This is a genomic window from Pseudoalteromonas sp. SANK 73390 (genome assembly GCF_054966645.1).
Map to the genome: position 1 here is coordinate 1 of NZ_ARPN01000040.1, position 40,961 is coordinate 40,961.

At 41.8% G+C, this 40,961-nt stretch carries 35 protein-coding genes and 1 tRNA gene; 29 read left to right on the forward strand and 7 right to left on the reverse strand.

Going from position 1 to position 40,961, the window contains the following annotated elements:
* Positions 1-170: 170 nt before the first annotated feature.
* Positions 171-1,004, forward strand: coding sequence for an arylamine N-acetyltransferase family protein (locus tag SANK73390_RS03940; RefSeq protein WP_462763813.1), 834 nt, complete (start codon positions 171-173; stop codon positions 1,002-1,004).
* A gap of 3 nt (positions 1,005-1,007) precedes the next feature.
* On the opposite strand, the gene SANK73390_RS03945 is transcribed toward SANK73390_RS03940, so the two are convergent.
* Positions 1,008-1,772 carry a substrate-binding periplasmic protein gene (locus tag SANK73390_RS03945; protein ID WP_462763817.1) on the reverse strand — a complete coding sequence of 255 codons (765 nt, stop codon included), beginning with the start codon at positions 1,770-1,772 and terminating at the stop codon, positions 1,008-1,010.
* Between the two features lie 158 nt (positions 1,773-1,930).
* On the opposite strand from SANK73390_RS03945, the gene SANK73390_RS03950 reads away from it, so the two are divergent.
* Positions 1,931-3,259, forward strand: a complete 1,329-nt coding sequence (locus tag SANK73390_RS03950) for a hypothetical protein (protein ID WP_462763820.1) — start codon at positions 1,931-1,933, stop codon at positions 3,257-3,259.
* A 36-nt stretch (positions 3,260-3,295) separates the two neighbouring features.
* Here the strand turns inward: SANK73390_RS03950 and cysQ are convergent, their stop codons facing one another.
* Genes cysQ through cysG form a run of 6 tightly spaced genes read right to left on the reverse strand, consistent with a single transcriptional unit; the run spans position 3,296 to position 10,217 of the window.
* On the reverse strand, positions 3,296-4,066 hold the full coding sequence (cysQ, locus tag SANK73390_RS03955; RefSeq protein WP_462763823.1) for a 3'(2'),5'-bisphosphate nucleotidase CysQ: 771 nt from the start codon (positions 4,064-4,066) through the stop codon (positions 3,296-3,298).
* Positions 4,067-4,069: 3 nt separating this feature from the next.
* Entirely contained in the window at positions 4,070-4,666 is a 597-nt protein-coding gene (cysC, locus tag SANK73390_RS03960) for an adenylyl-sulfate kinase (protein WP_261595436.1), read from the reverse strand.
* A gap of 12 nt (positions 4,667-4,678) precedes the next feature.
* Positions 4,679-6,403, reverse strand: coding sequence for an SLC13 family permease (locus tag SANK73390_RS03965; protein ID WP_462763827.1), 1,725 nt, complete (start codon positions 6,401-6,403; stop codon positions 4,679-4,681).
* A gap of 33 nt (positions 6,404-6,436) precedes the next feature.
* Positions 6,437-7,852: a sulfate adenylyltransferase subunit CysN gene (gene cysN, locus SANK73390_RS03970; protein WP_462763830.1), complete on the reverse strand. Its 1,416-nt coding sequence runs from the start codon at positions 7,850-7,852 to the stop codon at positions 6,437-6,439.
* Positions 7,852-8,751: a sulfate adenylyltransferase subunit CysD gene (cysD, locus tag SANK73390_RS03975; protein WP_261595433.1), complete on the reverse strand. Its 900-nt coding sequence runs from the start codon at positions 8,749-8,751 to the stop codon at positions 7,852-7,854. Before cysD ends, cysN begins: the two co-directional genes overlap by 1 nt.
* A gap of 44 nt (positions 8,752-8,795) precedes the next feature.
* A complete protein-coding gene (cysG, locus tag SANK73390_RS03980) occupies positions 8,796-10,217 on the reverse strand; it encodes a siroheme synthase CysG (RefSeq protein ID WP_462763833.1) in 1,422 nt (473 codons plus the stop codon).
* 338 nt (positions 10,218-10,555) lie between these two features.
* Here cysG and deoC point away from each other — a divergent pair, with 338 nt between their 5' ends.
* From deoC to SANK73390_RS04115, 27 genes are all read left to right on the forward strand, one after another.
* Positions 10,556-11,305 carry a deoxyribose-phosphate aldolase gene (gene deoC / locus SANK73390_RS03985; RefSeq protein WP_462763836.1) on the forward strand — a complete coding sequence of 250 codons (750 nt, stop codon included), beginning with the start codon at positions 10,556-10,558 and terminating at the stop codon, positions 11,303-11,305.
* Complete coding sequence (locus SANK73390_RS03990; RefSeq protein WP_462763839.1) at positions 11,277-11,792, forward strand: hypothetical protein; 516 nt, start codon at positions 11,277-11,279, stop codon at positions 11,790-11,792. Before deoC ends, SANK73390_RS03990 begins: the two co-directional genes overlap by 29 nt.
* 122 nt (positions 11,793-11,914) lie before the next feature.
* Positions 11,915-11,991 (forward strand) — tRNA-Trp (locus SANK73390_RS03995).
* 133 nt (positions 11,992-12,124) lie between these two features.
* Entirely contained in the window at positions 12,125-12,502 is a 378-nt protein-coding gene (gene secE, locus SANK73390_RS04000) for a preprotein translocase subunit SecE (RefSeq protein ID WP_462763842.1), read from the forward strand.
* A 4-nt stretch (positions 12,503-12,506) separates the two neighbouring features.
* Positions 12,507-13,064 carry a transcription termination/antitermination protein NusG gene (nusG, locus tag SANK73390_RS04005; RefSeq protein ID WP_261595428.1) on the forward strand — a complete coding sequence of 186 codons (558 nt, stop codon included), beginning with the start codon at positions 12,507-12,509 and terminating at the stop codon, positions 13,062-13,064.
* Between the two features lie 177 nt (positions 13,065-13,241).
* The gene (rplK, locus tag SANK73390_RS04010) at positions 13,242-13,670 is read left to right on the forward strand and encodes a 50S ribosomal protein L11 (protein ID WP_261595427.1); all 429 of its coding nucleotides are present in this window, start codon (positions 13,242-13,244) and stop codon (positions 13,668-13,670) included.
* Positions 13,671-13,675: 5 nt separating this feature from the next.
* Complete coding sequence (gene rplA, locus SANK73390_RS04015; protein WP_261595426.1) at positions 13,676-14,377, forward strand: 50S ribosomal protein L1; 702 nt, start codon at positions 13,676-13,678, stop codon at positions 14,375-14,377.
* Between the two features lie 334 nt (positions 14,378-14,711).
* Positions 14,712-15,206 carry a 50S ribosomal protein L10 gene (rplJ, locus tag SANK73390_RS04020; protein ID WP_261595425.1) on the forward strand — a complete coding sequence of 165 codons (495 nt, stop codon included), beginning with the start codon at positions 14,712-14,714 and terminating at the stop codon, positions 15,204-15,206.
* 71 nt (positions 15,207-15,277) lie between these two features.
* Positions 15,278-15,640: a 50S ribosomal protein L7/L12 gene (gene rplL / locus SANK73390_RS04025; protein WP_261627180.1), complete on the forward strand. Its 363-nt coding sequence runs from the start codon at positions 15,278-15,280 to the stop codon at positions 15,638-15,640.
* A 268-nt stretch (positions 15,641-15,908) separates the two neighbouring features.
* Positions 15,909-19,934 carry a DNA-directed RNA polymerase subunit beta gene (gene rpoB, locus SANK73390_RS04030; protein WP_462763846.1) on the forward strand — a complete coding sequence of 1,342 codons (4,026 nt, stop codon included), beginning with the start codon at positions 15,909-15,911 and terminating at the stop codon, positions 19,932-19,934.
* A 115-nt stretch (positions 19,935-20,049) separates the two neighbouring features.
* Positions 20,050-24,231: a DNA-directed RNA polymerase subunit beta' gene (gene rpoC / locus SANK73390_RS04035; protein WP_261595421.1), complete on the forward strand. Its 4,182-nt coding sequence runs from the start codon at positions 20,050-20,052 to the stop codon at positions 24,229-24,231.
* 693 nt (positions 24,232-24,924) lie between these two features.
* A complete protein-coding gene (locus SANK73390_RS04040) occupies positions 24,925-26,745 on the forward strand; it encodes a hypothetical protein (RefSeq protein ID WP_462763848.1) in 1,821 nt (606 codons plus the stop codon).
* A 22-nt stretch (positions 26,746-26,767) separates the two neighbouring features.
* The gene (locus SANK73390_RS04045; RefSeq protein WP_462763850.1) at positions 26,768-27,685 is read left to right on the forward strand and encodes a hypothetical protein; all 918 of its coding nucleotides are present in this window, start codon (positions 26,768-26,770) and stop codon (positions 27,683-27,685) included.
* Between the two features lie 71 nt (positions 27,686-27,756).
* Positions 27,757-29,703, forward strand: coding sequence for a hypothetical protein (locus tag SANK73390_RS04050; RefSeq protein WP_462763852.1), 1,947 nt, complete (start codon positions 27,757-27,759; stop codon positions 29,701-29,703).
* A gap of 67 nt (positions 29,704-29,770) precedes the next feature.
* Positions 29,771-30,319 (forward strand): hypothetical protein, encoded by a 549-nt coding sequence (locus SANK73390_RS04055; RefSeq protein ID WP_462763853.1) that lies wholly within the window; start codon positions 29,771-29,773, stop codon positions 30,317-30,319.
* Positions 30,320-30,344: 25 nt separating this feature from the next.
* Positions 30,345-32,732 (forward strand): PKD domain-containing protein, encoded by a 2,388-nt coding sequence (locus SANK73390_RS04060; protein WP_462763855.1) that lies wholly within the window; start codon positions 30,345-30,347, stop codon positions 32,730-32,732.
* Between the two features lie 20 nt (positions 32,733-32,752).
* Positions 32,753-33,289, forward strand: coding sequence for a hypothetical protein (locus SANK73390_RS04065; RefSeq protein WP_462763857.1), 537 nt, complete (start codon positions 32,753-32,755; stop codon positions 33,287-33,289).
* A 34-nt stretch (positions 33,290-33,323) separates the two neighbouring features.
* Positions 33,324-33,968, forward strand: a complete 645-nt coding sequence (locus SANK73390_RS04070) for a hypothetical protein (RefSeq protein ID WP_462763859.1) — start codon at positions 33,324-33,326, stop codon at positions 33,966-33,968.
* Positions 33,969-34,033: 65 nt separating this feature from the next.
* The gene (locus SANK73390_RS04075) at positions 34,034-34,606 is read left to right on the forward strand and encodes a hypothetical protein (RefSeq protein WP_462763861.1); all 573 of its coding nucleotides are present in this window, start codon (positions 34,034-34,036) and stop codon (positions 34,604-34,606) included.
* A 94-nt stretch (positions 34,607-34,700) separates the two neighbouring features.
* Entirely contained in the window at positions 34,701-35,213 is a 513-nt protein-coding gene (locus SANK73390_RS04080; protein WP_462763862.1) for a hypothetical protein, read from the forward strand.
* A gap of 1 nt (position 35,214) precedes the next feature.
* Complete coding sequence (locus SANK73390_RS04085; RefSeq protein ID WP_462763864.1) at positions 35,215-35,772, forward strand: hypothetical protein; 558 nt, start codon at positions 35,215-35,217, stop codon at positions 35,770-35,772.
* Entirely contained in the window at positions 35,769-36,275 is a 507-nt protein-coding gene (locus tag SANK73390_RS04090; protein ID WP_462763866.1) for a hypothetical protein, read from the forward strand. The genes SANK73390_RS04085 and SANK73390_RS04090 overlap by 4 nt, the downstream gene beginning before the upstream one ends.
* Positions 36,276-36,321: 46 nt before the next feature.
* On the forward strand, positions 36,322-36,813 hold the full coding sequence (locus SANK73390_RS04095; RefSeq protein WP_462763868.1) for a hypothetical protein: 492 nt from the start codon (positions 36,322-36,324) through the stop codon (positions 36,811-36,813).
* A 571-nt stretch (positions 36,814-37,384) separates the two neighbouring features.
* On the forward strand, positions 37,385-37,759 hold the full coding sequence (rpsL, locus tag SANK73390_RS04100) for a 30S ribosomal protein S12 (protein WP_010367657.1): 375 nt from the start codon (positions 37,385-37,387) through the stop codon (positions 37,757-37,759).
* Between the two features lie 100 nt (positions 37,760-37,859).
* The gene (gene rpsG / locus SANK73390_RS04105) at positions 37,860-38,330 is read left to right on the forward strand and encodes a 30S ribosomal protein S7 (protein WP_261595420.1); all 471 of its coding nucleotides are present in this window, start codon (positions 37,860-37,862) and stop codon (positions 38,328-38,330) included.
* Between the two features lie 27 nt (positions 38,331-38,357).
* Positions 38,358-40,472 (forward strand): elongation factor G, encoded by a 2,115-nt coding sequence (fusA, locus tag SANK73390_RS04110; protein ID WP_462763871.1) that lies wholly within the window; start codon positions 38,358-38,360, stop codon positions 40,470-40,472.
* 60 nt (positions 40,473-40,532) lie between these two features.
* A partial coding sequence (locus SANK73390_RS04115) for a GTP-binding protein (RefSeq protein ID WP_462763874.1) occupies positions 40,533-40,961 on the forward strand: 429 nt, incomplete at its 3' end.

Consider the following 40,961-nt stretch of genomic DNA (forward strand, 5'->3'; position numbering starts at 1 on the left):
GCGGGAGATGTTGTTAGTTGATGCGTTAACCTTTGCTACATATTAGTTCAATTGGTGGATAAGCTAGATGTACGGATATAATTAAAAATGAAATATAAAATGTATTGACCTCAACCACGCTTGAGCTTTTACCTTGCTCAACAGACTGATTAATTGTTAAGGAAAGTATCATGTTAGACATAAGAGCAACTTCGTTGGCACCGTACATTGTTCATTACTTAAATACACTTAATATTACCGCCCCCATAGGTAGTTTTGAGTTTGTTGAACAGCTACAGCGCCAGCATTTGGCTACTTTTAGTTTTAGTAGCATTAATGCTATGCAAGGAGTTTATTTATCTCTTGAAGCAGAGGCATTGTTTGACAGAGTGATCAACAAACGTCAAGGTGGCTATTGTTTTGAGCATAACCGAATAATGTATTTGGTGTTAGAGGCGCTAGGCTATGATGTCAGGCCAGCGCTGGCGCGGGTGATGTTAAATGGTAAAACTGATAATCCACGCACACATCGTGTGACGTTGCTTAAATTTGTAGATAAAACCTATACGATAGAAGTCGGTTTTGGTGTTAAATCACCTGTACTCCCCATCGAGGTTGACCAAAGCACTGTTTTTAACGAAGGTCGTAATCAGTATCAGGTTGAACGAACAACAACGTCTGCGACAGTTTCTTTGCTTGCGCCTGAGCAGCTTGTTCTATATCAAATTGACCTGTCGGAGGTATTTGAGAGCGATTGTGAAGTGGGGCATTTTTATAGCCATCAGCACCATGAGGCGGCTTTTGTTAATCATTTAGTTGTATCTCGAATTGAGAGCGGGCAGCGCTATTTAATTCGTAACAATCAGTTTATCCACAGCAATGAACATACCGATGTGGAAGTTGTTCAAACAATTGATAACGTTGTGCTGTTACGTACATTATTGGATGAGTACTTTGCTATTGCGGCAAGTGATGAGCACTTGAAGGTGGCATTTGACAAAGTACGGACCCGAATCGTCTTATAATATTCAGTGATCTCGTACTGCTTGTTCACAGCGTACAGACGTGTTTAATTGGGAATTTAGTGCATTAAAATTATGACGTAATTTACTGATCAGCGCTTCATCACTGTTTATGTTAGCGGCTAAATACATACGCTTACTTAAGTGTGGCGATACATAGACTTTTTCCCATTCACCTGCTCTTCCTAGAGATTGCTGTACATTTTTGACAAATAAGTCAGCACCATAGAGTAGATCAACACGAGCCTTGTTGAGCATTTGTGCGCCTTGTTGATGGCTGGCCAAAATGACTAAATTATCATCTTGACTAAAACCAAGCTCTACAAGGTGTTGCTCTGTCGGTTGCCCAGATGCAACAGCAACAATATATTGTCGCACATCTTCTATATCGTGAATGATTATGTCTTTTCTGGCTTTGAGTTTGTAAAAAGACACATTTACCTCACATAAGGGAGCTATCCAATGGTAGTGTTCTTCACGCTCTTGAGTACGTGCTAGAGAATAGATAAATGTGTTAGGTGTATTATTGACTATATGACTGGTTCTAAACCAAGGTAATACATGTATTTTATAGTCGATATTGCTGTGCTCAAACAGTGCTTTGACTAATTCAGTGGCAACACCACCAATTTTACCAGGCCCCATAAATTCTTGATAAGGAGGAAAATCTTCCGTATAAACATGTATCTTGCTATGAGGAACACTGGCAAGTGAAATTGTTGAGAGTAAGGATAAGCTGCAAAGTAATAAACGGCCCAAGTATTGATGCATAATTCAGCCTCTAATTGTATGTACACTTAAAGCGTAGTCAAAGTGATACAGTTTGGTGTTATTTTATCCATCGCATGGTGGACTTAAATTAGATACAATGTCTGCTCAGAGAAAATCAAGTAAGTTTAAAATTTTGAATTTTAAGGGAAAATAGCTTTATGATCCGAGCTATAGTATTGTTGGGGAGTTTTCTTTTACTGAGCGCATGTACCAGCTTAGTTGAAAAAGGAGACAAATTATATGAACAAGGTATGTATCAGCAAGCAGCTGAGTTTTACCAAGCGGCTCTAAATGAAGATGCCACTGATGTAGAGGCGCAGCAACGGCTTAATCAAGCACGCCATAAAATAATAGACAGAGGGCTGATTGAAGTTCGTATGCTTAGGTTGGCTGCAAATTATGTAGGTGCAGCCGATAAGTTAGAGTCTATTTTACGAAATCAAAGTACATGGCATATTGAAGCGATGGGAGCACAAGCTGCAACGCAAAATGAAGAGGTACGTTATGCAGAGCAGTTTTTAAAGGATTATGCTAAAGATTTAGCCGCTGGCCGTTTCCCTGATAAATTTCGTTGGTTTGAACACAAATATGCTTTGTTAATTGCTAACGCTCAACTGAGTGCATCTTTCAATAACTATCAATCTCAGCTAAGTCGCTTGGCAAAAAGTAAATGTGACACTTTAGCAAAGCAAGTGATTAGCCAGCGCTTTTTTTTACACGCGCTAACACAAAAGTACTGTTCTGTGTGGCAGGTTCAGCACCGTTTATCAATTGATAGCCAGGATAACAGCAGATTTAGAAAAATTGTGTTTAATGAACAATTACAACTGAATACACCAAAAAGACGCGATCATCAGCACTTAATTGAGGGAACAACACGTCAGTTGCAAGAGCGTTTTCAGCGCAGCATTTGGTACTCACCAAAAGGGTCTCAATTACTGAATGTAACGATGGCGGCAAACGTTGAGTACCAACGTACCAGCACTCACAAGCAGCAAGAGAAGCGGTATGTAGTCCAAACGTTAAGGCCCGATCCGCAAGATGAAAATAAGCAAGTTGCAGTAGATATTGAACGTGTTTATATTTATCCTCAAGTAGATTATCAAGAGACATACTCTGTACAGCTGAGTTACCAAGGTCAACTCGGGGGGATGCTGCTGACAGATCAGTATATAGACAGGCAAACCAATCAAACGACCAGTCATAGTGCAAATTTTGCAAAAGCACAGCTACAACCAAAAGCTGCAACGTTTTTAGATCAACAGCAGGCATTTGCATCTTACTTAGACAACTTAACTCGAGAATTTGATACTCATCTAAAGCAGTTATGGGGACAGCAGTATTGCCGTAATCAGCAAGCGCATACAAGGGCTGAAAATGTACTAAGGTGTGCACATGTTGAGCCAAATAATAATTATGTAAACAGTTGGTTTGAGCAGCAGTTCGGCATTAACTATCAAGCTATGCATACTTTATACGGGATTTGATGATTAGCCCACGGTTGATGGGCTAACCGACATAACTTAATCAGTTAACCGAGAAACTACAAAGTACGGGTTTAAGTAGCTTTCTTTTTGATTATAAAGCAAAGGACTGCCATCAATTTGTGTGACTGTTGCCCCTGCAATCGCTGCCACTGCATGACCTGCACCTGTATCCCATTCGCTTGTTAGACCAAGTCGAGGGTATACATCGGCTTGTCCTTCAGCAACTAGGCATAGCTTCAACGAGCTACCTTTGGGGATCATTTCTACGTCATCAAACTGTTCAAGGTAGGCGGCTAAATCGGGCGAAGGGTGTGAGCGTGAGCCTACCACATTGATTTTTCCGGTGTTTGGCTTGTGGGTTACTTTAAGCTCGATACGCGCTTCACCACACTCTCGAAAAGCGCCAATCGCTTCTGCAGCTAAGTAGCTAACATTAAGCGCAGGGGCATGTACTACGCCTAAGATAGGTTTGCCATTGCTGATGAGCGCAATATTAACGGTAAACTCTCCATTCTTTTTTATAAACTCTTTAGTACCATCAATGGGATCAACTAGCCAGTACTGCTGCCAAGTTTGTCGGGTTGGCCAATCAATATTGGCGCTTTCTTCGCTTAAAATTGGTAACTCAGGGGTTAATGCTGTAAGACCTTTGACGATAACTTTATGAGCGGCAATGTCAGCATCGGTCACGGGGCTTTCGTCGGCCTTATATTCAATATTAAAATCTTTGGCGTAGATTGGCATAATTTCATCACCGGCCTTACGTGCCAACATTAATATCTCTTCCAAAAGGTCGGTCTGATTCATAACTTATCCTATAATATTTTTAGTTTTTAGATGCGCTACTAGCTGCTCGACAGATTGGGTAAGTGAATTTTTGCTGGTATCTAAAGTGACTTCAGGGTTAACGGGCGCCTGATAGTCAGAATCGATACCAGTGAAATGTTTGATTTCACCTGCTCGGGCTTTTTTGTAGAGCCCTTTTGGATCGCGCTGTTCACATACATCTAATGGTGTATCTAAAAATACTTCAATAAACTCACCGTCATCTAATAGCTCACGCACCATATCACGTTCCCCCTGAAACGGGGAAATAAAGGCGGTTAGCACTATTAATCCTGCATCAGCCATCAGCTTACTTAGCTCACCAACGCGACGAATATTTTCTACTCGGTCACCATCACTAAACCCCAAATCTTTACACAGGCCATGGCGAACATTATCACCATCGAGTAAGTAAGTGTGTACGCCTTGTTGGTGTAATGCGCTTTCAAGTGCGCCGGCAACGGTACTTTTGCCTGAGCCTGAATAGCCAGTGAACCATAAAACACAAGGCTTATGGCGCTTTTGTTCACTACGTTGTGCTTTATCAACGGCATAGTTATGCCAAACTACATTTTCGTCCATCTTGCTTACCTATTAAAACGGAAAAACTAAAGGAATTAAGGTTAAAACGGTTATTGAATAAATGATAGAGAGGGGTAAACCCATGGTTACATAGTCTTTGATGCGATAGTTTCCTGCGCTATATACCATCAAATTAGTTTGATAGCTAAACGGAGAAATAAAACTTGCTGACGCACCAAAGGCAACAGCCATAATAAAAGGTAAAGGGCTTACATCAAAGCCAATTGCCAATGCATATGCGACAGGAAAAGAGAGCGCTGCAGCGGCATTATTGGTGATAAGTTCTGTAAAAATCACGGTCATCACAAAAATAGCAATAAATGCACCATATGGGCCAAAGTCACCCAGCATATAAAATAGCCCCGAAGATATTTTGCCTGCAAGTCCGGTATTTATCATCAGCTTTGCAAGACCGATGGCGCTGCCAACGATTGCCAACAGCTCCAGTGGGAAGCGCCTTTTTAGTTCGTTGATTTTGATTGTGCCCATTAAAAACAAACCAAGCAGCAATATCATTAAGCCTTTCACTAGCGGCACAATACCAAAAATGCTGAGCGCTAAGACACCGCTAAAAGCAGCAAGTACTATATTTGATTGCTTCGATTTCAGGTGTGTTTGTAAGTCTAAACCGGAGATATACACGAACTCACGCTTTAAATTTGGTAATTCATAAAACTGGCTACCTGGTGCCAAAATTAAAGAGTCGCCAGCTTGCAAACGTACTTGACCCAGCCCACCTTGCAAGCGGTCGTGGCCACGACGAATAGCAATTACAGCAGCATGAAACTGCTCGCGAAAGCGAACTTCTTTGACTGTTTTACCAATATATTTTGAAGACTGACTCATAACGACCTCAACTAGGTGCTCAACATCTTTTTCATGTTTGTCATGAACAATTTTGAGTCCGTCAAAGCGAGTCAGTAAAGGGACTGATTTTATATCACCAACAAACAGCAAGGTATCTCCTTGTTGGATCACTTGCTGTGGTGTGACTGCACAGATACGGCGATCACCATGAATGATTTCAGCAAGAAATAAATCTTTTAAATCACGTAAGCCATTTTCTTCTACGGAACGGCCAATTAGCTTTGAACCTGCTTGTACTTTACCTTCTAAGTAAAAAGGCACAACTTCTTGCTGATTTGTGCCATTGTCGGGCAAATACTTTAACAACACCATAATGGTAATTAAACCGACAAACAAAGCACCTAAACCGATCAGAGTAAAATCAAAAAAGCCTAGCGGGGCCATTCCAGCATCGATAGCAAAGCCGTTGACGATTAGGTTGGTTGAGGTACCAATCAAAGTTAACGTGCCACCTAAAATAGCGGTATAGGATAATGGCAGAAGTAATTTTGATGGTGAATGCGTTGGGCTTTCTTTTATCGCTGAAATTAATGATGCCACGACTGCGGTGTTATTCGTAAATGAGGACAAAAAGGCGGTAGATAATCCAAGTTTCATCACGGAACGTGACAAACTACCTTTTGCCAATGATTGTGCTAATGTTTGTATTAGAGTGGTTTTTTCGATGGCTATAGACACTAATACCAGCAAAACAAGGGTGATCAATGAAGGATTAGCATAGTTAACAAGCATGCCTTCTAGGTCAATAAGCCCAGCCATGTAGCTAAAACTTATTGCACCCACAAATAGCCACGCTGGCTTGATACGGGTACCAAAAAGGCACCCAACTAGCGATAACATTATGCCTGTTAATATGATTTGTTCATACATCCAAAGACGCTCCTAATAACAGGCGTGTAAACATTACTTAAGCTTTGATATATCAAGCGCCTGCCAATGTGCAAAGTGCTTGCGTACTAAAGCATTTAGCTCAATTTCAAACTCACTAAATTGAGAGTGTGTCATCTCTTGTGCAGCTAATAAAGCTTCAACCATACCCGCACCAACCGTTAAGTTATTTAGGCGGTCGATTAGGATGAATGAGCCAGTTTCACGATTGTTACGATAATTGTCAGCCACAATACTTTCAGTCAACTCAAGAGTAACAATTGCAATTTCGTTCAGTTGCAGTGAATCTGCTTGACCATGTTCTAGCGTATTCACATCAATGGTATAGTCGATACGTTTTACGATGGCTGAGGTATTTTTACTGCCTAACTTAAAGTTATAGCTTTTACCAAGTACTAATGGCGACTCATGCATCCAAACCAACTTAGCCTGAATAAGGTTTGTGACTTCTGCACTTGAATTTACAGGTACTATCACGTCGCCACGACTGACATCAACTTCATCATTGAGCGTAATAGTAAACGCTTGGCCTGTTTCTGTACGCTGCAGGTTTCCATCAAATGTAACGAGTTCCTTAATACTGGAGCTCTTGCCTGAAGGCAATACTTTGATTGCTTGACCAACTTCTAACGAACCTGAAGTCAAAGTACCTTGAAAACCACGAAAATCTAAGTTTGGGCGAACCACATACTGTACTGGAAAACGCGCTTCAAATTCAGTATTAGCTGCAGTAGCTGGTGAATCTTCAAGCAGCTCTAGTAGAGGTTTGTCGGTGTAATAAGGCGTATGCTTTGAGCGGGTTACGACATTATCACCTTTGAGCGCTGACATAGGTACAAATTTAATGTTTGAGACATTAAGCTGTTCTGCAAACTCTAGATACTGGGCTTTTATGCGATTAAATACTGCTTCGTCAAAGTCACAGATATCCATTTTATTGATGGCAACCACAAATTGAGTAATGCCAAGCGAGTCACAAATAAAGCTATGGCGCTTAGTTTGCACTTGAACACCATAGCGCGCATCTACAAGAATGATTGCTAAATCACTGGTTGACGCACCCGTTACCATGTTACGTGTATATTGCTCATGACCTGGTGTGTCAGCGATGATAAACTTGCGCTTTTCAGTTGAGAAATAACGATATGCAACATCAATAGTAATACCTTGCTCACGTTCAGCCTGTAAACCATCAACTAAAAGTGCTAAATCAAGCTCTTCACCCGCATTACCTACTTTTTCGTTATCTTTATGAAGCGCCGCGAGTTGGTCTTCATAAATTTGGTGGCTGTCGTGTAACAGTCGTCCGATCAAGGTGGATTTTCCATCATCTACGCTACCGCAGGTCATCATGCGTAATAAGCTTTTGTCTTGCTGGCGAGCAAGGTATGCATCAATACCTAATTCTCTTACTTCATTGGCTGTTGACATTAGAAGTACCCCTCACGTTTTTTCTTCTCCATTGACCCAGATGAGTCATGGTCAATTACACGGCCTTCACGCTCTGAAGAGGTTGATAACAACATTTCTTCAATAATTTCAGTTAAGCTGCTCGCCGTTGATTCAACTGCTCCGGTTAATGGGTAGCAGCCCAAAGTACGAAAACGAACCGATTTCATCTGTGGCACTTCGCCTTCTTCTAATGGCATTCTGTCATCATCAACCATAATTAATGTACCGTCACGCTCAACAACAGGGCGCTCTTTGGCAAGATATAGTGGCACCATGTCGATATCTTCTTGGTAGATATATTGCCAAATATCGAGCTCAGTCCAGTTCGACAGTGGAAATACACGAATACTTTCACCTGGGTTAACCTGGCTGTTATAGTTACTCCATAACTCAGGGCGTTGATTTTTTGGATCCCAACGATGATGTTTATCTCGGAATGAATAAACACGCTCTTTTGCGCGAGATTTTTCCTCGTCACGGCGTGCGCCACCAAAAGCTGCATCGAAGCCATATTTATCAAGCGCTTGCTTTAGGCTTTGTGTTTTCATTATATCGGTGTGTTTAGCAGAGCCATGTGTAAATGGCCCTACGCCCATATCGATACCTTCTTGGTTTTTATGTACTAATAAATCAAAGTCATACTCTTTAGCCAAGCGGTCACGAAACTCAATCATTTCGCGGAACTTCCAATCGGTGTCTACATGCAACAACGGGAATGGAATTTTAGCTGGGTAAAACGCTTTACGTGCTAAGTGCAAAAGTACCGAAGAATCTTTACCGATAGAGTAAAGCATTACTGGGTTTTCAAACTCAGCGGCGACTTCGCGAATTATCTTTATACTCTCAGCTTCAAGCTGCTGAAGGTGTGTTAAAGCCATGATCGTCGTCCTACATCAAAGATTAAAATTATAAATAAACTAGTTTATGCCACATCAGTGAGTGGCTGGGCAAAGCTACTGACTTGCGAGGTTTGACCAAACCATGCTAATTGCTCATGCAAAGCAGCTACTTCACCAATAATAAGTAACGCAGGGGATACAATGTGCTGTGTGTCAATTTGTGCAGCCAATTGATCTAACTGTGTTCTAACCACGCGCTGTTCTTTTCGAGTACCGTTTTCTATGATAGCCACCGGTGTCGAGCCACTTCTGCCATGCGCTATAAGCTGAGCTTGAATATGTGGCGATTTTATCACGCCCATATAAATGGCTAACGTTTGATGTGGTTTGGCCAATGACAGCCAATCTAACTCCTGACCTGCTTTTTTGCAGTGGCCTGTTACAAATTGAATTGCTTGGGCATGGTCTCGATGTGTCAACGGAATCCCCGCATAAGCACTACAGCCTGCAGCTGCGGTAATGCCTGGTACAATTTGATACCTAATTTGGTTAGCGGCGAGCACTTGTACCTCTTCACCACCTCGACCATAAATAAATGGGTCACCACCTTTTATACGGCAAACTTTTTTACCTTGCTTAGCAAAGTCGACCAACATCTGGTTAGTGTCTTCTTGTTTTACGCTATGGTTACCTAGACGTTTACCGACACAAACGAGATCCGCATCGCGGCGCACCAAATCCATTATTTCGTCAGAAACAAGGTAGTCATAGACCACAATATCGGCCTGCTGCATTAGTTGTAAAGCTTTAAGTGTTAATAGTTCTGGATCACCAGGACCTGCTCCGACAATATAAACCTCGCCTTCAGGCTTTGCGGTTGTATTGAGCATCTCATGTAATTGTTCTGTGGCAGCGGCAGTATCACCTACTTGTACTTTACTGACGACACTTGAGTCGAATACACGTTCCCAGAACTGACGTCTGTCTGCAAAATGTTTAAACTGCGCTTTCACATGAGTACGAAAGCTGCCAACCAATCTGGCGAGGGGTCCAATGTGCTGTGGTATAAGCGTTTCTAGTTTCTCTCTCAAACGACGGGCTAAAACAGGAGCTGTGCCCGCACTAGAAATAGCAATGGTTATCGGATCTCTATCAACGATAGAGGGGAAAATAAACGTACACTTAGGCTGATCATCGACTACATTAACAAAAATATGTCGTTCATTAGCTTGTTCAAATACTAAGTTGTTCACTTCATCGTTATCAGTGGCGGCAATGACCAGCATCTTTGCGTTTAAATGGTCTGTATTGAAGTAATCAGTGATTAGCGTTACGTCACCATCTTTAGCGTGCTCTGTAAGTTCATCACAAAACTGTGGTGCGACTAAGGTAATATTTGCACGCGCTTTTATAAAGGCTCTGCACTTTCTAAGCGCGACATCGCCGCCTCCAACGATGAGAACTGGCTTATTATCAAGTTTTGTGAAAATGGGTAAATACTGCACTGTTAGCTCCAAAGCACTAAGATTAAGTTACCACAGCTACTTTGTATCTAACGTGGTGAACAGGAAAGCAGAATATAGTGCCCTTAGCAGAGTAAAAAATAATTAAAACCTAGTTTATATAACTAAAAGTTATATAGCACCTATTCAAATGGCTTAAGGCTTGAGTGACAGTGCTTTGCGCTTAAAATGTAAGTGCGGTGCCGTGCTTATAGTGTTTGGTTATGAGTTATTCAGCATTGAATTGGCTTAGTTAGCTATCTTTGCGGACATATGTCCTGTGGTGGTTTGCTTGTATGCTTTTTACTAAGTCAATATATTGACCTAACAGGAATAGAATTATGGCATTGTATGAAGATGCTAAATTGGCATTAAGCTTAATGGATTTAACTTCGTTAAATGAAAACGATAACGAACATGCCATTAAGTCACTTATTCATAGTATTAACCCCGATATTGGCGTACCTGCGGCGGTTTGTGTCTATCCGCAATTTGTTGCATTGGTCAAATGGTTGCTTGAAGAGCGCAATTTAACTCACGTTAACGTAGCTACCGTGACAAACTTTCCTGATGGTAGGCAATCGCTAAAGTCGGTACTTGCCCAAACTGAACAAGCATTGTGTGATGGTGCTAATGAAATAGACTTAGTACTCCCTTACCAGCAATTAATTGCAGGGGACCCCGAAACGCCATGGCAATACGTTAATTCAAGTAAAGTGCTGTGCAAAGACAAAGCAAAGCTGAAAGTGATTATTGAAAGTGGTGTGTTAGCAACCGATACGTTGATCACTCAAGCGTGTGAAGTCGCGGTGCTAGCGGGTGCTGACTTTATTAAAACCAGCACTGGTAAAGTGCCGGTAAATGCAACTATAAACTCAACACAGACTATACTTAATTACATTAAGCGCTCAGGTAAAGATGTTAGCTTCAAAGCGGCCGGTGGTGTAAAAACCGTCGCACAGGCAAGTGAATATTTACATTTAGCCGAGCAAATAATGGGCCGGCAGTGGATTAATGCAACGCATTTTCGCTTCGGTGCCTCTAGTTTGTTAACGGATATACATGAAACCATCGGAACTGCGCGACAGTGATCTAGAAAAGTTGCAGCTAGAACATCAGGCTGCAAAGTTATTTTTACGTTGTTACGAGCAACAATTCGGTATTCCAATGCGGCATATCTGGCACAATGAACCGAATATGCCAGATGTTAGCTGTTATCAAGGAGAGCAGCGCTTAGATATTGAAGTTGCTCACTTATATGGTAGTGACAAAGAAGCGATGGCAGTACTTGGCAGATCACTGTCACTAAACATACAAAGAGAACTTGCGGCAATGGCGCAAGCCCCGTCTGAGCGACGTTTGTTGATTGCACTCGAGCGACTACTAAAACAAAAATCCTTTAAACGCTATCACTCTGAACGCACTTGGTTGCTAATTCGCAATGCAAGTACGTTATGGCACCATGATGATTTTATATCGATTGCTGGCCAGCTTGATTGCCCAAGTCATCATGCTTTTGAACAAATTTGGTTGTTAACTGATTTTTATAACCCTGATTTATTACGACTTGATGCTTGAATAACGTACACTAGAACCTATCTAAACAAAGAATGTGTGGTTAGTTTTGAGGATTTTTGTGTTTGCACATCTTTTACTCTTGTTTTCAAATTGTTCGTAAGTATAATGGGCGTCCACTTTGCAGGGGCGTAGTTCCAATTGGTAGAACAGCGGTCTCCAAAACCGATGGTTGCGGGTTCGAGTCCTGCCGCCCCTGCCAATTCAATGTAAGAAGAGTCCAAATCTAAAATAATGTGTTTAAATTTTAAGCGCTTAATTTGTACATTTGGATTTAATGGATTAACCCTGTTATATGCAGGGTTGTTGTGTCTGTATTTAAGGTAAAATTGATTATGAGCACTAATGTTGAAAACCCGTCTAGCTCGATGGACATGGTAAAATGGCTAATTGCGATCACGCTACTTACAGGAGCGGTCGTTGGCAACTATCTTTATGCAGATATGTCTGTATTAGTTCGAGCCGTAGGTGTGGTTGCATCGATAGCAGCTGCATTAGGTGTTGCTGCTACGACTGAAAAAGGGCGTACTTTTATTGCTTTTGCAAAAGAGTCGCGCATTGAAGTACGTAAAGTTGTTTGGCCTACGCGTCAAGAAACGACTCACACTACGCTTATCGTTATGGCTGCGACAGTAGTAATGGCGTTGATCCTGTGGGGTCTAGACGGCATTTTATTTAGAGTTGTTGGCTTTTTAACTGGATTGGAGATCTGATCCCATGTCGGATGAGAACAAAGAAAAGAAATTACGTTGGTACGTAATTCAGGCGTTTTCAGGTTATGAAAAGCGCGTGGCTCAAACCATCATTGAGCACATCAAAATTGAAGGCCTAGAAGAGAGCTTCGGTGAAGTTTTAGTGCCGACTGAAGAAGTTGTTGAGATGCGTGCGGGTCAAAAGCGCAAGTCTGAACGTAAATTCTTCCCAGGTTATGTTTTGGTCGAGATGGATATGAATGATGCAAGCTGGCACTTAGTGAACAGTACGCCGCGAGTAATGGGCTTTATCGGTGGCACTTCTGACCGTCCAGCTCCTATCAGCACAAAAGAAGCTGATCGCATTCTTAATCGTCTACAAGAAAATGCAGAAGCACCTAAACCTGCAACCTTGTTTGAAGTGGGTGAAGTGGTACGTGTTAATGACGGCCCATTTGCTGACTTTAGTGGTGTGGTTGAAGAAGTTGACTACGAGAAGAGCCGCGTAAAAGTATCGGTGCTTATTTTCGGTCGTTCTACCCCTGTAGACTTAGAATTTGGGCAAGTAGAAAAAGATAAATAATCTTTATTCCTACAGCTATTGAAAAAGGCCGCTGGTTAACTTATAATCAGCGGCCTTTTTGTACACGAAGACTGTAAGGTCTTTGTAAAAGCAAAAAGTTTTTTTATTAATTGGGAAGCCGCTTGAGTACGCGTCCTCGCGCGCACAAGGCTAAGACCCACCTAATGAGGTATTATCATGGCTAAAAAAGTTGAAGCTCTAATCAAGCTACAAGTTGCTGCTGGTATGGCTAATCCTAGTCCTCCAGTAGGTCCTGCACTAGGTCAACACGGTGTAAACATCATGGAATTCTGTAAGGCGTTCAACGCACGTACAGAATCAATTGAGAAAGGCGCACCTGTTCCTGTTGTTATTTCTGTATACAATGATCGTTCTTTCACGTTCGACATGAAGACTCCACCTGCTTCTTACCTTCTTAAGAAAGCTGCAGGCATCAAGTCTGGCTCTGGCCGTCCTAACACTGAGAAAGTGGGTACTGTTACACGTGCTCAGCTTGAAGAGATCGTTGAGACTAAACGTCCAGATTTAACAGCAGCTGATTTAGATGCTGCAGTTCGCACGATTGCAGGTTCTGCACGTGCAATGGGCTTGAACGTAGAGGGTTAATAGAAATGGCTAAACTTACTAAACGTATGCGTACTATCCGCGAGAAAGTGGAAGTTACTAAAGATTACGAAATCAACGAAGCAGTTGCATTGCTTAAAGAATTAGCAACAGCTAAGTTCGTTGAAAGTGTTGACGTTGCTGTTAACCTTGGTATCGATGCACGTAAATCAGATCAAAACGTTCGTGGTGCAACTGTACTACCACACGGTACTGGTCGTGACGTTCGTGTAGCAGTGTTCACTCAAGGTGCTAACGCTGATGCTGCTAAAGAAGCTGGTGCTGATTTAGTGGGCATGGAAGACCTTGCTGAGCAAGTTAAAAAAGGCGAAATGAACTTTGACGTTGTTGTTGCTTCTCCTGATGCAATGCGCGTTGTTGGTCAACTAGGTCAAATCCTAGGTCCACGTGGTCTTATGCCTAACCCTAAAACTGGTACTGTTACACCGAATGTTGCAGAAGCAGTTAAAAATGCTAAAGCTGGTCAGGTTCGCTACCGTAACGATAAAAACGGTATTATCCACACTACAATTGGTAAAGTGGATTTCACAGCTGAACAGTTACAACAAAACCTTGAGTCTCTAATTGTTGCGCTTAAAAAGGCTAAGCCTTCTCAAGCAAAAGGTACTTACGTGAAAAAAGTAAGCATCTCAACAACTATGGGTGCAGGTGTTTCTGTAGACCAAGCTACTCTAGATACGCAAGTATAATTTATTAGAGATTAGCATTTACATGGCGTAATTTTTGAACTATAATTTTGCGCCATTTTGTTGATAATTTTGTTTCTGAATTATTTACAAAGAAAAATTCGGGTTGAAGCGCATAATTTCGCAACACTTTTTAAGTTAAGCGATAAATTGCGCTTCCGTCCAAGACCGTAGGTGGTTTTAAACCTTAATCGTCCTACGTAGACGGTGTGAATCCCAGCTAGATTTTCCTAATCTTCTGGCTCTCGCCGTAAAAAGCATCTTTGCTATTTTTTAGCAGAGTAGAGTAGAACTGAAAAACAAATATTTGTTTTTCTATAAACCAGGAGTAACACCCATGGCTTTAAATCTTCAAGACAAAAAAGCAATTGTTGCTGAAGTCAACGAAGCTGCCAAAGGTGCTCTTTCAGCGGTTGTTGCTGATTCTCGTGGTGTAACAGTAGGTGCAATCACTGCTCTTCGTAAAGAAGCTCGTGAAGCTGGTGTATGGATGAAAGTTGTTCGTAACACGCTAGCTAAACGTGCTGTTGAAGGCACTGATTACGAATGCCTAAACGAATCACTAGTTGGTCCAAGCCTTATCGCTTTCTCTTCAGAGCACCCAGGTGCTGCTGCGCGTATCTTTGCTGATTTCGCGAAAAAGAATGAAACATTTGAGCTTAAGACTGCTGTATTCGAAGGTAAAGTTGTAGATGTAGATATGCTTGCTAAGCTACCTACATACGACGAAGCTGTTGCACGCTTAATGAGCGCAATGAAAGAAGCGTCTGCCGGCAAATTGTGTAAAACAATTGAAGCGGTACGTGTACAGAAAGCTGAGCAAGCTGCTTAATTTTAAGCCCGCTCCTTTCTTTAATAAATTTTTTGAACCACATGGGTTCGTAAATAATTAGGAAATTTGAAATGTCTGTAACTAAAGACCAAATCCTTGACGCAATTGCTGAAATGTCAGTAATGGACGTTGTTGAACTAGTAGAAGCAATGGAAGAGAAGTTCGGTGTAACTGCAGCAGCAGCTGTTGTTGCTGGTCCTGCTGCTGAAGCTGCTGAAGAGAAAACTGAATTTGACGTTATTCTTACTGCTGCTGGCGCTAACAAAGTTGCTTCTATCAAAGCTGTACGTAGTGCAACTGGTCTTGGCCTTAAAGAAGCAAAAGCTCTTGTTGAGTCTGCTCCTGCGCCAATCAAAGAAGCTGTTTCTAAAGAAGAAGCTGAAGCACTTAAGAAAGATCTTGAAGAAGCTGGTGCTGAAGTTGAGATCAAGTAATCTAGCTTACGCTAGGTTCGCTGCCTGAGAAATCAGGCAAGGGCTGGTGATTATTTAATCACCGGCCCTTTTGCGCTATAGAAAGGTCTCTTTCTATAGTGTAATAAAATTCTAAATTTCAATGGTATTTTCAATGACTTAACAGTTTTTTGCTAATATCAATGGCATTTAGTACAACAATTAGATGTTGTTATCATGGCTTGAATGCCAGTTAAGTCTGTTCTTACAAGAACAGGTTGGGTCAAAGATCAGCAAGCTGAGGAACCCCATGGCTTACTCTTATTCTGAAAAGAAACGTATCCGTAAGGATTTTGGTAAACGTCCACAAGTTTTGGACATACCTTTCTTACTGTCGACGCAGTTAGAATCGTTCAAAAAATTCTTGAATCCGGACGCTGATGGCGACCACGGTTTGGAAGCTGCTTTCCGTTCTGTGTTTCCGATCAAAAGCTACTCGGGAAATTCTGAGCTACAATACGTAAGTTATCGTATTGGTGAGCCAGTATTCGATGTAAAAGAATGTCAAATTCGCGGCGTGACATATTCTGCTCCACTTCGCGTGAAATTACGTCTTGTGTTAATGGATAAAGAAGCACCAGGCACAGTTAAAGACATTAAAGAGCAAGAAGTTTACATGGGCGAAATCCCGCTCATGACTGATACCGGTACTTTTGTTATCAATGGAACAGAGCGTGTTATCGTTTCTCAGCTACACCGTTCACCTGGTGTATTCTTTGATAACGACCGTGGTAAGTCGCACTCTTCTGGTAAAGTGCTTTATAACGCGCGCGTTATCCCTTACCGTGGTTCATGGTTAGACTTTGAATTCGACGTAAAAGATAATCTTTACGTTCGTATAGACCGTCGTCGTAAACTACCTGCATCAATCATTTTACGTGCACTTGAGTTCTCTTCAGAAGAGATCCTTGCATTGTTCTTCGATACAACAACGTTCGAAGTAACTGACGGTAAAGTGTTAATGGAGCTTGTACCATCACGTTTACGTGGTGAAACAGCTGCTTTTGATATTAAAGATGCTGACGGTGAAATAGTGGTTGAATCTGGTCGACGTATTACAGCGCGCCATATTAAAACACTAGAAAAGAAAGAAATTACTCAATTAGAAGTACCACACGAGTACATTATTGGTCGTGTGATCGCGCAAAATTACATCGATGAGTCTACTGGCGAAGTTATCGCTAATGCTAACGATGAGTTATCGCTTGAGTTGATGGCTGAGCTTGTAAAAGCGGGCCATACTAAAATCGCTACTCTTTACATCAATGATGTAGACAGCGGTGCTTATATGTCAGATACAGTTCGTATTGACTCAACTAGCAATCGCCTAGAAGCATTGGTAGAAATTTACCGTATGATGCGCCCTGGTGAGCCACCAACAAAAGAAGCTGCGGAAGCACTTTTTGACAACTTGTTCTTCTCTGAAGAGCGTTATGACTTGTCAACTGTTGGTCGTATGAAGTTCAATAGCCGTGTAGGCTATGACACTGACACTGGCACCGGCACCCTGAGCAAAGAAGATATTGTTTCGGTGATGCGAGTATTAATCGACATTCGTAACGGTAAAGGCGATGTGGATGATATTGACCACTTAGGTAACCGTCGTATTCGTTCTGTGGGTGAAATGGCTGAAAACCAATTCCGTGTTGGTTTAGTACGTGTAGAACGTGCGGTACGTGAACGCCTAAGCTTAGGTGATTTAGATGCTGTAATGCCACAAGACTTAATTAACGCTAAGCCTATTTCTGCAGCAGTTAAAGAATTCTTCGGTTCTTCACAGTTATCTCAGTTTATGGACCAAAACAACCCATTATCTGAAGTAACGCATAAGCGTCGTATTTCTGCATTAGGTCCGGGTGGTTTAACACGTGAACGTGCAGGCTTTGAAGTACGAGATGTACACGTAACTCACTATGGTCGTGTGTGTCCTATCGAAACGCCGGAAGGTCCAAACATTGGTCTGATCAACTCACTTTCTACGTATGCACGTACTAACGATTATGGTTTCTTAGAAACACCATATCGTAAAGTAGTTGATAGTGTGGTGACTGATGAAGTTGATTACCTTTCTGCAATCGAAGAAGGTCAGTTTGTAATTGCACAGGCAAACTCAAACTTAGACGAAAATAACGAATTTATTGATGAGCAGATCCCATGTCGTCACAAAGGTGAATCAACCTTTATGGGTCGTTCTGATATTCAATATATGGATGTATCTCCACAGCAGGTTATCTCTGTGGCAGCGGCGCTTATCCCATTCCTTGAACACGATGATGCAAACCGTGCATTAATGGGTTCAAACATGCAACGTCAGGCAGTACCGACGTTAAAAGCAGACAAGCCGCTAGTAGGTACTGGTATTGAACTGACGCTTGCGAAAGATTCAGGTGTAACTATCGTTGCTAAACGTGGCGGTGTTGTTAAGTACGCTGATGCAAGTCGTATCGTTGTAAACGTTAACGAAGATGAGCGTGTACCTGGTGAAGCCGGTATCGACATTTATAACTTAACGAAATATACACGTTCAAACCAAAATACCTGTATTAACCAAAAGCCAACTTGTATGGTTGGAGAGCCGGTAGTACGTGGTGATGTGCTTGCAGATGGTCCATCTACTGACTTAGGTGATCTTGCGCTTGGTCAAAACTTACGTGTAGCATTCATGCCTTGGAATGGTTACAACTTCGAAGACTCGATTTTATTATCTGAGCGCGTAGTTGAAGAAGATCGTCTAACCACGATCCACATTCAAGAGCTTCAATGTATTGCTCGTGACACTAAGTTAGGTCCTGAAGAGATCACTGCTGATATTCCAAATGTGGGTGAATCTGCACTTGGTAAGCTTGATGAATCAGGCGTTGTGTACATTGGTGCTGAAGTAAAAGGCGGCGATATCCTAGTAGGTAAAGTAACACCTAAAGGCGAAACGCAGCTAACACCGGAAGAAAAGCTACTGCGTGCTATCTTCGGTGAAAAAGCATCAGATGTTAAAGACAGTTCATTACGTGTTCCAAACTCTGTAACTGGTACTGTTATTGATGTACAAGTATTTACCCGTGATGGCGTTGAAAAAGATAAGCGTGCCTTAGAAGTTGAAGACATGCAGCTTCGTGAAGCGAAAAAAGACTTCAATGAAGAATTCAAGATCCTTGAATCGGGTGTGTTAGGTCGTGCGCGTTCTCTACTAGTGAAAGCTGGATTTGAAGAAAGCCGCATTGCGGATCTTTCAACTGACAAGCTACTTACCCAAAGCCTTGCGGATGAACAGCAGCAATCAGAGCTTGAGCAACTTGCTGCACAGTATGATGAACTTAAAGCCGAATACGACAAAAAGTTTGAAAACAAACGTCGCAAGATCACTCAAGGTGATGATTTGCAGCCTGGCGTGTTGAAGATTGTTAAAGTTTACTTAGCTGTTAAACGCCGTATTCAGCCTGGTGATAAGATGGCGGGTCGTCACGGTAACAAGGGTGTAATCTCAACGATTGTACCTGTTGAAGATATGCCATACGATGATAAAGGTCGTACTGTAGACATCGTATTGAACCCACTCGGTGTACCATCACGTATGAACATCGGTCAGGTCTTAGAAACTCACATGGGTCTTGCTGCACGCGGTATTGGCGAGCGAATCGAAGAAATGATGAAAGAGCAGCGTGAGCTTCATGAGCTACGTGAATTCATCAAAAAAGCCTACGAAGTAGGGGATTGTCGTCAGAAAGTTGATATTGCAAGTTTCTCTGATGATGAAGTTCGTCGTTTAGCTGAAAACCTTAAAGGTGGTTTACCGATTGCGACGCCTGCGTTTGACGGTGCCAAAGAAAGCGAAATTAAAGAGTTACTAGAGCTAGGTGGATATCCATCAAGTGGTCAGGTAACACTTTATGATGGCCGTACTGGTGACGCATTTGAACGTCAAGTAACTGTTGGTTACATGTACATGTTGAAACTTAACCACTTGGTTGATGACAAAATGCACGCACGTTCAACAGGTTCTTACAGCTTAGTTACTCAGCAGCCGCTGGGTGGTAAAGCTCAGTTCGGTGGACAGCGCTTCGGTGAGATGGAGGTATGGGCATTAGAAGCATATGGTGCTGCCTATACTCTGCAGGAAATGTTGACAGTTAAGTCGGATGACGTAAATGGTCGTACTAAGATGTATAAAAACATCGTTGACGGTAACCATAAGATGGAACCGGGTATGCCTGAGTCATTCAACGTATTGCTCAAAGAAATCCGCTCACTGGGTATCAACATCGAGTTGGAAGAGAATTAATCCGACCGCCGCAGCTTAGCTGCGGCAGTTACCCTCCCAGTGGGTAGCCGGACTGAAAGAATGTAGGGGCAAGCTTTGTTTGCCCTCAAGATTAACCTCCGACAGGAGAGCTAAGGTGAAAGACTTACTTAAGTTTCTGAAGCAACAAAATAAGACCGAAGAATTTGATGCAATTCGCATTGGTCTTGCTTCACCAGACATGGTGCGTTCATGGTCTTACGGTGAGGTAAAGAAACCTGAGACAATCAACTACCGTACTTTCAAGCCTGAGCGTGACGGCTTATTCTGTGCCCGTATTTTTGGCCCAGTGAAAGATTATGAGTGTTTATGTGGTAAATATAAGCGCTTAAAACACCGTGGTGTGATCTGTGAAAAATGTGGCGTTGAAGTAACGCTAACTAAAGTGCGCCGTGACCGTATGGGTCACATTGAACTAGCAAGCCCAGTGGCTCATATCTGGTTCTTGAAGTCATTGCCATCTCGTATCGGCTTAATGCTTGATATGACGTTGCGTGATATTGAACGTGTACTTTACTTTGAATCATTTGTGGTAACTGAACCTGGTATGACAACGCTTGAGCGTGGTCAGCTATTAGGTGAAGAAGAATACCTAGACTCATTAGAAGAGCACGGTGATGAATTCGAAGCGAAGATGGGTGCAGAAGCTGTACTTGATTTGCTACGTGAATTAGACCTTGGTCAATTAATTGCTGAAATGCGTGAAGAGTTACCAACCATTAACTCTGAAACTAAGCGCAAGAAGATCACTAAGCGCCTTAAGCTTATGGAATCATTCCACCAATCAGGTAATAACCCTGAGTGGATGATCATGAGTGTGCTTCCGGTTCTTCCGCCAGACTTACGTCCACTAGTACCTCTAGATGGCGGCCGTTTTGCAACATCAGATTTGAACGATTTATATCGTCGAGTTATTAACCGTAATAACCGTTTGAAGCGCCTTTTAGACTTAGCCGCACCAGATATTATCGTACGTAACGAAAAGCGTATGTTACAAGAAGCGGTTGATGCGCTACTTGATAATGGTCGTCGTGGTCGTGCAATTACTGGTTCTAACAAGCGCCCACTTAAGTCGCTTGCTGATATGATCAAAGGTAAGCAAGGTCGTTTCCGTCAAAACTTACTAGGTAAGCGTGTTGACTACTCTGGTCGTTCTGTAATCACGGTTGGTCCTACGCTTAAACTGCACCAGTGTGGTCTTCCTAAAAAGATGGCACTTGAGCTATTCAAACCATTTATCTACGGTAAACTTGAGCGTCGCGGTATGGCTACGACTATCAAAGCTGCTAAGAAAATGGTTGAGCGTGAAGTACCAGAGGTTTGGGACGTTCTAGATGAAGTTATTCGTGAGCACCCGGTTTTACTTAACCGCGCACCCACACTTCACCGTCTAGGTATCCAGGCATTTGAGCCGGTACTAATCGAAGGTAAAGCGATTCATCTACATCCATTGGTATGTGCGGCTTATAACGCCGACTTCGATGGTGACCAAATGGCGGTACACGTACCGTTAACGATTGAAGCACAGCTTGAAGCCCGTGCGCTGATGATGTCGACTAACAACATCTTATCTCCAGCGAACGGTGAACCAATCATCGTACCTTCACAGGACGTTGTATTAGGTCTTTATTACATGACGCGTGACCGTATTAACGGTAAAGGCGAAGGCATTGTATTTAAAGATCCGAAAGAAGCTGAAAAAGCATATCGTACAGGTGCTGCTGAACTTCACGCACGTGTAAAAGTACGTATTACTGAAATACGTATTGATGAAGAAACCAAAGAACGTTCAGAAGTGACTGAGATCATTGATACTACAGTTGGTCGTGCAATATTGTCACTTGTTTTACCTGTTGGCTTACCGTTTGAGCTAATCAACAAAGCATTAGGTAAAAAGCAAATTTCTGGTCTTCTTAACGAGTGTTACCGTCGCTTAGGCCTAAAAGATACAGTAGTATTTGCTGACCAAGTGATGTACACCGGTTTCCATTATGCGATGAAGTCAGGTGTTTCAATTGGTATAGATGACTTAGTTATCCCACCAGTTAAAGCTGAAATCATTGAAAATGCAGAAGCAGAAGTCAATGAAATCAACCAACAATTCCAGTCTGGTCTTGTAACTGCGGGTGAGAAATACAACAAAGTTATTGATATCTGGTCACGTGTTAATGAAAATTTATCACGCGAGATGATGGCGAACTTGTCAAAAGACACCGTTGTTAACGCCCAAGGTGAAGAAGAAGAGCAACCGTCATTTAACTCTGTGTTTATGATGGCAGACTCCGGTGCTCGTGGTAGTGCCGCTCAGATCCGTCAGTTGGCTGGTATGCGTGGTCTAATGGCACGTCCAGATGGTTCAATCATCGAGACGCCAATCACAGCGAACTTCCGTGAAGGTCTAAACGTACTTCAGTACTTCATCTCAACTCACGGTGCGCGTAAAGGTCTTGCCGATACAGCACTTAAGACTGCGAACTCGGGTTACTTAACTCGTCGTCTCGTAGATGTGGCGCAAGATTTAGTTATCAATGATGACGATTGTGGCACATTAGATGGTCTAACAATGAAACCGCTTATTGAAGGTGGTGACGTTGTAGAACCACTACGCGAGCGTGTATTAGGTCGTGTAGTTGCTGAGGATGTTGTTAAACCTGGTACTAATGACGTACTTGTTGAGCGTAATATCATGCTTGACGAGAAATTGTGTGACTTGTTAGAAGAGCACTCAGTAGACGAAGTACGCGTACGTTCTGTAATCACCTGTGATAACGATTTTGGTGTTTGTGCTAAGTGTTATGGTCGTGACCTTGCACGTGGACACATTATCAATGCGGGTGAATCAGTTGGTGTTATCGCTGCTCAATCAATCGGTGAGCCGGGCACACAGCTTACGATGCGTACCTTCCACATCGGTGGTGCGGCATCAAGAGCATCAGCTGAAAACAGCGTGCAGGTGAAAACAAACGGTAACCTGAAACTGCACAATGCGAAATACGTATTGAACACTGACGGCAAGATTGTTATCACTTCTCGTTCAACGGAAATTACTATCATTGATGAGCATGGTCGTGAGAAAGAACGTTATAAAGTACCATATGGTGCAGTATTAACAGTTCAAGACGGTGCTGACGTTAAAGGTAATGATATTGTTGCTACTTGGGACCCGCATAGTCACCCAATTATCATTGAACATGATTCAAAAGTTAGCTTCTCAGACATTGATGACAGCAACACTGAAGCACAAACGGATGAGTTAACAGGTCTAACCCGTGTGGTTGTTAAAGACCTATCTAAAGTGAATGCTAAAGAGCCTAAGCTAATCGTTGAAAACGAAGAGCGTGGCTTGCAAGAGATTCGCTTACCATCGTTCACGACAATCGAAGTATCTGACGGTACAAAAGCAGCACCTGGTAGGGTTCTTGCGCGTATTCCTCAAGAAGGCTCGAAGACTCGTGATATCACCGGTGGTCTACCGCGCGTAGCGGACTTATTTGAAGCTCGTAAACCAAAAGATCCAGCCATTCTTGCTGAAATCACAGGTACTATTAGCTTCGGTAAAGAGACCAAAGGTAAGAAACGTTTGGTTATCACACCTGAACAGGGTGATGCATACGAAGAGATGATCCCTAAATGGCGTCAGCTTAACGTGTTTGAGGGTGAGCAGGTATCTAAAGGTGAAGTTATCGCCGATGGTCCTGAGTCTCCGCATGACATTCTGCGTCTACGTGGTGTAACTGACGTATCTAACTACATCGTAAACGAAGTACAAGAAGTATATCGTCTACAGGGTGTAAAGATTAACGATAAGCACATTGAAACTATCATTCGTCAAATGCTACGTAAGTGTATCATTTTAGATGGTGGTGACACTGAGTTCTTAGCAGGCGAGCAAGTTGAAGTAGCACGCGTTAATATCTCTAACCGTGACCTTGAATTACAAGGTAAGATCCCTGCGAAGTTTGAAATTCAGCTAATGGGTATCACTAAAGCATCACTTGCTACTGAATCATTCATATCAGCAGCATCTTTCCAAGAAACAACACGTGTTCTTACGGAAGCAGCTGTAAATGGTAAGAGTGATGAGTTACGTGGTCTGAAAGAAAACGTAATCGTAGGTCGTTTGATTCCAGCTGGTACAGGTTTTGCGTATCACCAAGAGCGCATGGCCCGTCGTAAACAAGCAGACTTACCAGTAGAAGAGCAAACTGTCAGTGCTGAAGAGGCAACTCAAGCATTGACCGATGCGCTTAATGCAGATTTACTAGGTGGAAACAAGTAACTTTTCATAAGTAAATAAACCGAATAAAAAGCCGCCAAATAGGCGGCTTTTTGCTAGGCAATCACAGTTGCTGTGCCTATCATTAAACAACCCCACTTTTTTAAGTATTTATTCAAACATACCAAATCAGTGCCATTTAATACCTAAGTAATACTAAAACATTGATTATTCTAGCGAGCTAAATGGCCCATTGGCTGTGTTAGAAATTACTCAAGTAGCGTAACTGCATCCCAAAATTAACCTTACAGTCCACAATTTTGGGGCAGCTCAAGGCGAGATCGAGTACGTAAGAGTTGGTAGATTCAACGCAGAAAGCCAAAAAGAGCGGTGCCATAGCATTTCGGTTATCTTGAGCTTAGGTTAGTTGCAAAGTATTTTTTCTTTCTGAACCCTTATCCAAGTAAATTTAATCTGACATGAGTGCTTATATACATACTTAATGATTTATTTACATGATTTCTTTTTTTTAAATATCTAAGAAATCTGCAGGGTAAGTCAAATAGCATGGATGTTTTAGAGCTAAGTTATTGAAAAAATGAATTATATTTATCTTCTGTTAACTATGAATATTTTAATTAAATATTTATTGATGTGGTTAACATTAATAGCTAATATGGGAACTGAGTTTAGGTATCTTGCTTGGTGTTATGGAAGTACAAGCAACTACAATATATGATATAAAAGGAATTTTAAATGACACATGCTATTACACATAAGCATGCAGGGCTTTGTGCTGCTTTTTTACTTATAAACGCATTAAATGTAAACTCGGCGTTTGCGTCCAATGCGAGTTGCTCTGCAAAGTTTCAAGTAAGGCACTTTCAACCACAAATTTGTTACTCGGAATACAGTGTACAAAGTTGCACAGATGTTTGTGAGACAGCTTCTCCAACTAGTATTCCTAGTTGCTTTAAGGAGTTATTTCTTCCGTGTGAATTAATCGAAACTCTGCGAACTTCAGCCAAAGGCATGCAAGTAGAAGGTGCTGAAGTCTGGTTTCACGCCAGTGATTTGATATCATATCGGCCCGTCAACACCGCGCTTAATGTTTACCAAGGTGAACTTTACAGCGAGCTGTACCAAGAGTTCATGGTTTCACCTGGAGAGTTTGGCTTTACGCCTGCTAGTGATGAGCTTCGTCGTCAAAACTTTCGTTTAGACTTGCTAGGACAACTTGATAGAGAATCTAGAGCTCTACGATACGCTGGCGTTTATCGACGCTATTCTCTTGGCCTCGAACTAGAAGCGCAACTCAATGAAACAGTGGCAGACATGTACACTAAGATTGAGCGATTTCCCTATTTTTCTGAGTCACAAAAGCTGAGCCTGAAAACAGAACTAAATAGTAACTTTTCGGCACAGATTAGCATTTGGGATAGGCTGAAAAAGTATAACTTAGAGACTATTTCAAAGAGCCGCGTGCGGCATCTTAATCGCCGCATGAATAAGTATGCATCACAGATCGCGCAGTTGCCGCTTGATCTACAAGCTACCGCCATTAATAAATCTCAAAGATTGAATAGCTATGTTGACGTATCATTCACTCAATGCGACACAGGAGTATGTTTCAATCAAATAGAAGCGCCCGTTGGTGTGCCGTTTTATCCGAACTTTGATCATCGACTGTCATATTTTGAGCAAGCACTTACTTTGCTGGCTAATGAAGCGTCAGCATTAACATATGTCTATGATGGCAACTACCAGTTGATTCCGCCGCATCAATTGCGCATACCTAGTTTTGCGGGTTTTGTAAGCAGTAAAATGTCTGATTTTAAACAGCAGCGCGACGAGGCTAACTTGGAACGTCTGGCAACAGCTATCAATATTGCTTATTTATCAGATAGTTCAATAGGAAAACGCGCACTTGAAGATTTAACTCAACAAGCGGATGTTACTAATAACACTGGCTTTTCGGCTCTAGCTGCTCTTGAACAAGAACCCATTTTACTGTGTAAAGAGTTCAGAAAAATAAGCCCAGAGCTGGCTCAAATACAGTCTGAAAGTTTTGCTTTAGCAAAAGAAGCAAATTTAATTCTTGAGCAGATGTTTGAATTGGACTACCCAGAATCTTTGATGATCCAATTAGAGGAGCTGGTTTTAAGGCTAGAAAGCTTAGCGCTTCAAAGTATTATCATCTCGAATGTGGAGCAGTTTCAAGAAGACCGAATTCTTACTATCAACTGGGAATTATTTGACCCTACAACAAGTAGGGACAATTTACTCATTGAAGTGGAATACTTTGACTATAATGGCATGTTCTGGACACCTAGGATGTCATCCACTTTGTCAGAAATCTTCCCATCCATTGATGGGTTGGGAACTCTGACAGATTCTCTACTACCAACTGGGGTAGGGATGAACTCACCACTCAACAACCTACAGTTGAGGATCAGGCAATCGGCGTTTAATGCGTGCTCTGAGAACAACCAACAAGTCAATATGGTAGTTAAAATCACCGATGAGCAAGGAATTATTAGCCGTCAGGTATTAACTGCAACTTTAGAGCAAATATAAGTTCGATTAAAGGATATAAACAATGAAAACTTTATTATTAGCAACCTTGTCTTTGGCAAGTGCGGCATCGGCGTACGCTTTTCCGGTAGAAGTATTTGACGCTGAACAGCAATGTCGTTCGCGCATGACTACGACAGGTGAGCGTTTTATACCACCTTGCCAGTTCACCGGCATGAATGTGTATGCACAAAAAAGTAATACTTATGCTAGTGGCAGCTTAATTGAGAATGGTTTGTATAAAACGATGCTCAATTATACTTTTGCATGTCAATCAATACGTCCATTATCAGTGCGTTACACGTTATCAAACCAAGATGGTTCATCTGTATCAAATCGTATCGCAGGTTCAAGAACCAATGAACCCAATTCGGTGGAGTTGACGCATGGCAACCGTAGTACAATACTGAACTTTGAAGAGCTATCTGGCGCTACAGGCTTTCAAGCAATAAAGCCTGGATGTAAGTTAGAGGTGCAACAGCTCGTATCTTATCCTGAGCCTCGTTACTTTAATCTTGTTGCCACCCAGTTAGTGAACTTTAATTCTCATTTAGAATACATGTTAACTCAAGCAGTTCCTTCAACAGGTCATACTAGTTTGCTTGCCGCTATTAATAATACTGTTAGCACGCTTGATTTCATGCAATATGATATTGAAGATGAAATTCTAGCGGGTGAGGTAACACAAGCGCTGGCGGATTTAAGGTCAACGAAATCTTATCTTGAAAGCAACTGTGGCACGGGTTCTTATTCCAGTGTGTGTACAGCTCAGTTAGCAAATTTGCGTAGCTCATTGTCATCATCACTGACTGTAAATGAAGCAAACATCTCACAGTTATACAACTATTTGAATTCACAAACTGCGTGGCTTGCAAACAAGTATGTCGGCCGAGATCGCACAATTTTAGGAAATGCAGTAAGAAAACTTAGTACGAAGCTTTAGCTTAAAATGCATATTTAGTATTCGGCTCGAATCAAAGGATTTATCCACACCGTAATAAAGGAAATAAAACTATGTACGGAAAACTCATTGCAACTTCTGTTGCAGCCGCATTGGTGCACAGCGCCGCGGTTCAGGCATTACCCGATAACACATCTGGTAACCCGTTAAATCAAATAGGGGTTCATGTACCCTCAGGTATCGGTGATGTAGTCCTAGATCATCAAAACCCTAAATTACTCCACGTAGGCCCTGCTAATAAAAAGGAGATCCTAGGTACATACTTTCATCTTGGTGGCCTTAGCTGTGCAAATTATGTTGGTATGAAAAATCAAATGACCGACGTGCCATTAACTGCGGCTGCACGTCAGCAAGCTGCAGATAATGATCAATTTATTAGTAACTACTTCCAATACACGTTTGCACTGCCTTTGAAAAATAATAAAGTCATGTTTGAAATTGCAAATAAATCAAAAGAAATTGATGATTTAGCAATGGCAAATCAAGGTGTAATCGACAGATATCACGCTCTGTACCTGGAGTGGGAAGACATCATTTATGAGACCGAGCTTTTCAGAAAAGAGTTAGAGTCTCTGCGCTTAAAACAAAGTGATGAAAATAACCGCTGTATGCTTAATGCCAATGGTGATTTTGCCAAAGCCATGGAGTGTATGAGAGGCGTTTATGAAACGTACACCCCGTTATTGGAAGACGCAAACGCCAAGATTGCAGCAGCGGATCAACGCAAAGCTGATGCGCGTGATGAGTACTTTCAAGTTAAAGGTCAATATAAGGCGGTTGAAGACAAGCTTAATCGTTTAGATAGACAAATGGAGATGTATGAGCGAATTTTTAATGCACAACTTGTGATTGTAAAAAATGCTTATGATCTTGAGCTCAAAACAGTGACAGCTGCGGGTAAGTATATAGCAGGCTCAGCATCAGCTGCTTACAATTTGTGGGATAACGAAGCTGCTATTTTATCAAATGCATTGCGAAGTTCAGGTAAGAGTGATTATTCGGTTCAGCAGCTCAAAGTATTTGATGTGCGCTTAAATTCAGGTGTTACACGTGATAACCCAAATATCACAACAGATAATGACCACTCAATTTTCCGTAAGAATGTATGGTCTTATCCTGCAGATACCCTGATGTATGTAGGAGATCTCAAGAATTATGCGATGCCGTTTGAGCGTGAAACAGTAGGTGACACAATCAACTTCGATGCAACGCGGGCGGATTCACTAGCCTCTGGTGGTATTGATTTTCATGTTACTACAGATGCTCGTTGTGGTGATTATGAAGAAAACGTAACGCAGAATTATAGCGGGACTTATGATGGTAGGACGACATCGTGGAAAGTGCAGCACGATAAATACGTTCCTGCAGAAAACAAACCTGTTTTTGCTGCAACGTTAGGCTTATCTTACAGCTATTATGCCTACCCGGGTAAGCTCGAAGGTGAGTGTTCAATTGAAGTTGATCGAATGAACAGCTACTGGAGAAACACCGGTAAATCAAAAGGCTGGAGTTGGTTCAAGAGTAAGACAAGAAGCTGGGATCACATTCGTACTACAGCGCGCGACGATATGGGTATGGAATGTAAGCTAAGTGTTGTTCCTCAATCTAGCGACCCAGCAGAAGCCGCTGAAATTGCAGAAAAATTTGAAACTCAAATGTACAACGATATGTGGCAAATGTTCTTAGCAGTCTATGCGGAATCATACGACCTTGTTGTTAAGGATCCAGAAGTAACTGATCCAGGTCAAAGTGATGTTGGTGCATCCATAGGGGATGGTTTGAATAAAGTATGCCCTGCAAATGTCTACTGTCAGTTTGCAAATGTTGTACTACGTACGCTTGATAAGATTGGTGGCTCTAAAGCACAAGGGACCACAACGTATAACTCTCGTGAATACGGAAAAATCTGGAAGCGATTCGAGAAAGACTCATTTATCGTCTCGCAAGGCAGTGCGGTAATAAAAGCCAAAGTATGTGTTGACAACCGTCAATGTAACTAAGGCATAAATTTGAGGGGGCTTTCTCCCCCTCAATTATCAGTTCACTTAATTAATTTTAGGATTTGTTATGAAGGCAAAGATCATCATTGCAATCACGTGTATTGCTGCTGTTAGTTATTTGGGTTTTAGCATGTATGTTGGTACTGATGCACAGCAGCCAACGATAACAAGCCCACAGGTAAGTATGAAAAAAAATGACGCTGAGTTTGTAGGTAAAGTAGTAGAAAAAAAGAATGACGGAGTAAAGAAAAGTGTTGCTGAAATTGTGCAAAACGCTAAACGCAACTTGAATAAAACACAGACTGTAGAAGTAAATAAAGAGTTAGGCCGCGACGAAATGAACGAGTACTACAAGTTTGTTATTGAATCGTTTCCACAATTAAAGGGCCAAGTCGTTGAGTATCGTCAGGCTGTTCAAATACAAGAGCAAAAGGTTCAAGCACTTTCAGAACGTATAGAGCAACGAAATAAAGATATTGTAGCAACAGGCTCCGTATCACAGAGCTTTAGCGATGACCTACTTTATGAACAAAACCAGCTTACTGAGCGCGCAAGAGAGTTAGGCCGTCAGGCTATGGTGTTAAATGAAGCTATTCGACAAGCAGCATATAACTAACGGTTTAAACCAAAGGAATAATAAAATGAAATGGAAAAATGGGTTTACCATCCCAATGTGCATATTAATTTCTGCATGTGGAAGTTCAAGTAGCTCAGAGGCGAAAGACCAGTCTGTGCATGTGGCTAAAAATAATGTCCCAGTTGCTGTGATTACATCTGGCAGCTCGGTTATTCAAGTTGGGGAACCTGCGCTATTTAGTGCGGGACAAAGCTATGACCAAGACGGTGATGTATTAACGTATGAATGGGTATTAACTCACGGTGTTCAGCAAGTCCCTGTTGACTTACAGCAAACAAGTGTAAAAGAGCTGACTTTGCAGCTTACCAATGCTGGACAGTACAAATTGTCATTGCGAGTAAGCGATGGTAAAGAGACAAGCCCTTCATCAGAATTTGAATTCACTTTAGATGAGCAAATCACGATACATGCTTCAGCAGGTCAAGATTTTACAGTGAAAAAAGGCCGGGTGGCTTCGTTGGATGGTAGTAATAGTCATTCCACTGAGGGGGTGATCACTAAATATGAATGGCGCTTCGTCGAAAAGCCACAAACTAGTAGCGCTGTTATTTTTAAAAACAAAAAAGCTAAAACTGAGTTTGTCGCTGACAAAGTAGGTCGCTATGTTGTTGAGTTGATGGTCGAGAATACTCTGGGGCATAGATCAACAGATCAGCTCGTTGTTACCAGCGATGCATTAGGTGAGAACTCATCACCTGTCGTTATTTTGAAAGGTGCTAAAAAGCAGTTAGAGCCGAATGAAGTTGCTTTACTCGATGCAAGTGAAAGTTATGATCCTGATATGTTTGATAGGTTGCAGTTTTTATGGGAAGTCATTACCCAACCTAGTAATGGGCAAGCAAAGTTAAGCTCGGTATCAAGTGCGCAGACTAGCTTTTCTGCGTCAATGATTGGAGAGTATGAAGTTGCGGTGACTGTAACTGATTCACAGGGAGCATCCTCTAAGGGATCACAGGTTTTTACTGTGACCACAGACAACCTACCACCAATAGCTCAATTGGTCGACGATATCTACTCCCCAGTAGCACCAATCACATTAAACTGCCAATCATGTTATGACCCTGAAGGTGTTCAGCCCAGTTATCAATGGCAGTTAATTAGCCGCCCAGAGCAAAGTGCTAGCGAAATTACTTCGTCCACGCAAGCACAAGCAAATTTGCTTCCTGACGTAGCGGGTCAATACACCGTTTCATTGACAGTGTCTGATGGCATCACTGCAATTACTTCAAACATACAAACGATTCATGTTGATAACAACCAAAAACCAACTGCAAAAGTAATAGCTCCTGACGCTGTTTACTTGGGCAACATCGTTCAGCTTGATGCAACGCAAAGTACAGATCCAAATAATGATGCATTAACCTTTGAGTGGGAAGTTGTTGAAGCGCCAAGCTTGGTTGAGTTAACCATAGACGGTAATGGTAAAGCGTCGTTTACGCCCTCTGAGCTTGGCATTTATACAGTTTCGCTGCGTGTCAATGATGGTGAATATTATTCAGATATGCTGACGCATACAGTTGTGGTGAAATCAAACTTACCGCCTGTTATTGTTTTTGAAAACCCCGCGCCTAGAAAAGCGTTAGTGGGTGAACAGATCAACTTCAACGCAGCACAGAGTAATGACCCTGAAGGAGATATACTTTCTTACGATTGGTCACTGGATAGCCCTCTAGGGTCAAATGCTCAAGTAATCAATGAAACTGAAACTAAGGTGTCGGTAATAGCTGATATTCCAGGTAATTATACGGTTAATTTAAAGCTTAGCGATGGTTCAGGTAATGAGGTGTTTAAATCAGTCGACCTAGACGTATCAGATCCGGTGAATAAATTGTCCGGTGTAGTGAAAGGAAAATTAGTGGGCGTGTATTTCCGCCCAATTGTAAATGCAGAAGTAGAAATCAATGGCCAAAAATATGTTACTGATGGTAGCGGCATATTAGACGTTCAAGTTGACATTGAGGAAGGTGCTGATTTAGTCATCAAAATGGTCGATGCACGCTTTGCTGATAGTGTGTATAGCGCGCCAAAAATCACACAAGATGGCTTTGTTATCGACTTTGGGGAAGCATATGTACCTGAGATGCAAGCAGTAGAGATTAAATTGCGTACCTGCCCAGGATATCTTGGGCCAGACAATATTAACATAGATTATCGTTTGACCTCTATTAGCCCAGAAACTAATAAGTTTGTTACTGAATTTGAACAGACAGTTAATTTTTCTTTAGATGAATATCGACGCTCTAGCAAGTTAATGAGCTTCCCAGCAAAAGCAAAATATAACATGCATGTAGAGCCGGGATTAAAAATTACAGTGCCTAGCTCTGCACAACTGCTGGTTCCCTATTTACCCGGAAACACAATACCTAAATACACATTTATTTGTGATAAATAACCTAAAAGGAAATTTTAAAAATGAAAAATTTAGCAACCGCTATGGCTTTTTTATTGTCTTTTGGCGTCCATGCTGTGGATCCCATTTATGTCGGTGGTGAACAATATAGTTACACTGAAAGCGACTTTACTGAGGTTTATGAGCATGGTCATGTTGTCGGCTATGAAACAGAAATTCCGATAAAGGTCGATGAATATGACGCTATTGTAGAAGACTTCCCAGAGCTTATTTTTGATATTGGTGGTGAAGCAACAGGCGCAATTGGCGATGCACCAACGCTAGTAGACATGAGTGTTTATTGCACAAATGAAGAAGAAGATGGCTCTTTCGCTGGTGAGTTTTCAAGTGTTGATATTGGTTATGATGCGGACATTATAATTGAAAGAAGAAACCGATTATTGCCGGCACGCTTTACAGTGTACAACCGTAAGAAAACAAATGGTAAGTGTAAAAGTTTAAAAATAAGTGTCAAAAAAACGGGTGCATCTACTGAGGATATGTCCGCGACGATAGATAAGCTGAACGTAGATCTAATTGTATTCCTCACTTTGTCATAACAAATAAAACCTAACTGAATAAAAGGGAATTACTATGAAAACAAAACTTATAATAATGACACTTTCTCTGCTGAGTGTATTGTCTTTTCGTGCTGCTGCGAATGTTGAAAGTATTGATACTGTGGAGCTATTTGAAACACTATCAGCCGAAGAGGTAGCGTTTAGATATCCTTGTTGTGATTATGACCGTGGGAGAGATTGTAGGCCATACGAAATGCTATCTGAACACGCTGTCTCTTCAAAAGAAATGATTACTGCTGCGATGGCAGTAGCGACACCAGGAGCAATTCATGTAGGTGGTGCTCGTTATTCACTTAGTAAAGCAAACTTTACTCCAGTTTACACAACACGTGTCATTTTTGAGCCATGCTTTATGTCTGAGCCAAGAACGATCAGTATATTATCGGGCTATGAAGCAACCTTTAAAGTATATGGGGATGAAGGGCAAAAGCTATTTTTTGACATCAGCGGTCGCTCTGATAAATCGATGAAATTGTCTGCATCATGTGCCACATTTGGTGGTTCTGATACTGGCAGTAAATGGGTGATCTCTAAAGCTCAAACAACGGGAGGAAACTGTGACATAATGACAGTGAGTTACTCTTTCATCAATTCCAATCGTTCAGCACCTTCTTATATTAACTTAAATGTTTTGATCACCGAAGAACTGAATTACTAAAAACAAAACACTTAAAATTTATAAAAAATAAAGCTCAATTAAGCTTTAATAAGCAAGGAAGAAAAATGAAATTAACAAGTTTATACAGTGGTATATTGTTGACTCTGGCTGTTGTTGGTGCTTTTGATGCACAAGCGAAAGCTCGCGATGGAATATTTCCACCACCGGAGCCATGTACTTATAGTACTAACCCAGATGTAATGTCTCAAGCATATGCTCAAGAGCAAGCCTTTCAGGCTTTACAAGCATCAGGTATACATATTGGTGGCTCTCGTTATTCATTACAAAGAAGTGACTTTACCGCTAAATATAAAACGGTGAGATATACCTGTCCGGGTGAAGAACCATTAATTATCAATGAATATTCGGGTTATACATTATCAGTGCCTGTATATAATGATTTTGGTCAAAATCTGTATTTTGATGTTTCAGGACGCGCTGCAAAAAATATGCATTTAACTGTTTCATGTGGTTCGTTTTCTGCTTCTGACTCAGGGGATAAATTCTTTATCTCTAAATCGGTGGTTACTAACGGTACCTGTACAACACTGAATATGGATTTTTCTTTTACTCGTTCTCCTACGCCGCCACGCTACTTGGATATGAGTGTGATGATCTCAGAGGCATTGGAGCACTAACCTTTCTAGGGTACTAGAAACATGTAAGGGCATAGTCAAATAGAATATTTATACGCTATGCCCTAATTTGGATATACCAATAAGGATATGAAAAATGGGAAAAATATTATTTGCAGCAGGTATTTTAGCTTGTTCAAGCTGTGTATTTGCTGTTGAAGCGAGTAAAACAATAACAGTGGATCAGGAAGCATTAATACTCAATATAGCTGATTTTACACCTACAACAACCGAGTGGGCGGGTAGACATGTAGTCACCGGCTATCAAGCTTTAGTTGATGTAAAAGGCGCGAAGTCTACTTTGTTCTTTGATGCTAGCGGTGAGGTATCAGCAAGGTGGTTTGCAGCTAATTTCGACATAGTGGCTAAGTTAACTTGTAACGGCACCCCAGTAGGGATGAGCAAGGCGTATGGTAAAAAGGTAGACCGAGACGTAATTCCTGCCAAGCTTGCTATCGCAGAGCTACGAAAAGGTGTTGATAACTGTACTCAACTAAAAATTGAGTTATTTAAACAAGGTTCATTGAGCCGTCAATTTTACACGCCAATAGAAGAGGTTTCATTTGCTGTTGCGGTAAAGGGATTTAATACAACTCAAGGAGCGTTATAAAATGTTGAAAGCAATTGTAATGAGCACAAGCTTGCTCGCTTTGAGCGCAGTGAGCCAGGCATCTGAACTTGGTAGTAAGTTTACAGACGAAGATATGTTACAGCAGGAAAATAACTATGAGCTAAACCTTGCTGCATCAGGGTTAATTAGCGCAGCGGTGATTGACTTACAATTAATAGTAACCGGTCAGGGTGAGCTAAATGCTGCTATGAGTTCAGCATGTACTCAATGGCAAGGAACTGAGTGTGTAGGTTCTTATAAGAATATTTGGCAAAGTGAGTTATTACATGAGGTAAGCGCTTCTATTTATTGCGATGATCAACTCTTACACAAAGATAAACAGAACTACAGTGAATATACAGGTGAAGAGTTAACGAGTGTGAATAGTACATTAGCTTTTGATATTTCTTTAGTTAAATTAACGCCCATCACATGTCAGTCGGTTAAAGTCAAAGTTACAACGAGTAGTGGTGAACATAAGGCGAAAATTAAAGGTACGCTAAACTTAAAAAATAGTACATCCGCGCCGAGTTCATCTCGATATAAGGCGGTATTATGAAAAAGCTAATGGTTATATCGAGCTTATTGGTTGCTTCACAGGCCTATGCGGACCAAGTATCAGTAGGTGGCGAAGCATTTGAATTAAGGTTTGAAGACTTTGAACCAATCACTGTGCCATACGCAGGTAGAGAAGCGGTAGTAGCTTATGAAGCTGATTTGGGTGTGACTGGGGATTATGGACAAGACCTAACCTACCGTATAAGCGGTAAAGTATTCACGCGTTGGTTTTCAGGTAACTTAGCCGTTACTTTGTCTGCAACTTGTGGTTTCCCTGGTATCAGTGAGCAAATTTTTATTGGTGAAAGCATGGAATATGGCGACCGAGTTAATGGCTATGTATCTTTGGCAAAACCGAAACTTGTTAAGGTATTAAATACTGGAGGTGATTGCCAGAACATGAAAATACGCCTAGATAAGGAGGGTCATCTGAGTCGCCAGTTTTATACACGAGTGACTGATTTGCAATTTAACGTGCAAATTTTTGAAAAGATCCCTCGATAATTTAACGCTAAGGCACCCCAAGGTGCCTTTTTTAAAGGAGTCGTTAGTGAAAAATTTAATGATTTTAAGTGTACTGTTGATAGCGTCAAAGGCATCAGCCTTACCAACCATCTATTACGGTGAGGAAGTGCAAGTCACTCTATCAGACATGCATGTCAAGCAGGAGCTTTATACGAGTGGAAAATACGCAGATGTTGCATATGAAGTTAAGTTTAATTTGTTCGGAACAGGCTCGAGGGATAGCCTTGATGTACATTTAAGCGGTGAGGTTGGCTCTGCTTGGTATTCATCGAACTTTGGAATAAAAACAAACATCTATTGCGGTAACTCACTTGTCGCGTCAGATATCGCATATGGTGTTCGTTATGAGCGTTCTAGTTACGTTGCAAAACCGAGAGTGTTTATCAATGACATTTCCCCCCCGAATAATTGTGAAACAGTTACAGTTAAAGTGGAAAAGCTGGGGAGTGTTGCCCGTATGTATTATACCAATATTGCGCGTATGAATCTTCGCCTATATATAGGTAATGGATATTAGGACGTGTTTATCTTTGCTGTTTTTTTTACAGCAGTGAGTTGGCGGTTTAGACAAGACTACGGCGATATCGCATAGTTACTCTATGTGAGTTAGCCGATAGCGCCGAATAAATCTTCAACTCGCACTGCTCTGTGAGTTCAACTCTTTGTCATTCGCAACTGACATAAACCATTCTGCAGTATTACTCTTTTAGTGTATTGAAAGCCTTTGATTTGCACAAAATTTATACTTCAAAGATAAGCAGGCCCTACCTAGGAGTTTAATCACAACAAAAAACAATAAGAAGCACTAAGATAAGTCCACTTTTTTTGGTACGATAGTAAAGGTATGAATTGTTTGTGAGCAGGTATTTAACCAATAATAAAAAACTATAAGAGTTTGTTGGCCTAATTGTCAAAATGAGAGGTTAATAGGCTAAAGTTAGCGCTTTTAGGACGGTTTTTATTGACAGGTTAATCTTTGCTCATTAAAATTCGGCCACCCATTTATTCGTTCCATGAAAATGATGACGGGAAAGGGTCGATTTTTTGTATTTTTTCAGTAGTAATTTTAACTAATCAGGAGCTATTTAATGGCAACTATTAACCAGCTAGTGCGTAAGCCACGTCGTAGCAAGGTTACTAAAAGTAACTCAGCCGCGCTTAAAGCTTGTCCGCAAAAGCGTGGTGTATGTACTCGCGTATATACAACTACACCTAAGAAACCAAACTCTGCATTACGTAAAGTAGCGCGTGTTCGTTTAACTAACGGTTTCGAAGTAACATCATACATCGGTGGTGAAGGTCACAACCTTCAAGAGCACAGTGTAATCCTAATCCGTGGTGGTCGTGTTAAAGATTTACCAGGTGTGCGTTTCCACACAGTACGTGGAGCACTTGACTGTGCCGGCGTAAACGACCGTAGACAGGCTCGTTCTAAGTACGGTGCAAAACGCCCTAAGGGCTAATGGTTCTCCGTTAGTAAGGCCAAGCACTTAAGTTTTAATTTTAAATAATTTGTTTTGGGGATTCGCGAAAGCGCGAACCTGAAGATACCGGAGATATAAAATGCCTAGAAGACGCGTAATAGGTCAACGTAAAATTCTTCCAGATCCGAAGTTCGGATCAGAACTTCTTGCTAAATTCGTTAACGTAGTAATGTTAGACGGCAAGAAATCTACTGCTGAAAAAATCGTATATGGTGCGCTAGACGTGGCTGCTGAGAAATCAGGCAAGTCGCACCTAGAAATCTTTGAGTCTGCACTTGAAAACGTTCGTCCATCGGTTGAGGTTAAATCTCGCCGTGTTGGTGGTTCAACGTACCAAGTACCAGTTGAAGTACGTCCAGTTCGTCGTAACGCATTAGGTATGCGTTGGTTAGTTGACGCTGCACGTAAGCGTGGCGAAAAATCTATGGGCTTACGTTTAGCTCAAGAAATCGTTGACGCTGCTGATAACAAAGGCACTGCGGTTAAGAAACGTGAAGACGTTCACCGTATGGCTGAAGCGAACAAAGCATTCGCTCATTACCGTTGGTAATCTGCTAACACCTTTTAAGAGGATAATATGGCACGTACAACTCCTATTGAGCGCTATCGTAACATCGGTATTTGTGCTCACGTAGATGCAGGGAAAACCACCACGACAGAACGTGTTCTGTTCTACACAGGTCTTTCACATAAGATCGGTGAAGTTCACGATGGTGCTGCAACTATGGACTGGATGGAGCAAGAGCAGGAGCGTGGTATTACTATCACGTCTGCTGCCACAACGTGTTTCTGGAAAGGGATGGACGCGCAGTTTGACGACCATCGTATTAATATTATTGATACTCCAGGACACGTCGACTTTACCATTGAAGTAGAGCGCTCTTTGCGCGTACTTGATGGTGCCGTTGTCGTGTTGTGTGCTTCATCAGGTGTACAGCCACAGACAGAAACAGTTTGGCGTCAGGCGAACAAATACGCAGTACCTCGCATGGTATTCGTAAATAAAATGGATCGTACTGGTGCTGACTTCCTTGCTGTTGTGGAACAGGTGAAATCTCGCCTGGGCGCCACACCTGTGCCTATTCAGCTTCCAATCGGTGCTGAAGACGAATTTAAAGGTGTTATCGATCTCATCAAAATGAAGGCCATAAACTGGACTCAAGAAGACCAGGGCATGACGTTCACTTACGAAGAGATCCCAGCAGAACTTCAGGACTTAGCCGAAGAATGGCGTTCTCATATGATTGAGAGTGCTGCTGAGGCGACTGAAGAGCTAATGGATAAATATTTAGAAGACGGCGAGTTAAGCGAAGCAGAGATTAAATCTGCGCTTCGCCAACAGACATTGGCCAATGAAATAGTGCCTATGACCTGTGGTAGTGCATTCAAAAACAAAGGCGTACAAGCAGTGCTTGATGCCGTTATTGAATTCATGCCCTCACCTACAGAAGTTAAAGAAATCCAAGGTATCTTAGAGGATGACTCTGAGGCTACCCGCCCTGCAGATGATAATGCGCCGTTCTCGGCATTGGCATTTAAAATTGCCACAGACCCATTTGTAGGCACTTTAACTTTTTTCCGCGTTTACTCTGGGACTGTTAAACAGGGTGATGCGGTGTTCAACCCGATTAAAAGCAAAAAAGAGCGTTTGGGTCGTATTGTTCAAATGCATGCAAATTCTCGTGAAGAGATCAAAGAAGTGCGCGCTGGTGACATCGCTGCTGCTATTGGTCTTAAAGATGTTACTACTGGTGACACACTATGTTCACAAGAAGCTGTTATCACTTTAGAGCGTATGGAATTTCCAGAGCCGGTGATTTCGGTTGCAGTTGAGCCAAGAACGGTGGCTGACCAAGACAAAATGGGTATCGCGTTAGGTAAACTAGCGGCAGAAGACCCATCATTCCGTGTAGAAACGGATGAAGAATCAGGTCAAACGATTATCTCTGGTATGGGTGAGCTTCACTTAGATATCATTGTTGATCGTATGAAACGTGAATTCAGCGTTGAGTGTAACGTTGGTAAACCTCAAGTGGCATATCGTGAAACGATTCGTAAATCGGTAGAAGCTGAAGGTAAATTTGTACGTCAATCTGGTGGTCGTGGTCAATATGGTCATGTTCGGCTTAAGCTTGAGCCTATGGATATCTCAGATGATGAAGCGCCTATTTACGAGTTTGTAAATGACATTGTTGGTGGTGCAGTACCAAAAGAGTATATCCCCGCGGTTGATAAAGGCATTCAAGAACAGATGCGTCAAGGGGTCCTTGCCGGTTATCCGTTGTTGGGTGTTAAAGCGACACTGTTTGATGGCTCGTTCCATGACGTAGACTCAAACGAAATGGCGTTTAAAATCGCAGGTGCTATTGGTTTTAAAAATGGTGCGCTTGAAGCAAGCCCCGTTATTTTAGAACCAGTAATGAAGGTTGAAGTTATCACTCCTGAAGGTAACATGGGTGATGTAGTAGGTGATTTAAATCGTCGTCGTGGCATAATCGAAGGCATGGAAGAGGCATTTGGTGGCTTGAAGCAAGTTAATGCACAAGTTCCGCTTTCTGAAATGTTTGGTTATGCAACCGATCTTCGTTCTGCTACACAAGGCCGCGCATCATACTCGATGGAGTTTTCCAAGTATGCTGAAGCGGGAAAAAGTGTAGCCGAGACAATTATTGCAGCTCGCGCTGTTAAGTAATTTTAGTTCGGTCCGGTCTCTAAGGGCTGGACTTTAATTTCTTTATAGGAATTTTTTAAGATGGCAAAAGAAAAGTTTGAACGCGTAAAACCGCACGTAAACGTAGGTACAATCGGCCACGTTGACCACGGTAAAACAACTCTAACAGCAGCAATCACTAACGTACTTGCAAAAGTATACGGTGGTGAAGCAAAAGACTTCGCAGCAATCGATAACGCTCCAGAAGAGCGTGAGCGTGGTATCACAATCTCAACTTCTCACGTTGAGTACGATACACCGACTCGTCACTACGCACACGTAGATTGTCCAGGACACGCGGATTATGTTAAAAACATGATCACTGGTGCTGCACAAATGGACGGCGCAATCCTAGTAGTTGCTGCAACTGACGGTCCTATGCCACAAACACGTGAACACATTCTACTTTCTCGTCAGGTTGGCGTACCTTACATCATCGTATTCATGAACAAATGTGACATGGTTGATGAC

Bases quoted from the DNA above. Each gene is read 5' to 3' on its own strand.
- rpsG (WP_261595420.1), top strand. From the start codon at position 37,860: ATGCCTAGAAGACGCGTAATAGGTCAACGTAAAATTCTTCCAGATCCG.
- cysC (WP_261595436.1), bottom strand. From the start codon at position 4,666: ATGGACGAAAATGTAGTTTGGCATAACTATGCCGTTGATAAAGCACAA.
- SANK73390_RS03945 (WP_462763817.1), bottom strand. From the start codon at position 1,772: ATGCATCAATACTTGGGCCGTTTATTACTTTGCAGCTTATCCTTACTC.
- SANK73390_RS04045 (WP_462763850.1), top strand. From the start codon at position 26,768: ATGAAAACTTTATTATTAGCAACCTTGTCTTTGGCAAGTGCGGCATCG.
- SANK73390_RS03990 (WP_462763839.1), top strand. From the start codon at position 11,277: ATGAAACCATCGGAACTGCGCGACAGTGATCTAGAAAAGTTGCAGCTA.
- SANK73390_RS04090 (WP_462763866.1), top strand. From the start codon at position 35,769: ATGAAAAAGCTAATGGTTATATCGAGCTTATTGGTTGCTTCACAGGCC.
- SANK73390_RS04060 (WP_462763855.1), top strand. From the start codon at position 30,345: ATGAAATGGAAAAATGGGTTTACCATCCCAATGTGCATATTAATTTCT.
- cysN (WP_462763830.1), bottom strand. From the start codon at position 7,852: ATGTCAACAGCCAATGAAGTAAGAGAATTAGGTATTGATGCATACCTT.
- SANK73390_RS04065 (WP_462763857.1), top strand. From the start codon at position 32,753: ATGAAAAATTTAGCAACCGCTATGGCTTTTTTATTGTCTTTTGGCGTC.
- rplL (WP_261627180.1), top strand. From the start codon at position 15,278: ATGTCTGTAACTAAAGACCAAATCCTTGACGCAATTGCTGAAATGTCA.
- SANK73390_RS04040 (WP_462763848.1), top strand. From the start codon at position 24,925: ATGACACATGCTATTACACATAAGCATGCAGGGCTTTGTGCTGCTTTT.
- SANK73390_RS04050 (WP_462763852.1), top strand. From the start codon at position 27,757: ATGTACGGAAAACTCATTGCAACTTCTGTTGCAGCCGCATTGGTGCAC.
- fusA (WP_462763871.1), top strand. From the start codon at position 38,358: ATGGCACGTACAACTCCTATTGAGCGCTATCGTAACATCGGTATTTGT.
- rplA (WP_261595426.1), top strand. From the start codon at position 13,676: ATGGCTAAACTTACTAAACGTATGCGTACTATCCGCGAGAAAGTGGAA.
- secE (WP_462763842.1), top strand. From the start codon at position 12,125: ATGAGCACTAATGTTGAAAACCCGTCTAGCTCGATGGACATGGTAAAA.
- SANK73390_RS04070 (WP_462763859.1), top strand. From the start codon at position 33,324: ATGAAAACAAAACTTATAATAATGACACTTTCTCTGCTGAGTGTATTG.
- nusG (WP_261595428.1), top strand. From the start codon at position 12,507: ATGTCGGATGAGAACAAAGAAAAGAAATTACGTTGGTACGTAATTCAG.
- rpsL (WP_010367657.1), top strand. From the start codon at position 37,385: ATGGCAACTATTAACCAGCTAGTGCGTAAGCCACGTCGTAGCAAGGTT.
- SANK73390_RS04085 (WP_462763864.1), top strand. From the start codon at position 35,215: ATGTTGAAAGCAATTGTAATGAGCACAAGCTTGCTCGCTTTGAGCGCA.
- SANK73390_RS03950 (WP_462763820.1), top strand. From the start codon at position 1,931: ATGATCCGAGCTATAGTATTGTTGGGGAGTTTTCTTTTACTGAGCGCA.
- rplK (WP_261595427.1), top strand. From the start codon at position 13,242: ATGGCTAAAAAAGTTGAAGCTCTAATCAAGCTACAAGTTGCTGCTGGT.
- rplJ (WP_261595425.1), top strand. From the start codon at position 14,712: ATGGCTTTAAATCTTCAAGACAAAAAAGCAATTGTTGCTGAAGTCAAC.
- cysQ (WP_462763823.1), bottom strand. From the start codon at position 4,066: ATGAATCAGACCGACCTTTTGGAAGAGATATTAATGTTGGCACGTAAG.
- SANK73390_RS03940 (WP_462763813.1), top strand. From the start codon at position 171: ATGTTAGACATAAGAGCAACTTCGTTGGCACCGTACATTGTTCATTAC.
- SANK73390_RS04080 (WP_462763862.1), top strand. From the start codon at position 34,701: ATGGGAAAAATATTATTTGCAGCAGGTATTTTAGCTTGTTCAAGCTGT.
- SANK73390_RS03965 (WP_462763827.1), bottom strand. From the start codon at position 6,403: ATGTATGAACAAATCATATTAACAGGCATAATGTTATCGCTAGTTGGG.
- rpoB (WP_462763846.1), top strand. From the start codon at position 15,909: ATGGCTTACTCTTATTCTGAAAAGAAACGTATCCGTAAGGATTTTGGT.
- SANK73390_RS04075 (WP_462763861.1), top strand. From the start codon at position 34,034: ATGAAATTAACAAGTTTATACAGTGGTATATTGTTGACTCTGGCTGTT.
- deoC (WP_462763836.1), top strand. From the start codon at position 10,556: ATGGCATTGTATGAAGATGCTAAATTGGCATTAAGCTTAATGGATTTA.
- cysD (WP_261595433.1), bottom strand. From the start codon at position 8,751: ATGGCTTTAACACACCTTCAGCAGCTTGAAGCTGAGAGTATAAAGATA.
- SANK73390_RS04055 (WP_462763853.1), top strand. From the start codon at position 29,771: ATGAAGGCAAAGATCATCATTGCAATCACGTGTATTGCTGCTGTTAGT.